The sequence below is a fragment of the Pseudomonas turukhanskensis genome, assembly GCF_027922365.1.
Taxonomy (GTDB): Bacteria; Pseudomonadota; Gammaproteobacteria; order Pseudomonadales; family Pseudomonadaceae; genus Aquipseudomonas; species Aquipseudomonas turukhanskensis.
This window is the reverse complement of record NZ_BSFN01000006.1, coordinates 171,897-229,567: the sequence shown is the minus strand read 5'-3', so window position 1 is coordinate 229,567 and position 57,671 is coordinate 171,897. Positions and strand designations below refer to the sequence as shown.

Here is a 57,671-nt window from a genome sequence, read left to right as displayed (position 1 = left end):
CTGATGGCGGTGGCCGTTTACCTCAAGGACGGCCAACCGGCAGCCGCCGCACCGCAACCTGTGGCAGCCGATACACCCGCCATGGTTGCGGGCAAGGCGATTTACGCCGACCGCTGCTCCGCCTGCCATGTGCCCAACGGCGAGGGGGTGAAAAACCTGTTCCCGAAACTGGCAGCGGCACCGTTGGTAAACAGCACCGACCCGACCTCGCTGATTCGCGTAGTGCTGGCCGGTAGCCGTGCCGGTGGTACCGAAGCAGCGCCGACGGGACCAGCCATGCCGTCGTTCGCCTGGAACCTCAGCGACGACAACATTGCCGACGTGCTCACCTATGTGCGCAATACGTGGGGCAATGCGGCACCGGCGGTTTCGGTGGGAGAAGTGAGCGATTTGCGCGGAGATTTGCACCCGTAAAGTCTGCTCGTGAACCGTAGGGCGAATATCGCCACGGGCGATATCCGCCGGCTGCGTGCACGCCACGCAAACCGTGGCGGATATCCGCAAGCGGATATTCGCCCTACGTCCACCATCACCCCGCTGGATAGTAGTTGAGCCCCTGCCCCACCCCGCGCCACCCTCCTGTCACCCCTCAGGAGAACCCGCATGAGCGACTACAGCACCCTCACTCGCCACGACCAAAACGGCGTGGCCACCATCGAATTCGATCACCCGCCCATCAACCTGATGGACCGCGACGTCATCGTCGACCTGCTTAAACTGGCCAAAAGCCTGGAAGCCGACACCGCCACCCGCGTGGTGCTGTTTCGCAGCGCCAACCCGGCATTCTTCATCGCCCACTTCGACCTCGGCAGCCAACTGCACCAGCCGGCGCCGCCCTTGCCCGAAGGCCAGGCCAGCCTGTTGAGCGCGCTGTTCACCCGCTTGAGCAAACTGCCGCAAGTGACCATCGGCGAACTGCGCGGCTGCGCCCGTGGGGCCGGTAGTGAGTTTTTGCTGGCATTGGATATGCGCTTTGCCTCGCGCGAACACGCCGTGCTTGGCCAGCCGGAAGTGGCGGTGGGCTTGCTGCCCGGCGCGGGCGGCACGGTGCGGTTGGCGCAGATGGTCGGCCGCGGCCGCGCGCTGGAAATCTGCCTGGGTGGTAGCGACTTCGACGCCGAAACGGCCGAGCGCTATGGCTGGATCAACCGCGCATTGCCAGATGCAAAACTGAGCGCCCATTGCGAGGCATTGGCCCGACGCATTGCCAGCTTCCCGGCGGCGGGCATTGCCCATATCAAGGCGGTGGTCGATCAGGTGACAGCGGCGCCGGGCGCAGCACTGGTCGATGAATCGCAGCGCTTTGTCGGCGACATGAACGCCCCCGCCACCCTGGAACGGGTGCAGTGGCTGATGGACAACGGCGGGCAAACGGATGGCGAGATGGAGCGGGCGTTGGGAGCGAATCTGGCGCGCTATCCAGACGCGTTGTAAGGCGGACATTTATCGAGGCTGAAGCCTCTCCTACAAAATCTTGATCCGTGTAGGAGAGGCTTCAGCCTCGATGCGTTTTCCTCACCCTTCAAGACGCTTGAGCAAGCGTGCCTGCAATTGCTCAAGCTCGGCCGGGTCGGCCTTTTGCGTGGCGTGCACGCCCAGCCCTTGGCCGGCATAGCGCGGCACGATGTGCAGATGGATATGGAACACCGTCTGCCCGGCCGGCGCGCCGTTGAACTGGGCGATCTGCACACCAGCCGGTTCCAACTCTTCAACGATCACGCGAGTGAGTTTCTGCACCACGGCCATCACCTTGGCCAGCGCCTCGGTGTCCACTTCCAGAATATTGCGCGCTGCCGAACGTTTTGGAATGACCAGGGTGTGGCCGAGCGACTGCGGGAACACGTCGAGGAAGGCCAACACATCGTCGTCCTCGTAGAGTTTGTAGCAAGGGGCGTCGCCGCGAATGATCTGGGCAAAGATGTTCTGGCTGTCGTAGTCGCCGTGCAGGCTCATCAAGGTTCTCCATAGGAAGGGATGCGGCGCTAACGATATCCGATTTAGCGTCATTTCCGCGAAGGCAGCAGTCCGAGCATGCCGAGAGATTCTGGATCTTCGCCTTCGCAAGGATGACGGTGGTTAATTTGCAGATTTGCGAGCGCCTCGGCATACCGTCGGTTGCGCAACGTCACGCTTTGCTGAAGAATCCCGGCCCTTCGCAAACCTGGCGGTCCTACCCTGGCCCACCAGTCATGGCGGCCCTACCAATAATAAACAGCACCGCGACCCGCGCTTGTTTTACGCAAGCGACGACCTCTGTCGCCCCTCGCTGACCCCAACTCGACATACGCACGCCCCGTTCAGGCCACAAGCCTCGCGCGGGTTATTTGGCTTGGCAGAATTAAAGGAAAAATCCATGTTCAAGTATTTGTCTCTGGCGCTCGCGGCCTTGCTGTTGACCGTTAGCCCTTCGATGGCGACGGCCGAGGATGCCGGCCCTATCGTCATCAAGTTTTCCCACGTATCGGCTGAAAGCACGCCCAAGGGCCAGGGCGCCCTGCTGTTCAAAAAGCTGGTGGAAGAACGCCTGGCCGGCAAGGTAAAGGTTGAGGTGTATGCCAACTCCGCGCTGTTTGGTGACGGCGAAGAACTGGCCGCCCTGGCCGATGGCCGCGTGCAGATGCTGGCGCCATCGCTGTCCAAGTTCGACCAGTACACCAAGCGCTTGCAGGTGTTCGACCTGCCGTTCCTGTTCAGCGATCAGGCGGCCGTCGACCGTTTTCTCAAGCGTGAAAAAAGCCGCGAACTGCTGCGTTCGATGAACAGCAGCAATATCTACGGCCTGGGCTTCTGGACCAATGGCATGAAGCAGTTGTCGGCCAACAAGCCATTGCGCACCCCGGCCGATGCCAAAGGCCTGGCTTTCCGCATTCAAGCCTCCAGCGTGCTGGATGCGCAGTTCGCGGCGCTGGGTGCCACGGCGGTGAAAATGCCCTTTGCCGAGACCTACAAAGCGTTGGAAAGCGGCACCGTGCAGGGCACGGAAAACCCCTGGTCGAACTTTGTGTCGCAGAAATTCGAGAAGGTGCAGCCCTACGTGACCATCACCAACCATGGTGTACTGAGCTATATGGTGGTGACCAACAGTAAGTTCTGGACCAGCATTCCATTCCAGATTCGCACCGAGTTGGAATCGATTCTGGATGAAGTGACCCTGTCGGTTAATCAGACCGCCGAGGCCAACAACCAGCGCGACTATGATCTGCTGGTGGCGGGCGGCAAAGCCAAGATCATTACCCTGACACCCGCTGAACAGGCCGCCTGGCGCGACGCAATGCTGCCAGTGTGGAAGCAGTTCGAAGGCGAGATTGGCGCCGATGTGTTGCATGCGGCGCGGGCGGTGAATCGCAAGTAGATCGCACAAAACTTCGCCCTCACCCCCAGCCCCTCTCCCGCACGCGGTAGAGGGGAGTTAATCGGCGTTTGTCGCAACACCACCAATCAATCCCCTCTCCCCTCGGGAGAGGGTTAGGGTGAGGGGCAGGCCTTAGGCCTCCACCGCACTCCACTGCTTGTTTAAGCGCTTGTCCGACACCGCCATCTTCGTTCCCAACTGCTGTGCAAACAGCGACACCCGGTATTCCTCCAGCATCCAGCGATACAGCACTAGCTGCGGGTCGCGTTTGCCTTCCTGGACGTGTTTGTCGGCGCGGGCCTGGTACTGCGCCCACAGGCCGGCCAGTTCGCCGCTCCACACCCGATCTTTCTGCAACTGCGCGCCCAGCTTGTCGAACCGCTGTTCGATGGCTTTGAGGTAACGCGGCAGTTCTTTGAGCCACTCGGCCGGGGTTTCGCGCACAAAGCCGGGGTACACCAGGTTGCTCAACTGCGCCTTGATGTCGTTAAGCGCCACGGCCTGGGCCAGATCGATCTTGCCTTTGAAACGCTTTTGCAGCGCGTGCCAGAGTTTGAGAATTTCCAGGGTCAGGCGCGCCAGGCGCTCGGCGTGTTCGGTCCAGGCACCGCGTTTTTTCTCGGCCAGCGCCAGCAGGCCAACACCATCGCGGGGCAACGGCGCTTCGCCTTCAAGAATGCAGCTGTCGAGGCTGGCCAGCAAAATGTCTTCCACCAGCGCTTCCACGCGGCCGAGGTCACGGTGCAGCAGACCAAGCTCGGTCAGGCCGGGCAACTTGCCACGCAGAAACTTGGCCGGCTCGTTGAGCTGTTGCAGCAGCAAACGCTGCAGGGCACGACGGTGCTGGAACTCGGCTTCGGCAGCGGTGGCAAAGCGACCTTCCTTGACGGTGCCGCCCTCTTCCACCAACGCCGGGTACACGGTCATCGACAGCCCGGCGATATTTTGCTGGGTGGTTTGCGCCACCGGGGCAAACACCTTGGCCTCCACCGGTTTTTGTTGCTTGTCGGTTTTCACCATGGCCAGCGCCGCCTGGCTGGCTTCGGCAAAGCGCGCGGTCTGCTCGGCCAGGTCGCGCCCTTCGCCGAGCAACTTGCCTTCGGCGTCGACCACTTCCAGGTTCATTTTCAGGTGGTTTTCCACCTGCTGCTCGGCTTGCACCCAGGCTTCTTCGGACACCCGTACGCCGGTCATGCGTTGCAGCTCGCTACCGAGCGCCTGCACCAGCGAACCCTGGCCGAAAGAGATACGCGCCAGGGCGGCTTTGACAAAGTCCGGCACAGGCACAAAGTTCTTGCGCAGCGCCTTGGGCAGCTCGCGAACCAGTGCGATGCATTTGGCCTCCAGCAACCCCGGCACCAGCCATTGCAGACGCTCAGCGGGAATCTGCGGCAGCAACGGCGCCGGCACCCGCAGGGTCACGCCGTCGCGCGGGTGGTTGGGCTCGAAGTGATACGTCAGCGGCAGGCGCAGGTCACCCAATTGCAGCTGGTCGGGGTACTGCGCTTTGGTCACTTCCGTGGCGTCACGGGCAAGGATGTCTTCCTCGCGCATGATCAGCAGCTGCGGGTTTTTCGCACTCTCGGTTTTGTACCAGCTGTCGAAGGTGGCGGTCTGGTAGATATCGGCCGGCAGGCGGGCGTCGTAAAAGGCAAACAGGGTTTCTTCGTCGGCAAGAATGTCGCGGCGCCGGGCCTTGGCTTCCAGTTCGTCGAACAGCTCCAGCAGCTCCTGGTTGGCGGCCAGGCACTTGGCCCGCGACTGGATTTCGCCGCGTACCAGGCCTTCGCGAATAAACAACTCGCGCGCGACCACAGGCTCGATGGGGCCAAAATGCACGGGGCGGCGGCCGACCACGATCATGCCGTAGAGGGTGATCTGCTCAAACGCCACCACCTGCCCACGGCGTTTTTCCCAGTGCGGCTCGAAGTGGTTTTTCTTGATCAGGTGACCGGCCAGCGGCTCAATCCAGTCTGGCTCGATCTTGGCCACCTGGCGGGCAAACAGCTTGGTGGTCTCCATCAGCTCGGCGGCCATCACCCACTGCGGTTTCTTGCGGCCGATGACGCTGGAGGGGTGAATCCAGAAACGCCGCTGACGGGCACCCAGGTAGTCGCCATCTTCGGTCTTCTGGCCGATCTGGCTTAGCAGGCCGCAGAGGATGGCTTTGTGTACGGCGGCGTAGTCTTTGGCGCGTTGGGCGGCCTCGAGGGATTCGACGCTTTTTGCCGTTTGCGCGTTTGGCTTTTCGTTGGAGCGAGCTTGCTCGCGAACGGTTTTATCGCCGCCCGCCTTGGAATCGCTTTCGCCAGCAAGCTGGCTTCTACGAGCGGCGTCTGGCGCGAGTTTGAGTTCGCGGGTTATCAGCACCAACTGGCGGTGGGCATCGCGCCATTCGCGCAGGCGCAGGTAATTGAGGAAGTTTTTCCGGCACCAGTTGCGCAGCGGGTTGGAGCCCAGCTCCTGGCGTTTTTCTTCAAAACCGCGCCACAGGTTGATCAGCGCGGCAAAGTCCGAATCCACATCTTTCCATTGCGCATGGGCCTGGTCGGCTGCTTGCTGGCGGTCCATGGGCCGCTCGCGCGGGTCTTGCACCGAGAGCGCACTGGCGACAATCAGAATCTCGTCCAGGCTGCCAAGCTTGGCCGCCTCCAACACCATACGCCCCAGCCGTGGGTCGATGGGCAGGCGCGCCAGTTGCCGGCCAATCGGCGTCAGCTGGCTTTCGCGGTTAACCGCCGAGAGTTCTTGCAGCAGGTTGAAGCCGTCGCTGATGGCTTTGCCATCCGGTGGCTCGATAAAGGGAAAGGCATCGATCTCGCCGAGGCGCAAATGCAGCATCTGCAGAATCACAGCGGCGAGGTTGGTGCGCAGAATTTCCGGGTCGGTAAAGGCTGGCCGGGCCAGGAAATCTTCCTCGCTGTACAGACGCACGCAGATGCCCGGCTCCACTCGCCCGCAACGACCTTTACGCTGGTTGGCGCTGGCCTGGGACACCGCCTCGATAGGCAAACGCTGCACCTTGGCGCGGTAGCTGTAGCGGCTGATGCGCGCGGTGCCGCTGTCGATCACATACCGAATGCCCGGCACCGTCAGCGAGGTTTCCGCCACGTTGGTGGCCAACACGATCTTGCGCCCGGCCATGGGCGCGAAAATCTTCTGCTGCTCGCTGGGCGTCAGGCGTGCATACAACGGCAGCACTTCGGTAAAGCGCAGGTTGGCTTTGCGCAGCAGCTCGGCGCAGTCGCGAATCTCGCGCTCGCCTGGCAAAAACACCAGCACATCGCCGGGCCGTTTGCCTTCGCTGCGCTCGAACGCTTCGATTTCATCCAGCGCGGCGAGAATGCCCTGGTCGACACTCAGGTCATCCACCAGGCTTTCGCCCTCCTCGTCCACTTCCGAAACCAACGGCCGGTACCAGGTTTCCACCGGGAAGGTGCGCCCGGAGACTTCCACAATCGGCGCGTTATCGAAGTGTTTGGAAAACCGTTCAAGGTCAATGGTGGCCGAGGTAATGATCACCTTCAGGTCGGGCCGGCGCGGCAGCAGGGTTTTCAGGTAGCCGAGCAGAAAGTCGATATTCAGGCTGCGCTCGTGGGCTTCGTCGACGATCAGCGTGTCGTACTTTTCCAGGTAGCGGTCGTGCTGTGTTTCGGCCAGCAGAATGCCGTCGGTCATCAGTTTGATCAGTGAGCTGTCTTTGCTCTGGTCTTCAAAGCGCACCTGATAACCCACCAGCTCGCCCAACGGCGTGCCGATTTCTTCCGCTACGCGCGTTGCCACGCTGCGCGCCGCCAAGCGCCGTGGCTGGGTGTGGCCGATCAGGCCATGCAAGCCGCGGCCAATTTCCAGGCAGATTTTTGGCAACTGGGTGGTTTTGCCCGAGCCGGTTTCACCGGCGATGATCAGCACCTGATGCTTGGCCAGCGCCGCCTTGATTTCATCGCGTTTGGCAGCAATTGGCAGGCTGTCGTCGTAGCGCATCACCGGCACGCTAAGGCGCCGCGCCTCGACCTTGGCGCAGCTCTGCGCAAAGCGCTCCAGCCACTGCGCCAGCTTGGCCTCGTCGGCATGACCCGGCTTTTTCAGCTCATGCAACTGGCGGCGCAGGCGATGGCGGTCAGCGACCAGGGCCTGGTCGAGGTTTTTCAGCAGGGCGTCGAAGGAAGGCGTGGCGTCGGTCATCAGCGGGCTTAGCACAATCAGAAAGGCGGGCGCGGATTGTCGCAGATTTTCGCCACACAAGGCTTCGGCGATACCACGCTGCGCGCTTCACCGTCAGGCGCTCGGCCAAGAGCCGTGCTCAAGGGGGCCCGGCGCCATACACGGGCACTGTCACATCAATCGCAGGCCCCTAAGCAAAACCGGGCAGTACGAGTGCAAACACATCCGGGCTACAGCTGCTTAAGGCAACTCGCCTGCAAGGGACGGTTGCCCGTAGAATCGACCATCGCCCAGAGGATGGGTTTAAACCAGGGAACACAGGGATGCGTTTGCCTCACTTGCTCGCCGGCACCGCCGTGCTGCTCGGTTTCAGTATCAATAGCCACGCCGACGTATTTCTCTGCGCAGCAGAAAACGGGGTGGTATCGGCGCAGCGCCAAGCGTGCCCTGGCAAGCCCGCTGAGCCTGATCGCCGCGCCGCTTACGCTGCGCTGAGCGAGGAACAACTGGGGTGGTACAACGCCCAGATCGACTGCATCGACCGCAGTTTTTTCGACGGCGGTCACACCACCGGCAATGTCGAGCGCACCCGCCTGATCAACCGACGCCTGGCGAGCAAAAACCTGCCGCCCTACAGCGAAGAACAGTTCGATGCCGTCATCGAGCAGCGCAGCGGCGAACGTCCCTTCGATGTCGAAGCCTACAGCGCCTGCGATCAAGAACTGGCGGATAACCCCGAACCCAACACGGGCAGCAGCGTCACCCTGCTTACCCGCCTGCCGCTGCCCACCTTACATACGCCGCAGAACAAAAACGCCACCTGGCTGAATTGGGCCTACACCCGCCAGAGCAACGCGCTGTACCTGCGCACCAGCGATGGCCAGACCGGCTTCTTCAGCAGCGGACGGGGCTTTTTGCATGCGGTAGACCTGGAAACGGGCAACGCCCTGTGGCGCTACGCCGGGGAAAACAGCGTGGTGAACGTGGCGATCGGGCCCGAGCGCATTTACACCCTGACCTCCGAGCAGCAGAGCATCCGCGCCCACGACCGCACCACCGGCAAGATAGCTGCCCAGCACGACCAGGAAACCGTGGCTGCAGACCTGCAAGTAGCGAGCGATGTTCTGGTGTACATCGACGACAACGGTGCCTACCTGGTCGCCCTCGACGGCGAGAGCCTGGCCGAGCGCTGGCGCACGCCGCTAACCAGCTATGACACCGGCTCACTGCGCGTGCTGGATAACACCTTGTTATTGCTCGACGACGAATACGTGCTGCACGCCTATAACGCCGAAAGCGGCAAGCAGCGCTGGCAGCAAGCGCTGGGCGAGAGCGGCGAACTGAACGTGGGCAAGCAGATTCTTTATCTGGACCGCCTGGCCACCACCCTGCAACGACTCGACGTGCTGACCGGAACAATCACCCACAGCTACCACTTTGGCGAGGAAGACAACCCCAGCGTCGATGCCAACACCGGGCGGCTTTACAAAAACCTCGACGGCGGCGCCAGGTTGCAAGCCGTCGATCCACAAAGCGGCAAAACACTGTGGACCTACACCCTGCCCGACGACTTTGCCATGAGCGATATGCACGTCAACGGCGCCACGCTGGTGGCGTTCAATGGCGAGCACACGGCGGTGCTGATCCTCGACAGCAACACCGGCAAAGTAAGCGACACCCTGCATGTACCGGGCCTGACCTTCAGCGAATACCGCACAGAGCCAGGCGTGATGCTGGTGGGCGACAGTGCGTTGCTGGTGTTGCCGTAATGCACCGAGCCTAACGTCACGATGCGCTTGTGTAGGAGCTAGCTTGCTAGCGAACCCAGCAACCCCGGCTCCTGAATTTCGTTTCCACGGTTCGCCAGCAAGCTGGCTCCTACAACTGCGGCTGTTGCTGCGTCACGCAGTGAATTCCCCCGCCCCCTGCTGCCACGGCATCGATATTGAGCTGCACCACCTTGCGCCCGGGATAGAGTTTTTCCAGCAACGCCTTGGCCGTGGCATCGGCTGCCGCATCGCCGAAGTGCGGGGCGATGATGCCGCCGTTGACCGGAAAGTAGTTGATATAGCCCGGCGCAAAGTCGGGGTTGTTGCGGGTGAATTTGTTGCTGCGCAGGGTGCGCGGCGGCGACATCGTGTGAATCTGCAGACGTTTGCCGTCGGCGTCGGTGGCCGTTTTCAGAATCTCCAGGTGAGTACGGGTGACCGCGTAATCGTAGGACGCCGGGTCGTTATCGAGGTTGGCATTTACCGATGCCGGGCATGATTTGCTCAGCACTACGCAGCCTTTGCTGCGCCTCGACCGAATTCGACACCAAAAAAAAGCCACCCGAAGGTGGCGTTTTCATGTGGCCAGAATTTACTTCTTGCCGAGCTTCTTCAGCTCTTCATCACGCAACTCACGACGCAGAATCTTGCCCACGTTGGTGGTCGGCAATACGTCGCGGAATTCCACGGCCTTGGGCACCTTGTAGCCGGTGACGTTGGCGCGCATGTGTTCCATGACTTGTTCTTTGGTCACGCTGGCGCCCGGTTTCACGACCACGAAAATCTTGATCGCTTCGCCTGATTTCTCATCCGGCACACCAATGGCCGCGCACTGCATCACGCCTGGCAGGGTGGCGAGCACGTCTTCCAGTTCGTTGGGGTACACGTTGAAGCCAGACACCAGAATCATGTCTTTCTTGCGATCGACGATACGCAGGTAGCCGTCTTCCTGAATCAGGCCGATGTCGCCGGTCTTCAACCAGCCGTCGCTGTCGAGGATTTCGTCGGTGGCATCCTGGCGCTGCCAGTAGCCTTTCATCACTTGCGGGCCTTTGACGCACAGCTCGCCCACGGCGCCGATTTCCAGCTCCTTGCCTTCGTCGTCGATGACTTTGCACAAGGTCGATGGCAACGGAATACCGATGGTACCCAGCTGGATGGCGTTGAACGGGTTCACTGTGGCCACCGGGCTGGTTTCGGTCATGCCGAAACCTTCGCAGATGGCGCAGCCGGTCACTTCTTTCCAACGCTCGGCCGAGGCCTGTTGCAGCGCCATGCCGCCGGAAACGGTGAGTTTCAGTGAGGAGAAGTCCAGGCGGCGGAAGCCCTCGTTGTGGCACAGGGCAACGAACAAGGTATTCAGGCCGACAAAGCCGGTGAACTTGAACTTGGACAGGTCTTTGACCATGGTCGGCAGGTCGCGCGGGTTGGTAACCAGCACGTTGTGGCCGCCCAGCAGCATCATCGCCATGCAGTGAAAGGTGAAGGCATAGATGTGGTAAAGCGGCAGCGGCGCAATGACGATCTCGCAACCTTCATTGAGGTTGGCGCCCATCAGTTGCTTGACCTGCAGCATGTTGGCGATCAGGTTGCGATGGGTAAGCATCGCGCCCTTGGCCACGCCGGTGGTGCCGCCGGTGTATTGCAGCACGGCGATGTCGCTGCTTTGCGGGCTGGCTTCTTTCACCGCCTGGCCTCGGCCTTTGGCCAGCGCATCGTTGAGTTTGACGGCCTGCGGCAGGTTGTAGGCCGGCACCATCTTCTTCACGTACTTGACCACGCTGTTGACCAGCAGGCGCTTGAGCGGTGGCAGCATGTCGCCGACTTCGGTGACGATTACGTGCTTGACGCCGGTTTTGGGCAGCACGGCTTCGGCCAGGTGCGCCATGTTCGCCAGGCAGATAAGGGCCTTGGCGCCGGAGTCGTTGAATTGGTGTTCCATTTCCCGTGCGGTGTACAGCGGGTTGGTGTTGACCACCACCAGGCCTGCGCGAATCGCGCCGAAGACCACCACCGGGTATTGGAGAACGTTCGGCAGCTGCACGGCAATGCGGTCGCCCGGCTGCAGATCGGTGTGTTGTTGCAGGTAAGCGGCAAAAGCACCCGACAACGCGTACATCTCACCATAGGTAAGCGACGTGCCCATGTTGCTGAAGGCCAGCTTGTTGGCGAAGCGTTCGCAAGACTGTTTCAATACCGTTTGAATATTCGGGTACTGATCGGGGTTGATTTCGGCAGCAACCCCAACAGGGTACTTATCCTTCCAGAAGTTTTCGATCATGGAAGCCCACTCCTAAGCAACAGCTAATCTTCACCGCGCGATGACGGATGTTTTTTGTGATTTTCGTGCTTTTTGACCGTGCTGTCAGGCCAAAAAGCGCGCCGAGATTAGCAGCTTTGAAGTGGGGCGACCAGCACCAAACATGGCCTCACCGGTCAAAAAAATGACCGACAGCCAGGCTGCCGGTCACGTTTTGAACAAAACCTGATTAAAGCCGCTCGGCGGCCTTAACTCAAGGTTTTCAGGCGATGTCGCGCAGTTCGCGCCGCAAAATTTTGCCGACCGGAGTCATGGGCAGCGAATCCTTGAACACGATGTGCTTGGGCACTTTGTAGCCGGTGAAGTTTTCCTTGCAGTAGGCCCTGAGCTCTTCGGCAGTCAAACCGCCCTCGCGCGCCACCACAAACAGCTTCACCGCTTCGCCAGACTTCTCGTCCGGCACGCCGATGGCCGCACAGCTCGCCACTTTCGGGTGAGCCATTACCACGTCTTCGATTTCGTTCGGGTACACGTTGAAGCCGGAGACGATGATCAGGTCTTTCTTGCGGTCGACGATACGGGTAAAGCCGTCCGGGTCGATGACCGCGATATCACCGGTTTTCAGCCAGCCTTCGGCATCCAGTACTTCGGCGGTGGCTTCCGGGCGCTGCCAGTAGCCTTTCATCACTTGCGGGCCCTTGATCAACAGCTCGCCGCGCTCGCCCAATGGCAGCTCGACGCCATTGTCATCGACCACCTTGAACGCGGTGCCCGGTACCGGAATACCCACGGTGCCCAGGCGCGCTTTGTCGCCGTAGGGGTTGGTGCTGGCCACCGGCGAGGTTTCGGTCAGGCCGTAGCCTTCCACCACGGTGCAACCGGTAACCGCCTTCCAGCGCTCGGCAGTGGCTTTGACCAGCGCCGTGCCACCGGAGTTGGTGACCTTGAGGTTGGAGAAGTCGACGTCCTTGAATTCGGGGTGTTCCATCAGCGCCACGAACAGCGTGTTGAGCCCCAGCAGCGCGGAGAAGCGCCACTTTTTCAGCTCTTTAACGAAGGCACCGATGTCGCGCGGGTTGCTGATCAGCACGTTGTGGTTGCCGTTGACCATCATCGACATGCAGTTCGCGGTGAAGGCATAGATGTGGTACAGCGGCAGCGGCGCAATCATCACTTCCTGGCCGGGCTGCATCAGCGGCCGACCATCCGGGCCGTGCTGCGCCAGGCAGGCATCGACCTGCTGCATATTGGCCACCAGGTTGCCGTGGGTGAGCATGGCGCCCTTGGCCACACCGGTGGTGCCGCCGGTGTATTGCAGTACAGCGATATCGTCGAGGCCGACTTTCACCGGTTTCAGCGGCTGGCCACGGCCTTGCTTGAGTACGTCTTTGAAGCCGATCGCTTGCGGCAGGTTGTACTCGGGCACGACTTTCTTGACGTGTTTGACGACGGCGTTGATCAGCCAGCCTTTGAGGGCCGGTTGCAGGTCGCCCATCTTGGCTTCGATGAGGTATTCGATTTCGGTGTCGGGCAGCACTTCCTGCACCAGCTTGCCGAATACGTTCAGGTACACCAGCGCACGCACGCCGGCATCCTTGAACTGGTGACGCATTTCCCGCGCGGTGTACAACGGGTTGGTATTGACCACCACAAGGCCGGCGCGCATAGCGCCGAAGACGGCGATTGGGTAGTGCAGTACGTTGGGCAGCTGCACGGCGATACGGTCGCCGGGCTTCAAGTCGGTGTGCTTTTGCAGGTAGCCGGCGAACGCGGCGGAAAGGCGGTCAAGCTCGGCGTACGTCAGGGTGACGCCCATGTTGGAGAACGCCGGACGGTCGGCGTACTTCTTACAGGAGCGCTCAAACACCTCAATGACTGACTTATAGGCGGCCAGGTCAATCTCGTTATGGACGCCGGCCGGGCGTTTGTCGCTCCAGAAATCAGGTTGCATTATTTTTATCCTCGTTACCTGAGAGTGTCTGGCCCGCGCATTCGGGGCTGACGGGAACTTAGCAGCTCTGGCACACAGCGCAAATACCAAAGGCAGCGTCATTTATTACGTGAATCTTGCTCAACTCGCAGCAGCAGACTAAAAGTCGCCGGGCTGGGACAACGCCCGATGCTGGCTCTACAATGCCGAACCTGCTGTAGGCGGTCTGTTGTCAATTTGTCACCGCAGCAAACAGGATTCGGGAAACCTGGCGCAGTAGTTTCCCTAGAGCAGAACAAGGAACGAGGACTGCCATGCTTTACGATGATTTCTGGCTGACGGCGAGCGACGCTGCGCCGCTTTACGTCAATCGCTGGTACGCCGAGCAAGCGCCCAAAGCGGTGGTGATGGTGTCCCACGGCATGGCCGAACATGGCGGGCGCTATGCCCGTCTGGGCCAAGCACTGGTGGCAGCCGGTTACGAACTCTACGCCCATGACCAGCGCGGCCACGGCAAAACCGCGCAACGCGGCGTGCTGGGCATGTACGCCGAAAACAAAGGCTGGCAGCGGGTGGTCGATGACCTGGCCAACCTCAATCACCATATCCGTCAGCAGCATCCCAACGTGCCGATCTTTCTGCTCGGCCACAGCATGGGCAGCTATATCGGCCAGGCGTATCTGATGCACCACAGCTGCAGCTTGCAGGGTGCGATTCTGTCGGGCTCCAACTACCAGCCGGTGGGCCTGTACAAAGCTGCTGCAAGCATTGCCCGCTTCGAGCGCTGGCGCCAGGGGGCCACCGGCCGTAGCGCGTTACTGGATTTCCTGTCGTTCGGCTCGTTCAACAAAGCCTTTAAACCGACGCGCACAAAATTCGATTGGCTCAGCCGCGACCCGCAGGAAGTGGACAAGTACGTCAACGACCCGCTGTGTGGTTTCCGCTGCACCAACCAACTGTGGATCGACTTGCTCGAAGGCCTGCAGCAGATCACCCCGGTCAACCAGCTCAAGCAGATCGACGCCGACCTGCCGCTGCTGGTGATTGGCGGCAGCCGTGACCCGGTGAGCGACGGCAAGCGTCTTGAAGACCTGACCGCCGCCCTGCGCGAAGCCGGCCACAGGAACACCCTGTTGAAAATTTACCCGGACGCCCGCCACGAGTTGCTCAACGAGACCAACCGCGACGAGGTGACAACCGACCTGCTCGGCTGGCTGGACAACGCCTTGAGCCACAGCCGCCGTAGCCACCCCGAAACCCAGGAGCCCGCATGAGACAACTGACCAACACCCCGTACGAAGCCCTCGAAGTCGGCCAGACCGCCAGCTACAGCAAAACCGTGGAAGAGCGCGACATCCAGCTGTTTGCCGAGGTTTCCGGTGACCACAACCCGGTGCACCTGGACGCCGAATACGCGGCCGGCACCATGTTCAAAGAGCGCATCGCCCACGGCATGTTCAGCGGTGCGCTGATCAGCGCGGCCGTAGCCTGCGAGCTGCCTGGACCAGGCACCATCTACCTGGGCCAGACCATGCGTTTCACCCTGCCGGTAAAACTGGGTGACACCCTGACCGTGCGTTTGGAAATTCTGGAAAAACTGCCGAAGTTTCGCGTGCGGGTGGCCACTCGCGTGTTCAACCAGCGTGATGAGTTGGTAGTGGATGGTGAAGCGGAAATTCTGGCGCCGCGTTCGCAGCAGACTGTGACCCTTACCGAGTTGCCGGCCATCAGCATCGGGTAAGCGACTGCTCCGACATTCTGGGTCCCGGCCTGCGCCGGGACGACGGTGCCCTCCCAAACACCACCGTCATCCCGGCGCAGGCCGGGATCCAGAATTGCGGCAATAAAGCTCGCCTGGGCGGCTCTATCCACCCTACGGTTTCTCGTTCGCCTCCCCTTCCTCACTCACCCGCACACTCGCCGTCATGCCCGCACTCAACTGGATATCCGCCGGCAATGGGTCGAGCTTGATTCGCACGGGAATCCGTTGCGCCAGACGCACCCAGTTAAACGTCGGCTCCACATTGGCCAGTAGCTGCGCATCCGGAATCGCGTTGCGGTCGGTAATGCCGCGACTGACGCTTTCAATATGGCCCGTCAGCGCCTGCCCTTCGCTCATCAACCACACCTTGACCGGTGCGCCGATGCGAATACGCGGCAGCTTGGTTTCTTCGAAATAGGCCTGCACGTAGAACGACTGCTCATCCACCAGTGCCATCACTGGCTGCCCGGCCGTAACGTAGTTGCCCTGGGCCAGGCGCAGGTTGGTGATTTGCCCGGTACGCGGCGCGCGCACTTGGCTGCGAGCCAGGTTGAGTTCGGCCAGCGCCACATCGGCCAGGGCTTCCTTGAGCGAGCCACGGGCGATGTCGGCGGTGATCTGCGCATTTTCCTTGAGTTCGGCACTGATGGCCTGGGGGCCCAGGCTGGCGCGGCGCTGGGCTTCATGGTCGCGCAAACGCAACTGCTGCTGACGGGTGTTGGCAACGGCCTGGGCTTTATCCAGAGCGGCCTGATAGCGCTGACGGTCGAGGCTGAGCAACAGGTCGCCGGCCTTCACTTCCTGGTTGTCGTGCACCTTGAGGTCGACAACCCAGCCGGACAGGTCCGGAGCAATCACCACCACATCGGCGCGAATGCGCGCATCACGGGTCCAGGGCGACAGCATGTAATAGCGCCACAAGTCATAGCCGGCCCAGATGGCCACCGCCACCAGACACAGGGTAATCACCACCCGCAGGGTTGAACGCATACGCCCTTCTCCTTACCAACGACTGGTTACGGCAACCACGGCCGCCAGTACACACACAAACAAGGCGGTGTCGAACAACGCCTCATGCCAGATCCAGCGCGCTACGCCCACGCGCTGCAAGCCCAGGCGCAACAGCCCGGTGCACAGCAACGCCAGCAGCACGTACAGCAAAAACGGGCTGAGCAATACACCACCCAGTGCCCACTCACGCAACGCCATGGTCGGCCTCCTTTATCGGCGCAGCTTCTAACGCCGCAGCTTGCTGCGGGGTGTAGGGGTTCAGTTCCGACTGTTCGCACCACAGCCGCCAACTGAACTGCAGTTGCAGCAGCGCGGCCTGGGCCAGGCGACGGTCGATGCTGCTGCCAGACTCGCGCAAGGCGCTGAGCAGATCGGCCACCGGTTTATCCAGTGCCGACACCGAATGGCCTTGCGGGCCTTCCAGCAGAACAGGTTCGAGGGCGCGCATAAAACGCGCCTCGGCATCGTGCAAGTCCGGGGAATCGGACACTTCCAGGCAACGGCGCAGATGCAGCAGCTCATCGCCCAGGTCCAGGCCACTGATGCCATCGTCCCAGCGGCTGCGCGCGTGCGTCGGCAACACCGGGTAGTGGCGGGCCAGTTGCAACAGGCGATCGGCCATACGGCCACCAAACCAGTTTTCGGCGCCGGCCAATGGCCGCTGCGGCAGGCGGCTCAAGTCCACGAGCATGGCGTGCAACAGGCGCTGGGCGTGCCAGACCGGGTTACGCAGGTCGATCACGCGGAAAATCTGCACGGCAAAGCCCACGCCGAGCACGATCGCCACGGCCTGGTTAAGGAAGGACGCCACGTCAAAGCGCATCAGATTCTGCGGCGCGCAGAGCACGATAAATTGCAAGGCAAAGGAGGTGCAGGTGCCGGCAATGGCCGGTTTGGTCATGCCCAGCGCAGCAAAGAACAGCGGCACGCCCAAGGCCAGGCACAGCAAGGGAAAACCGCTGAGTTGCGGCAACAGCAGTTGCCCGACCACGAAGGCGACGGGCAAGGAATAGATAACGCCGCGCAGAAAGCCAAGGCCGATCTGCGCGGCGTTTTCGCGGTTGGCGAACAGGCTGCAGAGCACGGCGGTCATGGTCAGGCCGCCGGCAGCGGAGGTCCAGCCGGTGGCCAGCCAGAAGGTGGCAATCAGCAAAAACGCCAAGCCACTGCGAAAGCCATACAGCGAGGCCATTTGGATATCGCGGTGCCAGGACATGGCCCGCGGCGCATCCACCGGGGCTACGCCCTGCTCCACCGCATTCAAGGTCTGCTGCGCGGCCAGCACCTGGCGCACGAGCAACGCCAGACGGCCCAGGCAATATTGCTGCACGGTAGGCAAGGCGGAGTCATCGATGGCCGCGAGCAGACGGTCGCGCAAGGCCAACAAGGTGCTTTGCTGGGGGTCATCCAGCGCCTGTTGAACCTCAGCTAACCACGGCTGCACCTGCTGCGCTTCCGCCGGCGACAATTGCCGCCATTGGCGGGCCACACCGCGGGCGAGGCGCAACTGGCTGAGCAGATCACGGCTCAACACCCGCAACGCCACGGCCCGCTGCCGCCCGCGACTGCCTTCAAACCAGGCGTGCTCGCGCTGGGCATCCACCGCCACAATGCGCCCCAGCGCGCCAAGCAAACCTTGACGTTCCTGGCGCTCACCGCTCAATGCTGCCTTGGACGCCTGAATGCCGGCCGCCCATGCATCGCGCGCCTGCTTGGCCAGCAACTGCTCCACCCGCTGCGGCCAGAGCAAGGCGCTGATCACGGTGGCACAGGCAATGCCCAGGGAAATTTCAGTGCAGCGCGACACGGCCTGATCGAACACATTCAGGGGGTTGCTGATAGAGGGCAGCGCAATGATTACCACCGTGTAGCCGGCCAGCACAAAGGCATACGACCAGGCGCTGCGCAGCAAGGTGGAAGCGGCGGTGCAGATGCCCAGCCAGGTGGCCAATACCAGCAAAAACAACCACGGCGTCTGGGCAAAAAACGCCATCACCACCACCGACATCACCGTACCGACCAAGGTGCCACACAGTCGCGCCAGGCCCTTCTGCACCACCATGCCTGACAGCGGCTGAGCGACGATCACCGCCGTCATAAAGGCCCACTGCGGCTGCTCCAGCCCGAAACGCATCGCGCACCACAACGCCAGGCCTGCGCCAATGAGGGTTTTGATCGCAAATTTAACGGCGGGCAGATCAGGCGCAAAGAACGCCTGCAACGGAGTGCGCACGGCAGCAACCTGTCAGGGAACACCCATGCACGATAGCTGTTGTGCGGGAGAAAGGGGATGCAGCGCCAGCAACAAATTATGGGCCCGACATAGGTCGCGCTTATCTGTAGCAGCGGCTTCAGCCGCGATCGGCCGGCCCTGGAAACCAACGTTACCGATCACTCCAGAAATTCAAACGCCTCGCGACTGAAGTCGCTCCCACAAAAATCACAGACAAAAAAAATGGGCAACCGAAGTTGCCCAAAAGCCTTGCGTGCCCGTGAAACCGTAGAAACGTCCTTACTGCGCTTTGTGCTTGCGGATGTCGCTACGGATAAACCAACCAATACCTGCGAAGAACGCGAACATGAGGCCCACTGTTGCCAGACCTGCGAATACTGCAACGTCGAAAAACATAGGAACCTCCTGATGTGTCCCTGAAAACAATGGACACAGGATAGGCACCTGGTTTGGCGCGAGAGTTGATCTGCGTCAACGGCAAATAAGGTGAAGGGTTGGGCGAGGGAAATACTTGGTTGCCGATGGGAGATAGCGGCAACGCGCGGGGCTTTTTCAGGGCTTTTTCGGTTTGTTCTTGGGCTTTTTCTTTTTGGCTTTGCCCAGCGGCATGGCCTGCTCGAAGGCGTCGCGCACTTCTTTCAGGCGTTTTTCCTTGAGGTCGTGAGCGCGTTTGTCGCGCTCGGCGGCGAAGTCGATCAGCTTGCTGTCATTGCTCATGGCTGGGACCGGATAAGACGAAAGGTGAGGTTAAGCCGTGGCGCACAGGGTTTGCGCGTTTTGGCCACCTGATGCTGCCAATAATGCTGCGTCTGCCCGGCCATGACCAGTAGCGAACCGTGTTCCAGCTCCAGCGAGTGCTCAATGCGGGTACTGCCGACCCGGCGCAGATCAAAGCGCCGCGTGCCGCCCAGGTTCAGCGACACTACGGTGGGATTGGCCCCCAACACGGCCTCGGCATCGCTATGCCAGCCCATCGAGTCCTGGCCGTCGCGGTAATGGTTGATCAGCAACCCATTGAAGCGTTCCCCCACCTCCACTTGCACCCACTCGCGAATCTCGGCCAAGAGCGGCGTCCAGGGCAGCGGCTGGTGGGTCATGCCGGAATAGCGGTAGCTGGCGTCGTCGTCGCCATACCAAGCCAGCAAGCGCGGCACGGGAAAATGCTGGCCATGGATAAACACCTGCGGCTGCTCCCACGGCGTGCGGGCCAGGAGTTCGGCAAGCCAATGGTCTGCCGTGCGCGCATCAACCCAGTGCGGGGTGTAGCGCAGGTCGGCATGGGGAAGGGCAATCGGGGCTGTATCGAAAAGGTCCAAACCACTCGCTCTACACTTCTACGTCAACCCACAAACCTTGGCGTGGCAACTGCTCGATCAGCTCCTGATCCTCCTCCGCCACTTCGCCTTCGGCCAACTCCGCCGCGCTATAGCCACGCCGCTGCCGCCGCCGGCGCTGCTCTTCCCAGAGCAATTCCTCGGCCTCTTGCTCGTTGCGCTTGTCCAGGGCGACATCGTTTTCTTGCGGTGCACTTTCCACGGGCGCAACAACCGGCAGCGCAGGCACTGGCTTGATCAGGTCTTGCTGGGTTGGCACCGTGACCAGGTGCGGCGCAATGGGGGGAAGCATCAGCAGCTATCCTTCAAGACGACCTAGGGAACGCGGGTAATTAAAACTACCCTTGATCAGGCTGTCGGCCGGTAAATCGACGACTTTAGCCGCGCATCGCTACACTTTTAGCATATACATAGGGTGTTTGGCCTTTTTTGACGCCCTGGTTGGCATGCAAGGCAATGGGCCAGTAAGCAATTGATGTTCATCGCCTTTGGCCAGGGCCGCCGGGTTCCGTTACCATAGCCGGCTTTTTCAACGCGGGAGACAGGCATGGCGCAGCAGTATGAACCGGGGCAACGCTGGATTAGTGACAGCGAAGCGGAGTTGGGCTTGGGTACGGTGCTGGTACAGGACGGCCGCATGCTCACCATGCTCTACCCGGCCACTGGTGAAACCCGCCAATACGCCACCCGCAACGCACCGCTGACCCGCGTGCGTTTCTCGCCTGGCGATGAAATCACTCACTTCGAAGGCTGGAAGCTGACCGTTCAGGAAGTCGACGATATCGACGGTCTGCTGGTCTATCACGGCCTCAACGCGCAGCACCAGCCCGTCACGCTGCCGGAAACCCAGCTGTCCAACTTTATTCAATTCCGTCTGGCCAGCGACCGCCTGTTCGCCGGCCAGATCGACCCGCTCGCCTGGTTCGCCCTGCGCTACCACACGCTGGAACACACCAGCCGCCAGCTGCAATCCTCGCTCTGGGGTCTGGGCGGCGTGCGTGCACAGCCCATTGCGCACCAGTTGCACATTGCCCGCGAAGTGGCCGACCGCATCGCCCCGCGCGTATTGCTGGCCGATGAAGTGGGCCTGGGTAAAACCATCGAAGCCGGCCTGGTTATCCACCGTCAGTTGCTGTCCGGCCGCGCCAGCCGCGTGCTGATTCTGGTGCCGGAAAACCTCCAGCACCAATGGCTGGTGGAAATGCGCCGGCGCTTCAACCTGGAGGTGGCGCTGTTCGACGCCGAACGCTTTATTGAAAGCGACGCCAGTAACCCGTTCGAAGACTGCCAGCTCGCCCTCGTGGCCCTGGAATGGCTGTGCGAAGACGACAAAGCGCAAGACGCCCTGTTCGCCGCCGGCTGGGACCTGTTGGTGGTCGACGAAGCCCACCACCTGGTCTGGCACCCGGAACAGGCCAGCCCGCAATACCAGTTGGTTGAGCAACTCGCCGAAGTCATCCCGGGCGTGCTGCTGCTGACCGCCACCCCGGAACAGCTCGGCCAGGACAGCCACTTTGCCCGCCTGCGCCTGCTCGACCCGGCACGCTTCCACGACCTGGAAGCCTTCCGCGCCGAAAGCGCCAACTACAAGCCGGTGGCCGAAGCGGTGCAAGAATTGCTCGACCAGGGCCGCCTGTCCCCTGCCGCGCATAAAACCATTCAGGGTTTCCTCGGTGCCGAAGGCGAAGCCTTGCTGGCTGCCGTCACCGATGGCGATATTGAAGCCTCGGCGCGCCTGGTGCGCGAGCTGCTCGACCGCCATGGCACCGGCCGCCTGCTGTTCCGCAACACCCGCGCCGCCGTGCAAGGCTTCCCCGAGCGCGAACTGCACCCCTACCCGCTGCCCTGCCCGGACCTGTACCTGGAATTGCCGGTGGGCGAGCACGCCGACCTGTACCCGGAAGTGAGCTTCCAGGCCCAGCCGGAAGCCAGCGAAGAAGAACGCTGGTGGAAATTCGACCCGCGCGTCGACTGGCTGATCGACACCCTGAAGATGCTCAAGCGCGTCAAAGTGCTGGTGATCTGCGCCCACGCCGAAACCGCCATGGACCTGGAAGACGCCCTGCGTGTGCGCTCCGGCATTCCGGCCACGGTCTTCCACGAAGGCATGAACATTCTCGAGCGCGACCGTGCGGCGGCCTACTTTGCCGACGAAGAATTCGGCGCTCAGGTGCTGATCTGCTCGGAAATCGGCAGTGAAGGCCGCAACTTCCAGTTCTCCCATCACCTGGTGCTGTTCGACCTGCCGGCGCACCCGGACTTGCTGGAACAGCGTATCGGTCGCCTCGACCGTATCGGCCAGAAACACACCATTCAGTTGCACGTGCCGTACCTGGAAAACACCCCGCAGGAGCGTCTGTTCCAGTGGTACCACCAGGCGCTGAACGCCTTCCAGGCCACCTGCCCCACCGGCAACGCCCTGCAACAGCAGTTCGGCCCGCGCCTGCTGCCGATGCTGGAAAGCGCCGACGATGGCGACTGGCAAGTGCTGGTGGACGAAGCCAAAGCCGAGCGCATTCGCCTCGAAGGTGAACTGCACAGCGGCCGCGACCGTCTGCTGGAATTCAATTCCGGCGGCTCGGGCGAAGGTCAGGCATTGGTCGAAGCAATCATCGAGCAAGACGACGAATTCGCCCTGCCTATCTATATGGAAGAGCTGTTCGACGCCTTCGGCATCGAGAGCGAAGACCACTCGGAAAACGCCCTGGTGCTGCGCCCCAGCGAAAAAATGCTCGACGCCAGCTTTCCCCTCGGCGACGACGAAGGCGTAACCATCACCTACGACCGCAACCAGGCGCTGTCGCGTGAAGACATGCAATTCCTCACCTGGGAACACCCGATGGTGCAAGGCGGCATGGACCTGGTGCGCTCCGGCTCAATGGGCAACACCGCCGTCGCGCTGATCAAGAACAAGGCGCTCAAACCCGGCACCGTGCTGCTCGAACTGCTGTACGTCAGCGAAGTGGTGGCCCCACGCGCCCTGCAGCTGGGCCGCTATCTGCCACCGGCCGCCCTGCGCTGCTTGCTGGATGCCAACGGCAACGACCTGGCGGCCAAGGTGTCCTTCGAGAAGCTCAACGACCAGCTGGAAGCCGTGCCGCGTGCCAGCGCCAACAAGTTTGTGCAGGCCCAGCGCGACAGCCTCAACCAGCAGATCAACTCGGCCGAAGGCAAGATCAGCCCACGCCATGTTGAGCGCGTAAACGAAGCCAAACGCCGGTTGGCAGCCGATACCCAGGAAGAGCTGGCACGCTTGACCGCCCTGCAAGCGGTCAACCCAAGCGTGCGTGACAGCGAGCTGGAAACCTTGCGTAGCCAGTGCGAGCAAGGATTGGCGATGCTGGATAAAGCGGCGCTGCGTCTTGAGGCGATTCGGGTTCTGGTGGCAGGCTAACTGCCCTTGTAGGGTGTGCTCCGCGCACCACGCGTTCCCTATTCGAACGCGACGGTGCGCATAGCACACCCTACAAAAGCCCGGCGCTATAAACCCATCTGCTTACTGATGATCTCGTTCATCACTTCCCGCGTGCCGCCGCCAATCGACAGAATCCGGTTGTCGCGGTACAGCCGCTCCACTAGGCTTTCGCGCATATAGCCCATGCCGCCAGCCACCTGCACCGCGTCGTAGACAATGCGGTCGGCAATATCCGTGGCGAAGTTCTTGGCCATGGAAATCTCCTTGATCACCGACTTGCCCGCCGCCATCTTCGCCGCCTGGCGATAAGTGAATTCGCGCGACACCTCCAACTGCGTGGCCATCTCCGCCAGCCGGTGCTTGAGCACCTGGAATTTGCCAATCGGTTTGCCAAACGCCTCGCGCTGGCGCGCCCAACTCAGCGATTCTTCCAGCGCCAGCTCCGCCGTCATATTGGCCATGATCGCCAACGCCAGGCGTTCGGACTGGAAGTTGGCCATGATGCCGGCAAAGCCCATGTTCTCCACGCCAATCAAGTTGTCCACCGGCACCTTGCAGTCATCGAAAAAGAGCTCAGCCGTATCGGATGCCCACCAACCCATCTTTTTCAGCTGCCGGCCCACGGTAAAACCCGGTGTGCCCTTCTCGATCAGCAACAGACTGACACCGCCAAACCCATCCCCCCCCGTGCGCACCGCCACTGTGTAGTAGTCCGCACGCACGCCGCTGGTGATAAAGGTTTTGCTGCCGGTAACGCGATAGAAATCGCCATCGCGCACGGCGCGGGTTTTCAGGCTGGCGACATCGGAGCCGCCGCTGGGCTCGGTGACGGCCAGGGCGCAGATTTTCTCGCCGCTGAGCACCTGCGGCACCACGCGGTCACGCACCTCGGGGCGCGCCCATTTGAGAATCGGCGGCAGGCCGATATCCAGCGAACCGAGCCCCGCCACCAAGCCGCCGGAACCGCAGCGCATCAGCTCCTCACTAGCCGCCACTTTGGCGAATAAATCGCCCTCGTGGCTGCCGCCAAATTGCTCCGGATAGCCGATGCCCAGAATCCCGGCAGCACCGGCTTTGAGGTACAGCTCTCGGGGAAAGCTCTCGGCTTCTTCCCAATCCGCCACGTGGGGCAGGATCTCGCGCTCGACAAAACGGCGGACCGAATCACGCACCAACTGATGCGATTGGTCGAAGTATTCCTGGAAGGCAGGCATGGCAGGCTCCGGCAAGGGTTTGGCCGACCATACCGAGCGCTTGCTTGGTTTTCAACAAACTTTCGGTGGCGAACCCTTTAAACCGTTTTCGCGAAGGCTTTAATCGGCAAGAAAGAAAACACACCGTCGTTCACGCGCAGGCGCCGATCTGGCACGGGTGACGCCGCTCGCCGCAGAAGTCTGGATCCCCGCCTGCGCGGGGATGACAGAGGTTGGGTGAGAGATGGTAGTTGGCGGGCTTAGAACTTCTGAATGACAGTCGCCATCACATTGCGCTCTTCGCCGTAGTAGCAGTAGTTAAGGTTGCCGCACGAGGCGACGTATTTCTCGTCGGTCAGGTTGTTGGCATTCAGGCGCACCGAGGTGCCTTTGAGGCCGACGTTGGCCAGGTCGTAGCTGATAGACGCGTCATACAAGGTGTAAGCCGGCACATATTCGGTGTTCTCCGCATCGGCCCAGCTTTTTCCGACATACCGCACGCCGGCACCCAGGCCCAAGCCGGCCAGGCCGCCTGCATTGAAGCGGTAGTCGGCCCACAGGCTGGCCATATGTTCGGGGGTTTGCGAAGGCGTGTTGCCCTTTACGTCGCTCTCCACCCGATTGATGTCGGTGCTGAAGTAGCTCTTGGCGTACTCAACCTTGGTGTAGGTGTAGCTGCCCAACAAACGCAGGCTGTCGGTGATATGCAGGCGGCCTTCGAGCTCGATGCCCTTGGACTCGACCTCGCCGGCATTGCGGTAGAAGTCTTCGTTGGCGAGCTTGGTGGCGACGTTCTCCTGATTAATCTGGAACACCGAAACGGTGTACAGATCATCGGTATCCACCGGCTGGTATTTGATACCGGCTTCCCACTGCTTGCCTTCGGACGGCTCGATCAGGCTACCCGCTGCGTCGCTGTAAGTGGACGGGTTGAACGACTCGGAGTAGCTGACGTAGGGCGCAATACCGTTGTCGAACTGGTACAGCACGCCGGCACGGCCGGTAAGTTTGCTGTCGTTGAGCGAGTTCTCGGTGCCAGCCGGGCGGTTCACCAAACCGGTGATGCCGCTGTATTCGTCGACGCGGTTTTCTTCCGACACCTCGAACCAGTCCTTGCGCAGGCCCAGCGATATATTCCAATTGTCGACTTCGATCAGGTCCTGCACATACGCGCCGGTCTGTTCTTTACGACGCAGGTAGCTGTTGAAGTCATACGGCGGGTAGTAGGTGATGGTTTCGTTGCCGTACTTGGGGTCGAATGCATCGAGGGTGCTGGCCACGCCATTGGTCCAGTCCACCACGTTCTTGATGCGCTGGTAGTCCACGCCCATGACCAGGGTGTGCTGGGCGGCACCGGTGTCGAATTCGGCCTGGGCCATGTTATCGACGATCCAGGAGTGCAGCTTTTCCTCAGCGCCGGTGTAGTAGCGGGTCAGTTCGTTATCGGTGGCGTAGCCGTAGGCGTACACCTGCTTCTGCGAGAGGTCTGAATCCAGGTAGCGGAAGTTCTGCCGCACGCTCCAGACATCGTTGAAACGGTGCTGCAGTTCGTAGCCAAACATCTGCTGCTCACGACTGGCGGTGTCGTTGCCCGGCTCGCCTTCGAAGAACGAGGTATCAATGCGCTGGCCATCGCGCTTGTGCAAGGTGCCGGAGGCCGGCAGGCCGCCGTGGTAGCCGGCTTGCGGGTCACTTTGCAGGTAGGCGTAGAGGTTCAGCGAGGTGTCTTCGCTGAAGTTCACCAGCAGGCTGGGCATCAGGGTGTAGCGGGTTTCTTCGGTGTAATCGAACTGGGTGTCGGTGTCTTTGGCCAAACCCACCAGGCGGTAGGCGATGTTCTCATTCAGCGGGCCAGTGAAATCGAACCCCAGGCTCTTGTAGTCGTTGCTGCCAGCCGACAGCTCGATTTCGTTGCTGGCGTCGAACTGCGCACGTTTGGTGGTCAAAGCCACCAGACCGCCCGGGTTGCTGCGGCCGTACAGTACCGAAGACGGGCCTTTGAGCACGTCGATGCGCTCGATGAAATACGGGTCCACCTGCAGGCTGCTGTAGGTGCCGGCGTCGCTCATGGACTTCAGGCCGTCGACGATGATGTTGTCCACCGAGCCGTCGTTGAAACCGCGCATCGCCACGTAGTCGTAGCGGTGGGTGGCGCCGTAGGGGTTGGTCAGCACGCCCGGAGCGTAGCGGATGGCTTCGGACACGGTTTGCGAACCCTGGTCGTCCATTTGCTCGCGGGTAACCACCGACACCGATTGCGAGGTGGTGAGCAGCGCCTTGCTGGTTTTAGTCGCCACGCTGCTGTGGGTGGCGTTGTAGCCTTCCATGCTGCCCAGGGCGTTACCCAGGGCAAACGCGTTGATCGAAGCGGCAGGCAACTCTGCCGCGCCGCTGCCGTCGCCGGTCTTCACGGTGTAACCGCCCTGCCCGTCGCGGCCAGCGCTCAGGCCGGTGCCAGACAGCAAGCGGGCAAAGCCCTGCTCCACGCTGAAATCGCCTTGCAGGCCCTGTGTGGTTTTACCTTCGGTCAAACGGCCATCCACCGACAGCAACACGCCGGCTTCACCGGCAAAACGGCTGAGCGCCGACGACAGCGGCCCGGCGGCAATCTGATAGCTGCGCACCGCCTGTTGTGCGGCCACCGGGTCAGCTGCCTGGGCCAGCAACGGTTGTAAAGTCGCCAGCGGCAACGCCAGCAAAGCCAGGCGCACGGCCCCGGCGGTGGTGGACAACAGGAAGGAATTCGAAGCCATGGACAGTTCCGTTCGGTGGGTGGCTGCACGCATTGCGCATGCCCTATGCACCAGAGGCCAAGCGAGAAAGAAAAAGGGGAACCGCAATATGAATTTTTTTTCTCGCCATTGAGGGAATGGCGTAGGGCGAATATCCGCCGTCGGAAGCGGCGCCTACTTCAGCGGCGGATACGCCACGGGCGTATTCGCCCTACGCCGTTGCATTACGCGTCGGTACGCGGCTCCACGACGGTCCACCACGGCGTACGGTGGCGGATGCGCACCGGCAGGCTGCTTTGCAGCGCGGCAAATATCTTCTCGCGGTCGGCCAAGGGGTAGGCGCCGACCAGGCGCAAATCGGCAATCTGCGGGTCGCAGCCGAGGTAACCCGGTGTGTACTCGGCCAACTCGGCAATAAAGTCGTCCAAACGCCTGTTGTCGGCCAGCAGCACGCCGTGGCTCCAGGCTTGGCGACCGGGCTCGGCCGCTTGCACAGCGCCGATGCCGGCGGCGGTAAAGCGCACTTGCTGGCCTGCGCTAATGACCTGCTGCGCGGCGCCCTGCACTGGGCTGATTTGTACCGCGCCGTCGAACACGCTGAGCTGGGTGTAGCCCTCGCCCTGGCGCACGCTAAAACGCGTGCCGAGCGCGCGCATGCGGCCTTGTTGGCTATCGACCACCAGCGGCCGCGCGGGCACCAGGGTGTCGTGGGCGCTTTCCAGCAGCACCTCACCCCGCAGCACCTGCACGCGGCGCAGGCTGGCGCTGTAGTCGATATCGGCGGCACTGTTGGTGTTCAGCCACAGCTGCGTGCCATCGGCCAGACGGGTTTCGCGCACTTCGCCCGTGGCCGTGCGCTGATTGGCGGCCCAGGCTTGCAGGGTGCCGCGCCGTGCGGTGGCCAGCGCCAGCAGGCCGCCGCCACACAGCAGCGCCAGCATGCCGATTGCCCGACGCCGACTGCTCCCGGCGGCGCTCAAGGCCTGCCCGGCGGCACGGCGGCGGTCGCCCGGCACACGCTCGAACTGGCCGCTGATGGCCTCCACCCGTTGCCAGGCCGCCGCGTGTTCGGGGCTCGCCGCCAGCCACAGGCGCCAGGCCTGGCGCTGCGGCTCGCTCACCGCCCCGCCGCTCAAGGTCGCAAACCAATCAGCGGCCTGCTGCAGCACGGCGTAATCGAGGGCAGGCGCTTTCATCCGGCTTGTTCCAGCAGCAGGCAGTGCAACATCGCCTGGGCCATGTATTTCTTCACCATGCGCTCGGACACCAGCAAGCGCTCGGCAATTACCGCGTAAGTCAGGCCATCGAGCTGCGACCACAAGAACGCCTGGCGCACCTTGGGCGGCAGGCGCAGCAGCATGGCGTCGATGGCCAGCAGGGTTTCCATGATCAGCTCGCGCTCTTCCGGCGACGGCGCGTAGTGCTCCGGTTGCAGGGACAGGGCGTCGAGGTAGGCGCGCTCAATGGCTTGGCGGCGCCAGAAGTTGACCATCAGCGAATGGGCAATGGTGGACAGATACGCCCGTGGCTCGCGAATGGCCGGCAGGTCAGAGTCTTTGCTCAGCACGCGCATAAAAGTGTCTTGCGCCAGGTCGGCCGCGTTGTGGGCGCAGCCCAGGCGCTTGCGCAGCCAGGCGTTCAGCCAGCCGTGATGCTCGCTATAAAGCTGCTGCAGGGAGTGCTCGGCGGTAGAAGCGTGCACAGGAAAATCCATTGCCCACGAAAAGTGCGCAAATGGTAATTCCTCTCAAGTGAGAATTACTAGCTCTGCGTAGCGAAAACCCGCAAAACTACAGATTGATCGGCCGCCGCCCTGCCAAGGCATGGGCCAGGGTGCCGCCGTCCACCAACTCCAGCTCGCCCCCAAGCGGCATGCCATGGGCAATGCGCGAGGCAATCAGGCCTTTGTTGCTGAGCAACTGGGCGATGTAGTGCGCCGTGGCTTCGCCTTCCACGGTAGGGTTGGTGGCCAGAATCACCTCGGCAAAATTGCCAGCCTCGATACGTGCCAGCAGCTCCGGCACACCAATGGCTTCCGGCCCCAGGCCGTCGAGCGGCGAAAGGTGGCCCTTGAGCACAAAGTAGCGACCGCGAAAGCCGGTTTGCTCCACGGCGTTCACATCCATCGGCCCTTCCACCACACACAGCAGGCTGTCGTCGCGACGGGGGTCTTGGCAGGTCTGGCACACCGCGTCTTCGCTCAAGGTGCGGCATTGCTGGCAATGGCCGACACCTTCCATCGCCTGCGTCAGCGCCTGGGCCAACCGCAACGCGCCACTGCGGTCGCGCTCCAGCATCTGCAACGCCATACGCTGAGCAGTCTTCTGCCCGACCCCGGGCAAAATGCGCAGGGAGTCGATAAGTTGGCGAATCAGCGGGCTGAAGCTCATGGCGGGGGAATCCAGAAAAACGGGAAAGATCGATCAGATAAACATCGCACCCGTAGGGCGAATATCGCAAAGCGATATCCGCCGATACGCGTTCCAGCAAGTACCGCAGCGGCGGATATCGCCGGTGGCGATATTCGCCCTACACGAACAATCAGAACGGCATTTTGAAGCCGGGTGGGAGCTGCATACCGGCAGTCATGCCGCCCATTTTTTCCTGGCTGCTCTGCTCAACCTTGCGCACTGCGTCGTTCACCGCGGCAGCAATCAGGTCTTCCAGCACTTCCTTGTCTTCCTGCATCAGGCTGTCATCGAGGGTGATGCGCTTGACGTCGTGACGCCCGGTCATCACCACACTCACCAGCCCGGCGCCGGATTGGCCGGTTACTTCGGCATTGGCCAGTTCTTCCTGCATCTTGGCCATTTTTTCCTGCATTTGCTGCGCCTGCTTCATCAGGCCGGCCATGCCACCTTTCATCATGGGAATCACCTCAAGTTAGTTAAAGCGTTACGACGCCACGGGGGCATCAACAGGCTCAATGGTGCCGTCGCGAATAATCGCGGCGAACTGCTGAATCATTTCCTTCACGAGCGGGTCGTCATGGATCGAAGCTTCGGCCGACCGCTGACGGTTGGCACGTTTGCGCGCCGCAGCCTGGGCAGGGGTTTCCTGCTCGGGGGTACGCAGCTCGATTTCCAGTTTGATCGGGCGCTTGTGGTAGGCATCCAGCGCCTCGTTCAGGCGCCTCTGCTGGGTAGCATTAAAGAGTGCGCTTTGGCCGGGGTCCAGGTGCAGGGTCCAGGTGTCGCCCTCCACGGCCACCAGGCTGCAGTTGGCGGCAATGCTGCCGGTGAGGCCGGTAATGCCCAGGCGCGGAAACAGCTCCAACCATTCTGCCGCCAGACCAGTAGCCGGTTTGGCCGCCGGCAAGGGCGCCAGGTCCGGCGCAGCCGGCGCTTCGATGCCCATGGAATCCAGAGCATCAAGGTAGGCGTCGGTTTCGCCTTCGGCCACGTAGTAATCGTCATCGCCCAGGGGCGGCTCGTCGTCATCGTCGTCGCGCACGTCAGCCGGGGTATTGATCACCACCGCGGCTTCGGTTTGCACAGCAACCGGAGCGGGCGCGGGCACCAGCGGCGCGGGGGCGACCTCGGCGGGTACGTTGATCAATTCCGGCACCGGTACGACGGCGGCCGGTTTTTGCTCTTCCCACGGCAAATCAATCGGTGCCGCAGCAACGGGCTCGACGGCGGGCGCAACAGGTTCAGGCTGCGGTGCGGGCTGCGGCGTTACGACTGGCGCTTCAACGACCGGTGCAGGTGCCGCGACCACAGGCGCCGGCGCAACCGGTGCAGGCTCAGGGGCAGAAACGGGAGCGGGTGCAATAGCAGCAACCGGCGCAGCCATAGCGGCGCCGGCCACTGGGTTAGGTCGGGGATCAGCAGTGGCCTGGCTAATCCCGAGTGGCTTTAGCGCCACCCTCGGCGCATCGCCCGTATCCGCCGGGCGGAAGGCCAACATGCGCAGCAGCACCATTTCAAAGCCACCGCGCGGGTCCGGCGCCAGCGGCAGATCGCGGCGGCCGATCAGGCCCATCTGGTAATAGAACTGCACGTCTTCGGCCGGCAGCGCCTGGGCCAGCGCCAGCACGCGGTCGCGGTCGCCCTGGCCGTTATCCACCGCCTCGGGCAGCGCCTGGGCGATAGCCACGCGGTGCAGCACATTGAGAATCTCGGCCAGCACGCCGGCCCAGTCCGGGCCCTGCTCGGCTAGGTGACGCACCGCCTCGATCAGCCCGCGCGCATCGCCTTCAAGCAACGCGTGCAGCACGCCATACACCTGGCCATGGTCGAGCGTGCCGAGCATGGCACGCACATCGGCGGCCAATACCTTGCCCTCACCGAAGGCAATGGCCTGGTCGGTAAGGCTCATGGCATCGCGCATCGACCCATCGGCCGCGCGGCCCAGCAACCACAGGGCGTCGTCTTCGAACGGCACCTGCTCCACGCCCAGTACGTGGGTCAAATGCTCGACCACACGCTCCGGCGGCATGTTCTTCAGCGAGAACTGCAGGCAGCGAGACAGGATGGTGACTGGCAACTTCTGCGGGTCGGTGGTCGCCAGCAGGAACTTGACGTGGGGTGGCGGCTCTTCGAGGGTTTTCAGCAAGGCGTTGAACGAGTGCGAGCTCAGCATGTGCACTTCGTCGATCAGGTAAACCTTGAAGCGCCCGCGGCTCGGTGCGTACTGCACGTTATCCAGCAACTCACGGGTGTCTTCGACCTTGGTGCGGCTGGCGGCGTCGACTTCGATCAGGTCGACAAAGCGGCCTTCATCAATCTCTTTGCACACCGAGCAGGTGCCGCACGGCGTCGAGCTGATGCCGGTTTCACAGTTCAGGCACTTGGCAATAATGCGCGCGATGGTGGTTTTACCTACGCCACGGGTACCGGTGAAGAGGTACGCATGGTGCAGGCGCTGGCTGTCCAGCGCGTTGATCAGAGCCTTGAGCACATGGGTCTGGCCGACCATTTCGCGGAACGAGCGCGGACGCCATTTACGTGCAAGAACCTGATAACTCATCGAAAACCGTCGCAGCTGGGGGGCAAGAAGTGGGGCTAATCCTAGCGGAGCACGGGGCAAATTGCATCCGGCTTGGTGCATCGCCCGCCGGGCCGGGTTTGCGCGTACCCTGAGGTAACCGACAACCGGCGCATGGGCGCGTAAAAACCCGTTTTGCCGCCCTGAACTCGGCCTATTTGGCCAGATCTAACCGACCGGACCGTTACTTCTTATCCACGGACGCTGCCGCCATGCCCGCCAACAAAAAACACCTGCATCACCTCGCCACTCAATTGCTCGGCAAAGACGGTTCACAGCTTGAGCCCGAAGAAGTCAACGTACTGGAACATATGACCGAGCACCGCCCGGTCAGCCGCGACGCCGCCGATGCCGCCGACGATGCGTCCACCTACGGCCAGCGCCTGTCCGACCGGGTGGCCGAAATTGGCGGCTCGTGGACCTTTATCATCGCCTTCTCGACCGTGCTGCTCGGCTGGATGCTGCTCAACACCGACGTGCTGACCCACTTCGGCATGGCCTTCGACCCCTACCCCTACATCTTCCTCAACCTGATGCTTTCCACCGTCGCCGCCATTCAGGCGCCGATCATCATGATGAGCCAGAACCGCCAAGCCGCTAAAGACCGCCTGGCCGCCAGCCTCGACTTCGAAGTGAACCTGCGCGCGGAGCTGGAAATCATGCGCCTGCACGAGAAAATCGATTTGGCGATTACCGAGCGCCTGGACCGGATTCTGACCCAGCTCGAACAACGCACCGCCGGTGCGCCAACTATTGAGCCCTAGCGCAGCGGCTCCACCACCGTGCCGCTGCGATCAATCACGCCCCACTTCCCGCCCTGCATCGCCCAGTGCCCGTCGCCATCGGCGGGCCCGCGCTGGCAGCCGATGCACACCTCGGCGCGCCCATCGCGCAATGGCGTGCCCCAGTCGTACACCGGGGCAATCACCTGGTTGAAGGCTTTGTCGTAATACCCCACCTTGCCGTTCACCCAGGCGCGTGTCAGGCCTTCTTCGAAGTAGTCGGCGCCGTTGTCGAAGGTGAGCACATGCAGGCTCGCGCCCTGGCGGTTGATGTAGTACATGCCGCCATCGATGGCCACGCTGGTGAGGCCGTCGTCGTCGAAATCCAGGCGTTGAAAATGGGCCGGTGCCAGTCGCACCGTGTCGCCGTCACGCCGCGCGCACTGCGGGTGGTTGGCTAAACCTTCTTCGCTGTCGGCCGCTGAATAGAAGCAGGCCAAAGGAAAGTCGTCGGCCTGTGCGCTCGCGCACATCGCCAACACCAACACCAAACGCACGACAGCCGCGGTAATGCTAGACATATACTCGGAACCCAAATAGCCCAATGCCGTTCTTTATCCCTGATGCCAGGGAGCCAGACAATGGCAACGCGGCCACCGTGTGAAACCGGACTCACCAGCAACAGGCGCCCTGCATGAAATCACTCGCCCTCCCCGCTCTTTGCCTTGCCCTGTTGTTCAGCCTCGGCGCCCGTGCCGAGGTCAAGGTGGAGCTGCTGGAGGCCGAAGCCATTGCCAAGGAGGCCTACATCTACGGCTACCCGATGCTGGAGCTGTACAAAACCCTCTATATCCAAGCCATCGACACCGAAAGCAATGCCTACCAGGCGCCGTTCAACCGCGTGGCCCACAATACCGATGTGTACAACGGCAAGACCACTGCCGTGCAGTCGCCAATTCCCGACACCCGCTACTCCTTCGCCTGGCTAGACCTGCGCGCCGAACCCATTGTGCTGACCCTGCCGGCGGTGGACAGCGAACGGTATTTTTCCGTGCAACTCACCGACCTCTTCACCCATAACTTCGCCTACCTGGGCAGGCGCACCACGGGCAGCAAGGGCGGCCGCTTTCTGATTGTGGGCCCGAATTGGGAGGGCCCGACGCCTGAGAAAATCGACCAGGTGGTGCGCAGCGAAAGCAGCCTGGTGTACGCGCTTTATCGCACCCAACTGTTCGACGACCGCGACATGGCCAAGATGCGTCAGGTGCAACAGGGCTATACCCTGCAAACCCTGAGCAGCTACCTGAAACTCCAAGCCCGCCCCACCGCGCCGAGGCTCGACTGGCCAGTGCCCAGCCCGGACGCCAACCCCACACCGGACGTGTTCCGGCTGATGGATTTCCTGCTGCAATTTGTTCCGCCGCACCCCTCGGAAGTGGCCCTGCGCCAGCGCCTGACGCGCATCGGCATCAACAGTGACCAGCCGTTCTACCCCGACCGCCTCACCGCAGGCCAATACAACGCGCTGCAAGCCGGCATCAACGACGCACGGGACGAATTCATCACCTTTAAAAGCGCCGAAGTCGACAGCGGACAGATTCCCACCACCGAGCTGTTCGGCGACCGCGAGCACCTGGCCAACAACTACCTGGCCCGCTATGCCGGCGCGGCGGTTGGCTTGTTCGCCGCCTCGGCCGAGGAAGCGAATTTCATCGGCTATTTCAATGACGAATACCAGCGGCCTCTGAACGGCCTGCGCACCCGCTACGCCCTGCACTTTGCCGCCGACCAACTGCCGCCGGTGGATGCCTTCTGGTCACTGACGCTGTACGACGCCAACACTAAACTGCTGATCGACAATCGCCTGAACCGCTACCTGGTGAACTCGCGAATGCTCAACCGCCTGCAACGCGACCCCGATGGCGGGCTGACCTTGTACCTGCAACGCCTGACGCCCGGCATCGCCATGGAAAGCAACTGGATGCCCGTGCCGCCGGGGCCGTTTTATGGCGTGCTGCGGCTATATGAGCCAGGGCCGGAAGTGGCCAATGGACAATGGAGGCCGCCAGTGATTACCGTGCAGCCCTAAACCCATTCTCCGGCGAAAACCGCAGGGCAAATATCGCCACAGGCGATATCCGCCGCAGCGTTTTACGCACGGCCTACCTTTTCTAACTTAAATCGCTGCGGCGGATATCCGCGAGCGGATATTCGCCCTACGGACTCTTTATGCTCGTCGCCTTCCTCATCTTCGCCCTCACCATGCTCCTGGTTATCTGGCAGCCCAAAGGCCTCGGGGTCGGTTGGTCCGCCAGCATTGGTGCTTTACTGGCCCTGGCCTGCGGCGTGGTGGGCCTGCACGACATTCCCACCGTGTGGGCCATTGTCTGGAACGCCACCGCCACCTTTATTGCCCTAATCATCATCAGCCTGATTCTCGACGAAGCCGGCTTTTTCGAATGGGCAGCGTTGCATGTGGCGCGTTGGGCGCGCGGCAATGGCCGGCGTTTGTTCGCCTTTACCGTGCTGCTGGGAGCCGCCGTGTCCGGCCTGTTCGCCAATGACGGCGCGGCGCTCATTCTGACGCCCATCGTGATCTCGCTACTGCTGGCGTTGCGTTTCTCCCCCGCCGCCACGCTGGCCTTTGTAATGGCCGCGGGCTTTATTGCCGACACGGCGAGCCTGCCGCTGGTGGTGTCGAACCTGGTGAATATCGTCTCGGCCGACTACTTCAAGCTGAGCTTCAACGATTATGCAGCCGTGATGGTGCCGGTGAACGTGGTCAGCGTGGCCGCCACGCTGGCCGTGCTCTATCTGTTTTTCCGCCGCGATATTCCGACGGTATATGCCACCGAAGACCTCAAGCTGCCGGCCGAGGCCATCCGCGACCGCCCGACCTTTATCGTGGGCGTCGGCGTGCTGCTGGTATTGCTGCTGGGCCTGTTCGCCCTGGAGCCGCTCGGCGTGCCGGTGTGCGTGATTGCCGGCGTTTGTGCCGCCGCCTTGTATGCCGTTGCCGCCCACGGCCACGTGATATCCACCCGCCGCGTACTGCGCGATGCCCCGTGGCAGATCGTGGTGTTTTCGCTGGGTATGTACCTGGTGGTGTACGGCCTGAAAAACGCCGGCCTCACCGCCTACCTCACCCAGGCGCTGGACTACTTCGGCGGCTATGGCGTGTGGGCCGCGGCCATGGGCACGGGGCTGACCACCGCACTGTTGTCATCGGTGATGAATAACCTGCCCAGCGTGCTGATCGGCGCCTTGTCGATTCAAGACTCGGCGGCCACCGGCGTGGTGCGCGAAGCGATGATTTACGCCAACGTGATCGGCTGCGACCTGGGCCCGAAAATCACCCCCATCGGCAGCCTGGCCACCTTGCTGTGGCTGCACGTATTGGCGCGCAAGGGCATTCGCATCACCTGGGGTTACTACTTCAAGGTGGGCATCGTGCTGACCTTGCCGGTGCTGCTGATTACCCTCGCCGCGCTGGCACTGCGGCTGAGTTGGTAGCGAAAAACATGGCGGTAAATGGATGACCACGCCCACCACAGAATTGGATAAGCCCGAGCCAGTCAGCCTCAAGCAGGCCTTCTGGTTCTGGCTGAAACTGGGCTTTATCAGCTTCGGCGGCCCGGCCGGGCAAATCGCCTTGATGCATGAAGAACTGGTCGAGCGCCGCCGCTGGTTGTCCGAGCGACGTTTTCTCCACGCCCTGAATTTCTGCATGGTGCTGCCCGGCCCCGAGGCCCAGCAACTGGCCACCTATATCGGCTGGCTGATGCACCGCACCTGGGGCGGCGTGATTGCCGGCGGCCTCTTTGTGCTGCCCTCGTTGCTGATGCTGATCGGCCTGTCGTGGCTGTATGTCAGCCTGGGCGAAACACCCGTGGTGGCGGGTTTGCTCTATGGCATCAAGCCGGCGGTGACGGCCATCGTCGTGCATGCCGCCCACCGCATCGGCTCACGCACCCTGAAAAATCCCTGGCTGCTGGCGATAGCCGCCACGGCCTTTGTGGCGATTTTTGCCCTGCACCTGCCCTTCCCGCTCATTGTGCTCGGCGCCGGCATTGTGGGCTGGCTGGGCGGGCGTTGGCGGCCGCAGTTTTTCAACCTTGGCGGCCACAGCAGCGCCAACAACGAAAGCCATCGCCCCGCATTGATCGACGACCACACGCCCACTCCGGCCCATGCGCGCTTTAGCCGGTCGCGTTTGATCATATTGATGCTGGCGGGTGCGGCACTCTGGTGCCTGCCAATGGCAGCGCTGACCACGCTATACGGCTGGCACGGCACCTTCACGCAGATGGGCTGGTTTTTTACCAAGGCCGCCCTGCTGACCTTTGGCGGCGCGTACGCCGTGCTGCCCTATATCTACCAAGGCGCCGTGAGCCATTACGGCTGGCTGACGCCGGGGCAGATGATCGACGGCCTGGCCCTGGGCGAATCCACCCCCGGCCCGCTGATTATGGTGGTGGCGTTCGTCGGCTTTGTCGGCGGCTTTGCCAAACAGGTCTTCGGCCCGGAGCAGCTGTTTTTAGCCGGTGCCATGGCCGCCTGCCTGGTTACCTGGTTCACCTTTCTGCCATCGTTTCTCTTCATTTTACTTGGCGGGCCGCTGGTGGAATCTACCCACGGCCAACTGCGCTTTACTGCACCGCTTACCGCCATCAGCGCGGCAGTGGTCGGGGTAATCGTCAACCTGGCGCTGTTCTTCGCCTACCACGTGTTCTGGCCGCAAGGCTTCGCCGGCCCACTCGACTGGCCGGCGGCGCTGATTGCGCTCTGGGCGTTCTTCGCCCTGTTTCGCTTAAAGCGCGGAGTGATCGAAGTGCTGCTCAGCTGCGCGTTGCTCGGCTTAGCGCTTGCCCTGTGGTGAGCACGCCGCAAGGTCCACCTTGCCCACATACGGGTTGCCGCGGCCCATGATGCACGCCACTTTCTGGTTGCGGGCCAGCTCCCAGGGTTTGACCGGGTACTGCTTGTTCCACGCCGCGTACATCTGCTTGTCCTGCTTGGACAAGCGCAGGCCGTAGCGCTCGCTCATATAAAAATACGTACGCGCCACCATGCCGCGCACTTGCGGGCGGGGCATGGCTTTTTTCGCCTTGAAATCCACCACCATCGGGCACGCGCCATATTGCGTCGGTTTTTGCGGCAGCCAGCCGTAGCCAAAATTGCTGCGGTCGCCATTTACCTCGCCAATGCTGGGCACCAGGTTATGCAGGTCCGCCTCGGCCAGGCGATAGGTCAGGTCCGAGCGCGAGCAATTGCTGCGCCCGCCCTTCTGCCAGCATTGGCGCTGATGGCCAATCACCCAGGCCGGCACAATGTGCTCCCACTCGATACGCCCGGCGCGCTGGGCATTTTTGCGCGGCACATAGCCACAACTTTTCAAATCCACCTTGTTGCCGGCGAACCGACAGCCGCAATAGAACTCAACCGGATTGGCGGCATACAGCTTCCAACCGGCCTTCTTGGCTTCAGCAAACGTGCGGGGGGCGGCGGCGTGGGCGTGGGCGGTGGTAACAAAGAGGGACAACAGCAGGCACAACAGCGACAAACAACGCGACATCGGGTATGTCCTTGGCATCAGAAAGAAAGCTAAAAACCTGTATACGCATACAGTTATTTGGCAATCTTCCTACAAAGCTGTAGGACTATTCAATGATGGCGAAATAGCTTCGACCTTGGCAGCCTGTGCGGCGGCAAGGCAGCGGCCCGCAATTTCTTGGAGATAAAGGCGTGGAACCAAGCGAACCCAGACTCGACACTCAATTCGAAAACATCCGCCGCAACCTGGACGAGATCGCCAGCGACGTGAGCGAAATCAACCAGGAAACCCGGCGCAACACCCGTATTTTGCTGGGCGCCCTGGTGGTGGTAGCGCTGGTGTTTGCCGGCTTGATGGCCAACGGGTTGGGTTGGCTGTAGCCCCTGTAGGGTGTGTTCCGCGCACCGTTGCGATGGCGCGGCTAACGCTCGGTGCGCTCAGCGCACCCTACAAAAACCAAGTGGCAAAAAACTACGTCGGCGCTTTCGCCGTACGCAAATACGGCAACTTGATATCCAGCACGCCGTACTTCTCACGGGCCTGCTCATCGTTCAGCGCCAGCGCCACAATCACATCCTGCCCCACCGCCCAGTTGGCCGGCGTTGCCAGCGGCACGTTATAGGTCAGCTGCAACGCATCCAGCGCCCGCAGCACCTCGGCAAAATTACGCCCCACCGACATCGGATAGGTCATCGACAGCTTGAGCTTTTTATCCGGCCCGATAATGAACACCGAGCGCACGGTGGCAGTATCGGCCGGCGTACGGCCATCGGGCAGATAGGCTTCGGCCGGCAACATATCGAAGGCCTTCGACACCACCAACCCTTCATCGGCAATGATCGGGAACGAAGCCTGCGCGCCGCACACCTTCTCGATATCGCCCTTCCACTTGGTATGTGACTCGGCGCCGTCCACCGACACACCAATCACCTTGGTATCACGCTTGGCCCACTCGGCCGCCAATTGCGCGACGGCGCCAAACTCGGTGGTGCATACCGGGGTGAAGTCTTTAGGGTGGGAAAACAGGATGGTCCAGTTCGACCCGATGAAATCGTGAAACTGAATCGGGCCCTGGTCGGTGTCGGCGCTAAAGTCCGGGACCAGATCGTTGATGCGCAACGCCATGGCAACTGCTCCTTGAAGAGGTTGGACGGGAAACCCGAACAAGGGTAGTCGGGATTTATCTGCGTGTTGCCCGGCCATCACAACAACGTATTTCCGTACCCCGGGTCGGCCACGGCGGCCACTATCAAAGGCCCGAGGGCCCCAACAAGGACAACAACAATGGTCTTTCAAACCCGCCGTCTGCACCTGATCGCCGCCAGCACCCTGGCCGTGCTCGCCGGCTGCGCGCAGCTCGATAGCGCCGCGCCCGCCGCCATCACCCAAGGCCCGGCAGGCGATGCCTTCTACACCCCTCCCACCCTGGCCGCCGGTCACCACGGCGACCTGATCTGGGCCCGCCCGCTCACCACCCAGGCCGCCTTGCCCAGCGCCGCGCAAAATTGGCTGGTGCTATACCGCTCCACCGACGTAGCCGGCCAACCGGTCGCCGTCTCCGGCACCGTAGCCATTCCCAGCGGCACCCCGCCCGCCGGCGGCTGGCCCGTACTCAGCTGGACCCACGGCACCACCGGCATCGCCGACCTCTGCGCACCCTCGCGCAACCGCCCCGACTACCCGGCCCGCGACTACATCAACCTGATGAGCGCCAGCCTCGACCAATGGCTGCAGCGCGGTTACGCCGTGGTGCAAACCGACTACCAAGGCCTTGGCACGCCCGGAACCCACCCGTACCTGGTGGGCGACTCCGAAGCGCGCGGCGCCATCGACATGGTGCTGGCCGCCCGCCAGCTCACGCCGGGCCTTAGCAAAAACTGGCTGGTAATGGGCCACTCCCAAGGCGGCCAAGCGGCCATCTACACCGCCGCCCGCGCCCCCGACTACGGCCAGGGCCTGAACCTCAAAGGCGCCATCGCCATTGCCCCGGCCTCGCACCTGAGCACCCTGGTGGCCTACAGCCAAGCCCACCCCGATATGAACGCCAACGGCTTTGGCGCCCTGATGACCGTCGGCATCGGCGCCGGCGCCCCGGGGCTGAACACCACCGCCATGCTCACCGCCGAAGGCAAAAAGCGCATTCAACTGGTGGAAGAACGCTGCGTGGTCGGCCTGTCCGCCCCGGATGCCTGGAGCCTGAAAACCAGCGAACTGGTAAACGCCAACGCCGACTACGCCGCCTTCAATGGCGCCCTCGCCACCCTCGCCGACACGGAAAACACCCGGCCGCAAGTGCCGCTGCTAGTGCTGCAAGCGGATAACGACGAAGTGGTGCCAGCGCACCTCACCGCCAAGATGGTTGCCCGGTTTAAAACACTGGGCGTGGATGTGGATGCGCGCAACTACAAGGTCGGCGACAAAGGCACGGCGCGCACCTATCACCAGGCGACGGTGCCGACAGCGATGGGCGATGCAATGGAGTGGGCGCAGGGGCGGTTGCCGGCTGGCAAATAAGGCGAAAACTCAGCGACTGCCAAACGGCAGCACGATGCGCCGAAAAACTGCCAACACACGGTTGGGTCCTTTCGGCGCCGTGACTTTGCGATAAACTTTGAGCACTTCGTCCGCGGCACGCTGCGTGTCTTGCAGACTGCGCTTGGCCTTGGCCATTTCACGGATGACCGCCAGGGCGACTTGTTTTTCGTTTTCGGGGAGGTCGTTCATCCGCTGCCACCTTTGCCTTTTCGGTTCAGCCCAACCGTTACTGCCATCAATTCATCAGGCACGGGTATTCAGCACCAAGCGTAGACACTTGGGCGCATTTGGCTGAAGAAGATGGAAAAAACAGGACTCTAGAAGGAGGCAACCCCCACCAGCCACACCCCGGCACACAATGTTCCCGCTGTGGCTGCTTCCTTCCGGACCTGACCAGGTTAACGGGTAATCGTTGCGGGGGGACCGATGGGGGTCACCATAACGCGTGCCTTCAAGGCTGAAGGCCGCGCCATTGTACCGGCTTGCCGATAACTTACAACCGCCTCGTGCGGTTTAAAAAATCATCCGCTACAAGCACTTGCGTTGCGCCGCTTACTGGCCGCAGCCGGGGTACTTGTGCCCGGCAGTAGCGTTGGGCAGGCCGAGGAAGTCGAGGATGTGGGGCGTGGCTCCGTCGATTTGCAGCAGCGGCGTGGCGCTCATATCGCCGATGCAGTACGCGGTTTTGCCGGGGTTCTGGTAGTTGTTATTGAGGATCAGGATGGTGTCGCGCTCCCCTGCACTCTGCCCGCCGTGGCCGCTGTTCAGGCCGCCGTGGTCGGAGGCCACCACGATCAACCATTCTTCGTTGGCGTAGCCGGGGCGCGCGGCCAGGGTGTCGAGCACTTGCTGGATTTGCGCGTCTTCGCCGCGGATTTTGCTTTGGTAGTTGGCGTTTAACGGCGCGTAGCTGGCGGCGTGAATGTCGACGTTGTGCAGGTAGTAGAAGATGGCGGTTGGCGGGTTTTTCCAGCCGAGCCAGCCCTTGACGGTGTCGGTGGCTTGTTGGGAGTTCTTGGCGCTGTTGGCCACGACAAAGTCGGCACCCACGGGTTTCAGGTTGTGGGTGATGTTGTACCAGTCGCCCACCACGCCCACGGTGGCGGTTGGGTAGCTTTGCTTGAGCAGGTCGAACACGTGGGGTTTGAGCATGGGCAGGGTTTCGCCGTTGCTGGTTACCCCGTGGTTGTTGGCCCAGAAGCCGGTGAAGTTGGTAGCCCAACCGGGGCCGCTCACGGTGTCTTGCGGGCCACCGGCTAGTACGTTGCGGTGAAAGGCACCGCCGTTGGCCAGGGCGCTCAGGGCCGGGGTAACAGCGCAGCCTTCGCAGAACAGGGCGTCGCCGCGCAGGCCGTCGATGCCGATAAACAGCACGTGTTTATTGCCAGGCACGGGGCTTGGAATGCCTTCGCCGGCAACTACAAAGTAGTGGTCGTACGGGTTGCCGCTGTAGTTGGTTTTCAGGCCGCCGACGTCGCTGGCGCGCTTGTCGCTCAAATCGCACGCGCTGGTGGTTTTGTTGTAGTCGAAGCTTTTGCACCAACTGCTGCGGCTGTCATCGGTACAGGCGCTGGCGCAGTCTTTGGGCGTGACGTTTTTCAGGTTTTCGACGTTGGAGCCGGAGATGGCCGCATTGGTGACGCGGGCGAAGGCTTTGAGTGGGTCGGGCTTGAGCGAGTAGTGGTCGTAGGGGTTACCGCTGTAGTCGGTTTTCAGCCCGCCGACATCGCCTGCGCGCTTGTCGCTGAGGTCGCAGGCGCTGGTGGTTTTATTGAAGTCGAACGACACGCACCAGCCGGCGCGGTCGCTGCCTTGGCAGGCCTCGGCGCATTGGGTTGGGGTAACGGCCGTGAGGTTTTCGCGGTTGTAGCCAGAAATGGCGGCGTTAGGGGTGAGGGTGAAATCGGCGAGGCCGCTGGCGTGGGCCAACAGGGGGAAACAGGCAGCTGCCAGCGACAGACTCAGGAAGATCGGTTTCATGGCGGTTCCATAGCGATGAAGGAGCTCGCACGGTAGAAAAGCCAGATGACCGCGGGGCTATCAAATCAATATGGAAATACGGGGGTTGGTATTGAGTTCAGCTATAGCCCGGCTACCGCTTGGTGCGCGGAGCACACCCCACAAGGGCAACCTCCCGGTAGGGTGTGCTCCGCGCACCAAGCAATTTCCAAGCGATTAAACCCGGAAGCTACCGACCAGCTTGGCCAATCCGCTCGACAACTCGGACAGCCGCTGGCTGGCTTCGGTGCTTTTTTCCGAGGTAGCCGCTGCCTCGTTGGAGAGCTCGCGAATGTCGCTGATGTTGCGGGCGATTTCTTCGGTGACGCTGCTTTGCTCTTCGCAGGCGGTGGCGATCTGGGCGGCCATGTCGTTGATGCGGCCAACCGAGTCGCTGGATTCGGACAGAATCTGGTCCACCCCGGCGGCGCGGTCGACGCTGTCACGGGCCTTGATGCTGCCTGAGTCCATCGCCTTCACGGCGTTCTGCACGCCCACTTGCAGGCGTTCGATCATGTTTTGAATGTCTTTGGTGGAGTCCTGGGTGCGGGCGGCCAGGGCGCGCACTTCGTCGGCGACCACGGCAAAACCACGGCCTTGCTCCCCTGCGCGCGCGGCTTCGATGGCGGCGTTAAGGGCCAGCAGGTTGGTTTGCTCGGCAATGCCTTTGATCACTGCCAGCACGGCGCCGATATTGGCGGTTTCCTGCTCCAGGGTTTGAATGGTGCCGGAGGCGCTTTCCACTTCATGGGCCAATTGGCGCATGGCGGTGATGGTGGCGCCGACCACCTGGGCGCCTTCGCGCGATTGGGTTTCGGCGCTGCGGGCGGCGTCCGCGGCATTCTGCGCGTTACGGGCTACCTCGTTTACCGCTGCACTCATTTCCGTGGCGGCGGTGCTTACCTGGTCGACGGCGGCGTGTTCGCTGCTGATCAGCCGGTCGTTGGCGGCGGCCATGCCGGCCAGGCTTTGCGCCGAGGCGGCCACTTCACCGGTGACACGGCCGACTTCTTTGATTAGCGGTTGCAGCTTGTCGAGGAAGCGGTTGAAGGCCAGGCTGAGTTTGCCCAGCTCATCGCGGGACAACACATCCAGGCGCACACGAAGGTCGCCATCGCCGTCGGCAATCTGCTCGATGCGGTGCAGCAGGTTTTCCAGGGGGCGGGTGACCAGAATGGGAAAGCCGACTACCAGAATCAGGCACACCAGCAGGCCCACTCCGACGATGCCGCCCTGTTGCCAGGTGAGCTCTTCACCCTGGGCAATTGCAAATGTGCCTTCGTCGTTGGCGGCTTTGTCTTCGAGTTCGCCAAGTTTGTCGATGGCGTCGCGCATGCTTTCAAACTGCTTTTCGCTGTCGCCAAAACTGAGCACGCTGGCGGCGTCAGGGTCAGTGGCAGTGAGCTGCACCACCTTGAGGCTGGTGGTCTTCCAGATGGCATAACCCTGGTCGAACTGCGCCACTAGGGCTTTGCCTTCTGCGCTGGGGTCCATGGCCAGGTATTTGTGCACGCGGTCGTAGGCTTGCTGCAGGTTTTCGGCGTGGGAGCTTTTCAGGGCGTCAATGTGCGAGGCGGCCCCTTCGTCCAGCATGCTGCGCTCGGCGACAAAGGCCTGGTAAAGGTCGCGGTCGGCGTTGAGCAGCAGGCTGATGGCCGGCAGGTAGCGGTTGGTAAGTTTGCTGCTGGAGTCGGCCACCTGGGTGATACCACGCACCCCGAGCACGCCCATCAGCACCAATAGCACCGCCAGCACGAGAATGGGCAAGGCGATTTTCCAGCGAAACCCCAGGTCGGCAAACACACGCAGCATGATGACTCTCCAAACGGCAGGACAACTAGATGCAGCGTAGCCGCTCTTTGCCGTTTTACCGGGCCACTCGCCACTACAGGCCTGATAGCGCCACGCTTTTGTGCTAGCGTGCCGGCTTTCGCGCACCACCCTCTTCGAATCTGTTTTAAGGAATTGCCAGCATGGCCATGAGCAAAGACCAATTGATCAGCGATATCGCCGAAGCCACCGACGCCTCGAAAGCGACCGTGCGGGCGGTGCTGGAGCAGTTGAGCGAGATCGTCAGCGATGCGCTGGAGAACTACGACGAAATCACCTTGCCGGGCATTGGCAAGTTGAAAGTGGCCGACCGCCCGGCCCGCACCGGCCGCAACCCACAGACCGGCAAGGCCATCGAAATTGCGGCGAAGAAAGTGGTGAAGTACGTACCGGCCAAGGCGTTGACCGACGCGATTAACTAAGCAAAAAGCCGCGTAGGGCGAATATCGCAAAGCGATATCCGCCGTCGGGCACGGTGTATCGGCGGATATCCGCGATGCGGCTGCTCTATCGAAGGAAGACCGCCCTACGCCACCCCAATTCCGAATCCTTCCAACGCTTTCAAAAACTCGGCTTCGTCGAGCACCTTCACACCCAACTCATTGGCCTTGGCCAATTTGGAACCGGCCCCCGGCCCCGCCACCACGCAGGTGGTTTTCGCGGACACCGAGCCCGCCACTTTCGCGCCCAGGCTTTCGAGTTTTTCCTTGGCGATATCGCGGCTCATGATTTCCAGGCTGCCGGTCAGCACCCAGGTCTGGCCCGCCAGCGGCAAGCCTTCTACCACGCGTTTTTCGCTTTGCCAGTGCATGCCGAAGTCGCGCAGTTGCGCTTCGATTTTCAGCGCACGGTCGCGGTTTTCGGCAACGGCGAAAAAGTCGCGCACGGCGTTGGCCGGTTTTTCACTGAGGGTTTGGCGCAGGTCGAGCCAGTCTGCGGCCAGCAGTTTTTCCAGCGACTCATCGAACTTGGCCGCCAGGGTTTTCGCACCTGTTGGCCCTACCGACGCGATATGCAGTTTGTCGATCAAGCCCGCCAGGGTGGTGCTGGCTGCGTACTCGGCGCCCAGCTCGCCCTGCCCCTGGATGTCCAGCACCTGCTCAAGCTGGTCGATCACGGTTTGGTTGTGGCTGTCGCTGAAGAACTCGTGGATTTCGTAGGCCACTTCCAGGCCAACATCCGGCAGGTAGGTGAGCACTTCAGGCAGCGCCTGTTTAATGCGCTGCAAGGAGGCCAGGGAACGCGCCAGCACCTTGGCGGTTTCTTCGCCTACGTCGGGAATGCCGAGGGCAAAGATAAAGCGGGCCAGCTCGGGCTTACGGCTGTTTTCGATGGCGGCCAGCAGGTTTTTGCTCGATAGCTCGGCAAAGCCTTCGAGCTCGACAATCTGTTCGAAGGTTAGCTTGTACAGGTCGGCCGGCGAATGAATCAGGCCTTCGTCCACCAACTGCTCAACGCTCTTGTCGCCCAGGCCTTCGATATCCATGGCGCGGCGCGACACGAAGTGGATGATCGCCTGCTTGAGTTGTGCACCGCAGGCCAGGCGGCCGACACAGCGGTATACCGCGCCTTCGCTGACAGTTTCGCGGCCTTTGCTGCGTTTGATCAGCTGCGTGCGCTCCACGTGGGAGCCGCACACCGGGCAGTTTTGCGGCACCTCAACGGGCTTGGCATCGGCGGGGCGGCGGTCGAGCACCACTTGCACCACTTGCGGAATCACATCGCCCGCGCGGCGAATGATCACGGTGTCGCCGACCATCACGCCCAGGCGTGCCACTTCGTCCATGTTGTGCAGCGTGGCATTGGCGACCATCACGCCAGCCACTTTCACCGGCCGCAAGCGCGCGACCGGGGTGACGGCACCGGTGCGGCCGACTTGGAATTCCACGGCCAGCAGCTCGGTGAGTTCTTCGCTGGCGGGGAATTTATGGGCGATGGCCCAACGCGGTTCGCGGGCGCGAAAACCCAGTTCGCGCTGCCAGGCCAGGTTGTTGACCTTGAACACCACACCGTCGATTTCATAGGGCAGTGCGTCACGGCGCTCGCCGATATCGCGGTAGTAATCCAGGCATTCGTCGGCACCCTTGGCCAGCTTCAGTTCGCGGCTGATGGGCATGCCCCAGGCTTTCAGGGCATTGAGAATGCCGACATGGGTATCGGGCAACTCGCCTTGCACCTGGCCGATGCCGTAGCAGCAGAATTCCAACGGGCGTTTGGCGGTGATGCTGGAGTCGAGCTGACGCAGGCTGCCGGCGGCGGCGTTGCGCGGGTTGGCGAAGGTTTTGCCGCCCTGCTCCAACTGGCTGGCGTTTAAGCGTTCAAACCCCGCGCGGGACATAAAGACTTCGCCCCGTACTTCCAGCACGGCGGGCCAGCCGGTGCCCTGCAGTTTGAGCGGAATATTGCGCACGGTGCGCACGTTAACGCTGATGTCTTCGCCGGTGCTGCCATCGCCACGGGTGGCGCCACGCACCAGTTGGCCGTCGCGGTACAACAGGCTTACGGCCAGGCCGTCAAGTTTGGGTTCGCAGCTGTATTCCACGCTGGCGCCGCCGCCGAACAGGTCGCCGGCCGGTAGCTCATCGGCCAGGCCTTCGCGCACACGGCGGTCGAAGTCGCGCAGGTCGTCTTCGGCAAAGGCGTTGCCCAGGCTCAGCATGGGCACTTCGTGCTTGACCTCACCAAAGGCCGACAACGCCAGGCTGCCCACGCGCTGGGTGGGCGAGTCGGGCGTGACCAGTTCCGGGTGTTCGGCTTCCAGGGCCTTGAGCTCATGGAACAGGCGGTCGTACTCGGCGTCCGGAATGCTCGGCTCGTCCAGCACGTGGTAGCGGTAGTTGTGCTGGTCCAGGTCACTGCGCAGTTGGGCGATGCGGGTGGCGGCGGTTTGGGCGTCGGTCATAACGTGCAACTCTCAAAACGAAAAAGAGCAGCCGAAGCTGCTCAGTAACTCTAGATGTTTGTAGGAGCCAGCTTGCTGGCGAATGGTTCTAAAAGCTTCGCGAGCAACCGGATGGCCGTCCCCTCGCTCCTACGGAATCGGTGTAGCGCGTGTTAGCGCTTGTTGGTCAGCGCCTTGCGCTCGAATTCCACGATGCGCTGACGGTAGTGCTCGATGGTTTGCGCGGTCATTACGCTGCGCTGGTCATCTTTCAATTCACCGCTCAGTTCATGGGCCAGTTTGCGCGCGGCGGCCACCATTACATCGAAGGCCTGTTTCGGGTGACGCGGGCCTGGCAAGCCGAGGAAGAAGCTCACGGCACGGGTGCTGAAGTGGTCGATATCGTCCAGATCGAACGTGCCGGGTTTAACCCCGTTGGCCATCGAAAACAGCACTTCGCCATTGCCGGCCATACTTTCGTGGCGGTGGAAAATATCCATCTCGCCAAAGCGCAGGCCACTTTCCAGAATATTCTGCAGCAGTGCCGGGCCATTGAAGCCTTCGCCCTCTTTGGCCACCACATTGATCACCAATACTTCTTCAACGGGCGGCAAATCGCGGCTGTCTTGCGGTACGGCGGGATTGCGTTTTTTCGGTTCGTCATCAACCGGGTTGAGCAGGGTTGGCACCGGCTCTTCAATACCCAGATTGAGGTCGCCCTGACTCGGTTCAACCACTTTGCCGCGACGACGGTTCAATTCGCGCGGGCTCATGGCCGGCAACTCTTCTTCTTCGATCTTGGGTTCGGCGTGGCGCTCGAGCACACGCGGCGGGCCCAGCAATTCCGGGGCGCCGTCGTCATCGGGAAGGTTGGAGAAACTCCGATCCAGTTTGAACTTCAACTTGCCTTTACCACCGCGCATACGGCGCCAGCCATCGAACAGAATGCCAGCGATAACAATGATGCCGATGACGATCAGCCACTCACGCAGACCGATTTCCATGTAATTCTGTAGCCCCTAAAAAATAATAATGAAGAAAGGGCATCCGCCCTCTGACTCAACACTCAACAAAAAACACCGTCAGCAACTTAAGACTTCGTATATCAACTCCATGTTCTGACTGGCATTTGTCACAAATTAGAAAAAGTGGGCAATAAGCTAGCACGACGAAAGGCAACTTTACACCGCCGATGCGGTTATGCCTCTACCAAAGCCAAGGCCTCTTCGACATCTACTGCGACAAGCCGTGAGCAGCCAGGTTCATGCATTGTTACGCCCATCAACTGATCGGCCATTTCCATGGCGATCTTGTTGTGGGTGATATAGATGAACTGTACGGTTTCGGACATCTCTTTAACCAACCGCGCATAACGCCCGACGTTAGCGTCGTCCAGCGGCGCATCCACTTCGTCGAGCATGCAGAACGGCGCAGGGTTGAGTTTGAAAATGGCAAATACCAGCGCCAGTGCGGTCAACGCTTTTTCACCGCCGGAGAGCAGGTGAATGGTGCTGTTTTTCTTGCCCGGCGGGCGCGCCATGATGGTTACGCCGGTGTCGAGCAAATCGTCACCGGTTAATTCAAGGTAGGCATTGCCGCCACCGAATACTTTCGGAAACAACGCCTGCAAACCGCCGTTGATTTGGTCGAAGGTTTCCTTAAAGCGGTTACGGGTTTCCTTGTCGATTTTGCGGATAACGTTTTCCAGGGTATCCAGCGCCTCGACAAGGTCGGCGTTCTGGGCATCCAGATAACGTTTGCGCTCGCCCTGCTGTTGGTATTCGTCGATGGCGGCGAGGTTGATCGGGCCCAGGCGCTGGATGCGCGCGGCAAGGCGCTCCAGCTCTTCGTCCCAGGCCTTTTCGTTCGCCTCGCTGGGCAAGGTATTGAGTACGCCGTGCAGGTCGTAGTTGTCTTCGAGCAGCTGGTCCTGAATGGCTTTGCGGCGCACGGTAAGCGACTGCCATTCCATGCGCTGTTGTTCGAGTTGGGTGCGCAGCAGTTGCGATTGCTGCTCGGCCGACGTGCGGCGTTTTTCCGCGTCGCGCAGTTGGCGGTCGGCGTCTTCCAGGGCCAGGCGGGCGAACTTGAGTTCGTCTTCCACGCCCATGCGCTTGTCGAGCAGCTCTTCCAGCTTCATGCGCAACTCTTCCAGCGGCGCGGCGCCCTCATCGAGGTTGAGGTTTAGCTGTTCGCGTTTCTCGTGCAGGCGCTCGGCTTGCAGCTGCAGGCGTTCCAGCGCCTGGCGCGTGGAGTCGTGCTGGGCCTTCAGCGAACCCAAGCGCACGGCCAACTGATGGGCGTGGTCTTTGTGCTGCCGAGCTTCCTGGCGCACACGGTCGAGGCGTTCACGCAACGCATCGCGCTGGGCCATCAGCAACTCGCGCTGTTCGGTGTCCAGGGCCATGGCGTCGAGGGCGTCTTGCAGTTGCAGCCGCGCTTCGCCCAGTTGTTCGGACTCGATGGCGCGTTGCTCGCCCAGTTCGGTCAGTTCTTCATCGAGGCGACGGCGACGCAATGTCAGTTGCTCGACCTTCGCCTGGCCGGCGGACAGTTGCGCTTTCAGCTCCCCCTGGCGACGGGCTTCGTCTTGCAGGCGGCGGCGTTGTTGTTCGCGGGCTTCTTCTTGCTGTTGCTGGGTTTCGCGCAGCGTTTGCAGGCGTTCTTCAAGGCTGGCGAGACTGGCTTCACGCTCATCGCGCTCCAGGCCCAGGCGTTCGATTTCCTGGCCACGGGCAAGCACACCGCTCTCAGCTTCGCTGGCGCGGCGCACCCGCAGAAAATGCCGGCCGACCCAGTAGCCGTCACGGCTGATCAGGCTTTCGCCCTCGCCCAATTGCCCGCGCAGGGCCAGGGCCTCGTCGAGGGTTTGCACCGGCTTGACCTTGGCCAGCCAGGGCGCCAGGTCGACGCTGGCATCGACCTTGTCCAGCAAGCTGCCGGCCACCCGCGCACCGCCTTTGGCCGGGCTGAGCAGGCGCAGATCGCCTTGCTCGAAACTGGCCAGATCCAGGCTGGATAACGACTGTGGGTCGTCAAGCAATACGGCTTGCAGGTCGGCGCCCAGCACGGTTTCCACCGCCAGTTCCCAGCCCGCTTCCACCCGCAGGCCTTCGGCCAGGCGCGGGCGTTGATTGAGGTGATTCTCGCGCAACCAGTCGGCGGTGCCTTTGCCGGGGTCCAGCGCCGCTTGTTGCAGTGCTTCAAGCGAAGCCAGCCGGCCGTTCAGGCGTTGCAATTCGCCTTGCGCTTGTTGCTGAGCCTGGCCGGCTTGCAGCAGTTCGCCACGCAGGTGTTCCAGACGCTCGACCAGCGCTTGCTCGGCAATCTGCAGCTCTTCGAGGGTCAGCTCGCTGCTGGCCACCTGTTCGCTGAGTTCGAGAATGGCGGCGTCTTCGGGGTCGGCCGCTAACAGCACAAGCTCGTCGTTCTGGCGGCGCTGGCGCTCGGCCAACCGCTCCAGGCTCTGTTCGAGCTGTTGAATACGCGACTGCTGCACTTCGGCCTGGCGGCGCGGTTCGGCAGAGCGCTGGTTGAAGTCGTCCCACTGACCCTGCCAGTTCTGCATGGCGCTGTCGGACTCTTCCAGGGCCGCGGCGGCTTCTTCGGCGGCGGCGTTGGTGACTTCCTGTTCGGGCTCCAGTGCCGCCAGCTCTTCCCCTAGGGTGGCAAGCAAGGTGCGGTCGTGGCCCAGGTGCGATTCGGTTTCCAGGCGCGCGCGCTCGGCTTCGTTGAGGTCGTCCTGCAATTGGCGCAAGCGTTGCTGGCCATGCTGGATGCTCTGCTCGACGCGGGCGATATCGCCGCCCACGGAGTAGAAGCGGCCCTGCACCAGGTTAAAGCGTTCGGACAATTCGTGGTGGCCGTCGCGAAAGCGTTCGATGCTGGCATCGGCATTGCGCTGCTCGGCCACCAGCGCTTCGAAGCCGATTTCCTGATTGCCGATCACCGCTTCGCGCTGCGCAACCTGCTCGTTCAATGCCTGCCATTTAAGCGCGGACAACTGCGCCTTGAGCTGGCGCTCTTCGGCTTTGTATTCCTGGTATTTCTCGGCCGACTGCGCCTGGCGATGCAGACGGTCGAGCTGGCGCTCGAGCTCTTCACGCAGGTCGGTGAGGCGCGCGAGGTTTTCGTGGGTGCGGCGAATACGGTTTTCGGTCTCGCGGCGGCGCTCCTTGTACTTGGAAATGCCGGCGGCTTCTTCGATGAAATTGCGCAGGTCTTCTGGCTTGGCTTCGATCAGCTTGGAGATCATGCCCTGCTCGATGATCGAATAGCTGCGTGGGCCAAGCCCGGTGCCGAGGAAAATGTCGGTGATGTCACGGCGACGGCATTTGGTGCCGTTGAGAAAATAGGTGTTCTGGCTGTCGCGGGTGACGCGGCGGCGAATGGAGATTTCGGCGTAGCCGGCGTATTCGCCCACCAGGGTGCTGTCGCTGTTGTCGAAGATCAGTTCGATGCTGGCCTGGGTCACCGGCTTGCGGGTGTTGGAGCCGTTGAAGATGACGTCGGTCATCGACTCGCCGCGCAGGTTTTTCGCCGAGCTTTCGCCCATCACCCAGCGCACGGCGTCGATGATGTTGGATTTGCCGCAGCCGTTGGGCCCGACCACCGCCGCCATGTTGCTGGGGAAGTTCACGGTGGTGGGGTCGACGAACGACTTGAATCCCGCCAGCTTGATGCACTTCAGCCGCATAGAACGCCTTCCTTAGCCATGTACGGTTAGCGTTCAGCCATGGCGGCGAGCACCATCTGGCAGTTGTGTTTGCTGTAGGCGGTGAGGGTTTCGCGCACTTGTAGGGGGTCGCGGGCAATTACTGCCTGCAACAGACCGCCGAAGGCATTGAGAAACTGGCTCATCTCGCTTTTGCGTTTTTCCAGGGCCAGGTGGTAGGTGCGGCTCATGGCCGGCAGCAGATTTTCCAGGGTTTCTTGCAAGTACGGGTTGTTGGCGAACGGGAACGCCGCGCGCATCACATCGAAACTGCTCTGCACAAAGCTGTCGATATCGCCTTGTTCAGCGCAGGCCATCAGGCGCTGCTGAATCTCTACGAAGGGCTGCAAATCGGCTTCGGTTTTCCAGCGTTCGGCCACGGCAAAGCCGAGCAGAATGTACAGCTCGACGACCAGCGTATAGAGGCTTTTGACGTTGTGCGGGGTCAGTTCGCTGACGTGGGCACCGCGGCGCGGCAGGATGGTGATGAGATGGCGGCGCTCGAGAATCAGCAACGCCTCACGCACCGAACCCCGGCTGACGTTGAGCGCCAGGGTGACTTTCTGTTCTTGAATCCGCTCACGTTCTTTCAATTCCCCACGAATGATGCGCTCGGCCAGGTGGTGCGCGATCTGTTCTGCGAGGCTGTCAGGAGCTTTGAACGTCATGGCTGTCCTTCAAGAGGGATAGTGGGCAAGCGTAGCGAGCGAAGGGTAGGCAAGGCAAAAAGCTGGTGAAAAAGCGCAGTTGGCTGTAGCCAATGAGCATTTTCACCGACTTTTTAACGCTGCCTAACCGAGCGCAGTAGCTTGCCAAACGGGCGCGAGTGTAACACAGCGTGTTACCCGGCAAAGGTAACGGCGTAGCGGCTTGCCGTCCAAAAGGTTGGGTGGGCAATGGCCTTTGGGCAAGGCGATTGTCCTACAATTTCAACGGTCGACTCCCCTTCAAAAAATAACGGTCGACTCCCCTTCAAAAAATAATGGAGCTCACCATGTTTGCGTACCTGCCTTCCTCCTGGATGATCGCCCTGAAAAAAGCCGGCTACTGGATCTGGCTGATTCCCGTACTGGGCGTGCCCATGAGTTTTCACTGGTCACTCGGCAGCGCCCACGCCGATGCCTGGGCCTATCTGGTAGTCACCATCGTATTTGGCGTGATCCCGATTCTGGATGCCATTGTCGGCCGCGACCCGGCCAACCCTGACGAAGTGGCCGATGTGCCGAAGATGGATAAACAGGGCTACTACCGCCTGCTCAGCCTGGCCACCGTGCCGTTTCTGCTGGGCATGCTGGTGTGGGCCGGCTGGGCCTTTGTGCACTACGAGGCGTGGAGCTGGGTGGGGCGCCTGGGGTGGGTGCTGTCGGTGGGCACCGTGACCGGCGCCATCGGCATTACCGTGGCTCACGAATTTATCCACAAAGACCCGCAGCTTGAACAAAACGCCGGCGGCCTGTTGTTGGCGGCGGTGTGTTATGCCGGCTTCAAGGTGGAGCATGTGCGGGGCCACCATGTGCATGTGTCCACGCCGGAAGACGCCTCGTCATCGCGCTACGGCCAGAGCCTCTACGCGTTTTTGCCACACGCCTATAAGCACAACTTTCTCAATGCCTGGGCGCTGGAAAAAGAGCGTCTGCAACGGCGCGGCTTGCCGGCGCTGCATTGGCGTAATGAGTTGATCTGGTGGTACGCCATCAGCGCCGGCTTTTTGCTCGGCTTTACCCTGGCGTTCGGTTGGATGGGCGCGCTGTTTTTCCTTGGCCAATCGTTTGTGGCGCTGACGCTGCTGGAGATCGTCAACTACGTGGAGCACTACGGCCTGCACCGCCGCAAGCAGGACAACGGCCGCTATGAACGCACCAACCCCAGCCATTCGTGGAACAGCAATTTTCTGCTGACCAATCTATTTCTGTTCCACCTGCAACGGCATTCCGACCACCATGCCTACGCCAAGCGGCGCTATCAGGTGCTGAGGCATTTTGACGACAGTCCGCAGTTGCCCAATGGCTATGCCGGGATGATTGTACTGGCACTGTTTCCGCCGCTATGGCGCAAGGTGATGGACCCGAAGGTGCGGGCTTATTACGCGGGGGAAGAGCATCAGCTCAGTGAATCGCAGTTGGCGTGACAGATTCACATGCTTTGCTCCCCTCGCCCACTTGTGGGAGAGGGGCCGGAGGTGAGGGCCAGCAGCAACAAAAATCTCGGATCAAGAGCCCCTCACCCTAGCCCTCTCCCGTAAACGGGAGAGGGGACTAACCGCGCGCGGTTTAACTTTGGTCGCGATGTTTTCGAAGGCGCCACCGTCGTCCCAGCGCAGGCTGGGACCCAGACTTTTGGAACGTACACCGTCACCTGCAAAATTCTGGATCCCGGCCTGCGCTGGAATGACGTGTCTTCTGGCACTCTACGGGCCTTACTTCCGGCACCCCGCAAACATATCCAGCCCCTTGTCGTACACCTTGGTATTCACCTGCAGCAGCCCCAGCATGGAGCTGAACAGGTTGTCCTGGCTTACTGGCTGTTCCCGCTGGGTGCGCAGGCAGTCAGCGTCCACCTGAAACTCCTGCTGATAGCTGTCGGAAAACCACGCCACCATCCCCACGTGTTTCTGTTGCTCGGGCGCCATCATGTACGGCGTACCGTGCAGGTACAGGTTGTACTCGCCGAGCGACTCGCCATGGTCGGACATATACAGCATTGCGCTGTCGACTTTGCTTTGGTTGGCGCGCAGCACGTCGATCAGGCTGGACAGCACATGGTCGGTATAAAGAATGGTGTTGTCATAGCCATTAACGATGCTGTCGCGCGAGCACTCGTTCAGGGCGTTGCTGGTGCACACCGGGGTGAATTGTTCGAAGGCTTTGGGATAGCGCTTGAAGTATTCGGGGCCGTGGCTGCCCATCTGGTGCAGCACCAGCACGGTGTCGTTTTTCAGGTTGTCGATAAAGCCTTGCAGGCCTTGCAACAGGATCTCGTCGTGGCACTCGCTGTTGGCGCACAGGGCCGGGTCTTTGAGGTTGCTGACGTCTTCGATATTCACCCGGTCGCAGGTGCCTTTGCAGCCTGACTGGTTGTCGCGCCACACCACATCCACACCGGCGCGCTTGATCACATCCAGCAGCCCTTCCTGGGAGTAGGCCTTGCTGGCGCTGTAGTTGGCGCGCCCCAAGTTTGAAAACATGCACGGCACCGACACGGCCGTTTCTGTGCCGCAGGAATGGGCGTTCGGGTAGGCAATCACGCCGGTCTCGGCCTTGAGTTTCGGCGTGGTATCACGCTCGTAGCCGAGGATGCCGAAGTTGTCGGCGCGGGCACTCTCCCCTACTACCAATACGGTCAGCGACTTGTGCCGGCGGCTCTGCCAGGCCCGCGCTTTCACGGCGTCTTCGCCGATGGTGCGAAACGGCTCCTTGCCGGTGGCGATCTGTTCGCGCAACAGGCTCAACGAAGCGCCCACATAGTTGCTTGGCACCACCATCAAGCGCAGTTCATGGTGGTTACGGAACAGCGACGACAAGCCTTGATAGTTAACCAACGCCACACCACCCAGCACCGCCACGCTGGCAATGGCTACCAGCAGCTTGGTCAACAGCTCGCGCGGCCAACGGCGGTAGGTGACCGGCATAAACCACACCAGCAGCGCCGGCAAAATGCCCAAAAACAGCACATACAGCGCCAGTTTGAGCGACAACAGGTCACGCACTTCGGTGGGGTTGGTCTGCGCGGCGTTGCGCAACATGCCCAGATCGATCATCACGCCGTACTCGTTCATAAAGTACGCGACACCCGCGCTCACCAGCAGCAGCACCACAAGCACCGGCTTGAGCACCCAGCGAAAGGCCAGCGCGGTCAGCACCAGATTGAACACCGCCAGCACCATCAGACCAAAGGCAACCCGCATCATCAGCCCCGCGCCGGTGCTGGGCGTAATGCTCACCAGGTGGCCCCAGAGCACCGGGTTACAGGCCAAAAGGAGAAACGCGCTGCCGATCAGTGTCAGCAGTTCCGGGCGTATCGCCTTTACTTTCAATATCGAATTCACGTTGCGGTTCCGCCCACAGGTTGATGGGGGCGGATGCTAGAAACGCAGCGGTCAAAAATTCGTTAAAAAAACCTGAATGTTTAGTTGGCCGCAAATCCCTCACAGCGCCGGAATACAGCGCCTTTCGCGGTTAAACGAAAAGCCGGATTGCTGGGCACGCGGATTGCTTGACTAAAGAGTCAAATATTTTATTGACCCAAAAGTCAGAATTCTCTAAATTCGGCAAACAGACTCAACGGCTGTGCACCCTTCTCCCGCGTGCGGGAGAGGGGCCGGGGGTGAGGGCAAGCCTTAACGCAACCCTCACCCCGCCCAAACGTCGCGTGCCATAAAAAACAAGAAAGTGCCTGGAGGTCGTCCTTGATCCAGTTTTTACTCAACCGTGAGCTGCGTACTGAGCAGCGTCTCGACCCGAACGTCACCGTGCTCAATTACCTGCGTGAGCACGTGGCCAAACCTGGCACCAAGGAAGGCTGCGCTTCCGGTGACTGCGGCGCCTGTACCGTTGTGGTGGGTGAACTGGACAACTCGTCCGGCACCCCGCGCATTCGCTACCGCACCCTCAACTCCTGCCTGACCTTCGTTTCCTCACTGCACGGCAAACAGCTGATCAGCGTTGAAGACTTGAAGCACCAGGGCCAACTGCACAGCGTTCAGCAAGCCATGGTCGATTGCCACGGCTCGCAGTGCGGCTTCTGCACTCCGGGCTTTGTGATGTCGCTCTTTGCGCTGCAAAAGAACAGCGACGGCTTCGACAAGGGCCAGACCATGGAAGCCCTGGCCGGCAACCTCTGCCGTTGCACCGGCTACCGCCCGATTATCGATGCCGCCGAGCAGGCTTGCTGCCAGAAGCAGCCGGACCAGTTCGACGCCGCCGAGGCTGAAACCATTGCCAAGCTGCAGGCCATCGCGCCGCAGGAAACCGCCGAACTCAACAGCGGCGACAAACGCTGCCTGCTGCCGCTGACCATCAGCGACCTGGCCGACCTCTACACCGCCAACCCGCAAGCGCGCTTGCTCGCCGGCGGCACCGACCTGGCGCTGGAAGTCACTCAGTTCCACCGCGAATTGCCGGTAATGATTTACGTCGGCCACGTGGAAGCAATGAAACGCGTCGAAATAACCGACGATGCCATCGAAATCGGCGCCGCCACCCCGCTGTCCGATTGCTACGGCGCGCTGGCCAAGGAATACCCGGACTTCGGCGACCTGCTGCACCGCTTCGCCTCGCTGCAGATCCGCAACCAG

General features: G+C 61.7%; 44 protein-coding genes, 1 other RNA gene and 3 pseudogenes (2 of these 48 cut by a window edge). 16 read left to right on the top strand and 32 right to left on the bottom strand.

Going from position 1 to position 57,671, the window contains the following annotated elements; translation table 11 throughout:
- Both PKE98_RS13050 and PKE98_RS13045 read left to right on the top strand, forming a co-directional pair.
- Positions 1–414: the 3' portion of a c-type cytochrome gene (locus PKE98_RS13050; RefSeq protein WP_271195726.1), read on the top strand. 813 nt of this gene lie to the left of the window's left edge; the window shows 414 of its 1,227 coding nt (coding positions 814–1,227); its start codon lies beyond the left edge, outside the window; its stop codon occupies positions 412–414.
- Positions 415–603: 189 nt separating this feature from the next.
- A complete protein-coding gene (locus PKE98_RS13045; RefSeq protein WP_271195725.1) occupies positions 604–1,434 on the top strand; it encodes an enoyl-CoA hydratase/isomerase family protein in 831 nt (276 codons plus the stop codon).
- Between the two features lie 81 nt (positions 1,435–1,515).
- Here PKE98_RS13045 and PKE98_RS13040 read toward each other — a convergent pair whose 3' ends face one another.
- Complete coding sequence (locus tag PKE98_RS13040; RefSeq protein WP_271195724.1) at positions 1,516–1,953, bottom strand: HIT family protein; 438 nt, start codon at positions 1,951–1,953, stop codon at positions 1,516–1,518.
- A gap of 400 nt (positions 1,954–2,353) precedes the next feature.
- Between PKE98_RS13040 and PKE98_RS13035 the strand changes: the two genes are divergently transcribed.
- Entirely contained in the window at positions 2,354–3,352 is a 999-nt protein-coding gene (locus PKE98_RS13035) for a TRAP transporter substrate-binding protein (protein ID WP_271195723.1), read from the top strand.
- 132 nt (positions 3,353–3,484) lie between these two features.
- Here PKE98_RS13035 and hrpA read toward each other — a convergent pair whose 3' ends face one another.
- Positions 3,485–7,537, bottom strand: a complete 4,053-nt coding sequence (hrpA, locus tag PKE98_RS13030) for an ATP-dependent RNA helicase HrpA (RefSeq protein WP_271195722.1) — start codon at positions 7,535–7,537, stop codon at positions 3,485–3,487.
- A 302-nt stretch (positions 7,538–7,839) separates the two neighbouring features.
- Between hrpA and PKE98_RS13025 the strand changes: the two genes are divergently transcribed.
- A complete protein-coding gene (locus tag PKE98_RS13025; protein WP_271195721.1) occupies positions 7,840–9,285 on the top strand; it encodes an outer membrane protein assembly factor BamB family protein in 1,446 nt (481 codons plus the stop codon).
- 109 nt (positions 9,286–9,394) lie between these two features.
- Here PKE98_RS13025 and PKE98_RS13020 read toward each other — a convergent pair.
- From PKE98_RS13020 to fadD2, 3 genes and pseudogenes are all read right to left on the bottom strand, one after another.
- Positions 9,395–9,778: pseudogene (locus tag PKE98_RS13020) on the bottom strand (agmatine deiminase family protein); the annotation flags it as partial.
- Between the two features lie 99 nt (positions 9,779–9,877).
- Entirely contained in the window at positions 9,878–11,566 is a 1,689-nt protein-coding gene (fadD1, locus tag PKE98_RS13015; protein ID WP_271195720.1) for a long-chain-fatty-acid--CoA ligase FadD1, read from the bottom strand.
- 241 nt (positions 11,567–11,807) lie between these two features.
- Positions 11,808–13,496 carry a long-chain-fatty-acid--CoA ligase FadD2 gene (gene fadD2, locus PKE98_RS13010; protein WP_271195719.1) on the bottom strand — a complete coding sequence of 563 codons (1,689 nt, stop codon included), beginning with the start codon at positions 13,494–13,496 and terminating at the stop codon, positions 11,808–11,810.
- 293 nt (positions 13,497–13,789) lie between these two features.
- Here fadD2 and PKE98_RS13005 point away from each other — a divergent pair, with 293 nt between their 5' ends.
- Both PKE98_RS13005 and PKE98_RS13000 read left to right on the top strand, forming a co-directional pair.
- Positions 13,790–14,749, top strand: a complete 960-nt coding sequence (locus PKE98_RS13005; RefSeq protein ID WP_271195718.1) for an alpha/beta hydrolase — start codon at positions 13,790–13,792, stop codon at positions 14,747–14,749.
- Entirely contained in the window at positions 14,746–15,216 is a 471-nt protein-coding gene (locus PKE98_RS13000) for a MaoC family dehydratase (RefSeq protein WP_271195717.1), read from the top strand. The genes PKE98_RS13005 and PKE98_RS13000 overlap by 4 nt, the downstream gene beginning before the upstream one ends.
- Positions 15,217–15,348: 132 nt before the next feature.
- Here the strand turns inward: PKE98_RS13000 and PKE98_RS12995 are convergent, their stop codons facing one another.
- From PKE98_RS12995 to PKE98_RS12970, 7 genes are all read right to left on the bottom strand, one after another.
- A complete protein-coding gene (locus PKE98_RS12995) occupies positions 15,349–16,227 on the bottom strand; it encodes an efflux RND transporter periplasmic adaptor subunit (protein ID WP_271195715.1) in 879 nt (292 codons plus the stop codon).
- A 12-nt stretch (positions 16,228–16,239) separates the two neighbouring features.
- The gene (locus PKE98_RS12990; protein ID WP_271195713.1) at positions 16,240–16,446 is read right to left on the bottom strand and encodes a DUF1656 domain-containing protein; all 207 of its coding nucleotides are present in this window, start codon (positions 16,444–16,446) and stop codon (positions 16,240–16,242) included.
- A complete protein-coding gene (locus PKE98_RS12985) occupies positions 16,433–18,481 on the bottom strand; it encodes an FUSC family protein (RefSeq protein WP_271195712.1) in 2,049 nt (682 codons plus the stop codon). Before PKE98_RS12985 ends, PKE98_RS12990 begins: the two co-directional genes overlap by 14 nt.
- 279 nt (positions 18,482–18,760) lie before the next feature.
- Complete coding sequence (gene ccoM, locus PKE98_RS26945) at positions 18,761–18,877, bottom strand: cytochrome c oxidase subunit CcoM (RefSeq protein ID WP_305889193.1); 117 nt, start codon at positions 18,875–18,877, stop codon at positions 18,761–18,763.
- A gap of 156 nt (positions 18,878–19,033) precedes the next feature.
- On the bottom strand, positions 19,034–19,198 hold the full coding sequence (locus PKE98_RS12980) for a hypothetical protein (protein ID WP_271195711.1): 165 nt from the start codon (positions 19,196–19,198) through the stop codon (positions 19,034–19,036).
- Complete coding sequence (locus PKE98_RS12975) at positions 19,195–19,797, bottom strand: alpha-ketoglutarate-dependent dioxygenase AlkB family protein (protein WP_271195710.1); 603 nt, start codon at positions 19,795–19,797, stop codon at positions 19,195–19,197. Before PKE98_RS12975 ends, PKE98_RS12980 begins: the two co-directional genes overlap by 4 nt.
- Positions 19,798–19,807: 10 nt before the next feature.
- The gene (locus tag PKE98_RS12970; RefSeq protein ID WP_271195708.1) at positions 19,808–20,107 is read right to left on the bottom strand and encodes an aspartate-semialdehyde dehydrogenase; all 300 of its coding nucleotides are present in this window, start codon (positions 20,105–20,107) and stop codon (positions 19,808–19,810) included.
- A gap of 255 nt (positions 20,108–20,362) precedes the next feature.
- Here PKE98_RS12970 and rapA point away from each other — a divergent pair, with 255 nt between their 5' ends.
- Positions 20,363–23,209 (top strand): RNA polymerase-associated protein RapA, encoded by a 2,847-nt coding sequence (rapA, locus tag PKE98_RS12965; RefSeq protein WP_271195707.1) that lies wholly within the window; start codon positions 20,363–20,365, stop codon positions 23,207–23,209.
- Positions 23,210–23,295: 86 nt separating this feature from the next.
- Here rapA and PKE98_RS12960 read toward each other — a convergent pair whose 3' ends face one another.
- The 7 genes from PKE98_RS12960 to dnaX all read right to left on the bottom strand — a co-directional run bounded on the left by PKE98_RS12960 (position 23,296) and on the right by dnaX (position 32,126).
- On the bottom strand, positions 23,296–24,444 hold the full coding sequence (locus PKE98_RS12960) for an acyl-CoA dehydrogenase family protein (protein WP_271195706.1): 1,149 nt from the start codon (positions 24,442–24,444) through the stop codon (positions 23,296–23,298).
- Positions 24,445–24,683: 239 nt separating this feature from the next.
- A complete protein-coding gene (locus PKE98_RS12955) occupies positions 24,684–27,176 on the bottom strand; it encodes a TonB-dependent siderophore receptor (protein ID WP_271195705.1) in 2,493 nt (830 codons plus the stop codon).
- Between the two features lie 203 nt (positions 27,177–27,379).
- On the bottom strand, positions 27,380–28,351 hold the full coding sequence (locus tag PKE98_RS12950; RefSeq protein WP_271195704.1) for a FecR domain-containing protein: 972 nt from the start codon (positions 28,349–28,351) through the stop codon (positions 27,380–27,382).
- Complete coding sequence (locus tag PKE98_RS12945) at positions 28,348–28,869, bottom strand: sigma-70 family RNA polymerase sigma factor (protein ID WP_373877851.1); 522 nt, start codon at positions 28,867–28,869, stop codon at positions 28,348–28,350. Before PKE98_RS12945 ends, PKE98_RS12950 begins: the two co-directional genes overlap by 4 nt.
- Positions 28,870–28,945: 76 nt before the next feature.
- A complete protein-coding gene (gene recR / locus PKE98_RS12940) occupies positions 28,946–29,545 on the bottom strand; it encodes a recombination mediator RecR (protein WP_271195702.1) in 600 nt (199 codons plus the stop codon).
- A gap of 151 nt (positions 29,546–29,696) precedes the next feature.
- Positions 29,697–30,023: a YbaB/EbfC family nucleoid-associated protein gene (locus tag PKE98_RS12935; RefSeq protein WP_271195701.1), complete on the bottom strand. Its 327-nt coding sequence runs from the start codon at positions 30,021–30,023 to the stop codon at positions 29,697–29,699.
- 27 nt (positions 30,024–30,050) lie between these two features.
- On the bottom strand, positions 30,051–32,126 hold the full coding sequence (gene dnaX, locus PKE98_RS12930) for a DNA polymerase III subunit gamma/tau (RefSeq protein ID WP_271195700.1): 2,076 nt from the start codon (positions 32,124–32,126) through the stop codon (positions 30,051–30,053).
- A 230-nt stretch (positions 32,127–32,356) separates the two neighbouring features.
- Between dnaX and PKE98_RS12925 the strand changes: the two genes are divergently transcribed.
- Entirely contained in the window at positions 32,357–32,908 is a 552-nt protein-coding gene (locus PKE98_RS12925; protein WP_271195699.1) for a DUF1003 domain-containing protein, read from the top strand.
- Here the strand turns inward: PKE98_RS12925 and PKE98_RS12920 are convergent.
- A complete protein-coding gene (locus PKE98_RS12920; protein ID WP_271195698.1) occupies positions 32,905–33,447 on the bottom strand; it encodes a WG repeat-containing protein in 543 nt (180 codons plus the stop codon). The two genes, PKE98_RS12925 and PKE98_RS12920, sit on opposite strands and share 4 nt — an antisense overlap.
- Before the next feature lie 113 nt (positions 33,448–33,560).
- Here PKE98_RS12920 and PKE98_RS12915 point away from each other — a divergent pair, with 113 nt between their 5' ends.
- From PKE98_RS12915 to chrA, 3 genes are all read left to right on the top strand, one after another.
- Positions 33,561–34,955, top strand: coding sequence for a DUF1254 domain-containing protein (locus PKE98_RS12915; protein ID WP_271195697.1), 1,395 nt, complete (start codon positions 33,561–33,563; stop codon positions 34,953–34,955).
- A gap of 140 nt (positions 34,956–35,095) precedes the next feature.
- Complete coding sequence (locus tag PKE98_RS12910; protein ID WP_271195696.1) at positions 35,096–36,379, top strand: arsenic transporter; 1,284 nt, start codon at positions 35,096–35,098, stop codon at positions 36,377–36,379.
- A gap of 22 nt (positions 36,380–36,401) precedes the next feature.
- Positions 36,402–37,745: a chromate efflux transporter gene (gene chrA, locus PKE98_RS12905; RefSeq protein ID WP_271195695.1), complete on the top strand. Its 1,344-nt coding sequence runs from the start codon at positions 36,402–36,404 to the stop codon at positions 37,743–37,745.
- On the opposite strand, the gene PKE98_RS12900 is transcribed toward chrA, so the two are convergent.
- Positions 37,725–38,441 carry an endonuclease gene (locus tag PKE98_RS12900; protein ID WP_271195694.1) on the bottom strand — a complete coding sequence of 239 codons (717 nt, stop codon included), beginning with the start codon at positions 38,439–38,441 and terminating at the stop codon, positions 37,725–37,727. The genes chrA and PKE98_RS12900 overlap by 21 nt on opposite strands.
- Before the next feature lie 170 nt (positions 38,442–38,611).
- On the opposite strand from PKE98_RS12900, the gene PKE98_RS12895 reads away from it, so the two are divergent.
- Positions 38,612–38,800 (top strand): hypothetical protein, encoded by a 189-nt coding sequence (locus tag PKE98_RS12895; protein WP_271195693.1) that lies wholly within the window; start codon positions 38,612–38,614, stop codon positions 38,798–38,800.
- A gap of 91 nt (positions 38,801–38,891) precedes the next feature.
- Here the strand turns inward: PKE98_RS12895 and PKE98_RS12890 are convergent, their stop codons facing one another.
- Complete coding sequence (locus PKE98_RS12890; protein ID WP_271195692.1) at positions 38,892–39,545, bottom strand: peroxiredoxin; 654 nt, start codon at positions 39,543–39,545, stop codon at positions 38,892–38,894.
- Positions 39,546–39,704: 159 nt separating this feature from the next.
- Here PKE98_RS12890 and PKE98_RS12885 point away from each other — a divergent pair, with 159 nt between their 5' ends.
- On the top strand, positions 39,705–40,934 hold the full coding sequence (locus PKE98_RS12885; protein WP_271195691.1) for an alpha/beta hydrolase family protein: 1,230 nt from the start codon (positions 39,705–39,707) through the stop codon (positions 40,932–40,934).
- Between the two features lie 9 nt (positions 40,935–40,943).
- Here the strand turns inward: PKE98_RS12885 and PKE98_RS12880 are convergent, their stop codons facing one another.
- The 5 genes and pseudogenes from PKE98_RS12880 to PKE98_RS27130 form a co-directional block, all read right to left on the bottom strand.
- Positions 40,944–41,144: a hypothetical protein gene (locus PKE98_RS12880; protein WP_271195690.1), complete on the bottom strand. Its 201-nt coding sequence runs from the start codon at positions 41,142–41,144 to the stop codon at positions 40,944–40,946.
- Positions 41,145–41,287: 143 nt separating this feature from the next.
- Positions 41,288–41,384, bottom strand: an RNA gene (gene ffs / locus PKE98_RS12875) — signal recognition particle sRNA small type.
- 123 nt (positions 41,385–41,507) lie between these two features.
- On the bottom strand, positions 41,508–42,935 hold the full coding sequence (locus tag PKE98_RS12870) for a PAN domain-containing protein (RefSeq protein ID WP_271195689.1): 1,428 nt from the start codon (positions 42,933–42,935) through the stop codon (positions 41,508–41,510).
- 195 nt (positions 42,936–43,130) lie between these two features.
- Positions 43,131–43,730, bottom strand: a pseudogene (locus tag PKE98_RS27135) (methyl-accepting chemotaxis protein); the annotation flags it as partial.
- A gap of 258 nt (positions 43,731–43,988) precedes the next feature.
- A pseudogene (locus PKE98_RS27130) lies at positions 43,989–44,684 on the bottom strand (MCP four helix bundle domain-containing protein); the annotation flags it as partial.
- Positions 44,685–44,926: 242 nt separating this feature from the next.
- Here PKE98_RS27130 and PKE98_RS12860 point away from each other — a divergent pair.
- Positions 44,927–45,205 carry an HU family DNA-binding protein gene (locus tag PKE98_RS12860; RefSeq protein WP_108097069.1) on the top strand — a complete coding sequence of 93 codons (279 nt, stop codon included), beginning with the start codon at positions 44,927–44,929 and terminating at the stop codon, positions 45,203–45,205.
- Between the two features lie 104 nt (positions 45,206–45,309).
- Here the strand turns inward: PKE98_RS12860 and ligA are convergent, their stop codons facing one another.
- The 4 genes from ligA to PKE98_RS12840 all read right to left on the bottom strand — a co-directional run bounded on the left by ligA (position 45,310) and on the right by PKE98_RS12840 (position 53,046).
- Positions 45,310–47,685, bottom strand: a complete 2,376-nt coding sequence (ligA, locus tag PKE98_RS12855) for an NAD-dependent DNA ligase LigA (protein WP_271195687.1) — start codon at positions 47,683–47,685, stop codon at positions 45,310–45,312.
- 152 nt (positions 47,686–47,837) lie between these two features.
- On the bottom strand, positions 47,838–48,668 hold the full coding sequence (gene zipA, locus PKE98_RS12850) for a cell division protein ZipA (RefSeq protein ID WP_271195686.1): 831 nt from the start codon (positions 48,666–48,668) through the stop codon (positions 47,838–47,840).
- 194 nt (positions 48,669–48,862) lie between these two features.
- On the bottom strand, positions 48,863–52,360 hold the full coding sequence (gene smc / locus PKE98_RS12845) for a chromosome segregation protein SMC (RefSeq protein WP_271195685.1): 3,498 nt from the start codon (positions 52,358–52,360) through the stop codon (positions 48,863–48,865).
- A gap of 26 nt (positions 52,361–52,386) precedes the next feature.
- Entirely contained in the window at positions 52,387–53,046 is a 660-nt protein-coding gene (locus PKE98_RS12840) for a GntR family transcriptional regulator (protein WP_271195684.1), read from the bottom strand.
- 326 nt (positions 53,047–53,372) lie between these two features.
- Here PKE98_RS12840 and PKE98_RS12835 point away from each other — a divergent pair, with 326 nt between their 5' ends.
- Positions 53,373–54,506 (top strand): alkane 1-monooxygenase, encoded by a 1,134-nt coding sequence (locus PKE98_RS12835; protein WP_271195683.1) that lies wholly within the window; start codon positions 53,373–53,375, stop codon positions 54,504–54,506.
- Positions 54,507–54,794: 288 nt separating this feature from the next.
- On the opposite strand, the gene PKE98_RS12830 is transcribed toward PKE98_RS12835, so the two are convergent.
- Positions 54,795–56,414, bottom strand: coding sequence for a phosphoethanolamine transferase (locus PKE98_RS12830; protein ID WP_271195805.1), 1,620 nt, complete (start codon positions 56,412–56,414; stop codon positions 54,795–54,797).
- 369 nt (positions 56,415–56,783) lie between these two features.
- Here PKE98_RS12830 and xdhA point away from each other — a divergent pair, with 369 nt between their 5' ends.
- Positions 56,784–57,671, top strand: partial view of a xanthine dehydrogenase small subunit gene (xdhA, locus tag PKE98_RS12825; RefSeq protein WP_271195682.1) — the 5' portion only. 564 nt of this gene lie beyond the right edge of the window; 888 of the gene's 1,452 nt are visible here — the first part of the coding sequence; it begins with the start codon at positions 56,784–56,786; its stop codon lies beyond the right edge, outside the window.

Bases quoted from the DNA above. Each gene is read 5' to 3' on its own strand.
- PKE98_RS13045 (WP_271195725.1), top strand. From the start codon at position 604: ATGAGCGACTACAGCACCCTCACTCGCCACGACCAAAACGGCGTGGCC.
- PKE98_RS13040 (WP_271195724.1), bottom strand. From the start codon at position 1,953: ATGAGCCTGCACGGCGACTACGACAGCCAGAACATCTTTGCCCAGATC.
- PKE98_RS13035 (WP_271195723.1), top strand. From the start codon at position 2,354: ATGTTCAAGTATTTGTCTCTGGCGCTCGCGGCCTTGCTGTTGACCGTT.
- hrpA (WP_271195722.1), bottom strand. From the start codon at position 7,537: ATGACCGACGCCACGCCTTCCTTCGACGCCCTGCTGAAAAACCTCGAC.
- PKE98_RS13025 (WP_271195721.1), top strand. From the start codon at position 7,840: ATGCGTTTGCCTCACTTGCTCGCCGGCACCGCCGTGCTGCTCGGTTTC.
- fadD1 (WP_271195720.1), bottom strand. From the start codon at position 11,566: ATGATCGAAAACTTCTGGAAGGATAAGTACCCTGTTGGGGTTGCTGCC.
- fadD2 (WP_271195719.1), bottom strand. From the start codon at position 13,496: ATGCAACCTGATTTCTGGAGCGACAAACGCCCGGCCGGCGTCCATAAC.
- PKE98_RS13005 (WP_271195718.1), top strand. From the start codon at position 13,790: ATGCTTTACGATGATTTCTGGCTGACGGCGAGCGACGCTGCGCCGCTT.
- PKE98_RS13000 (WP_271195717.1), top strand. From the start codon at position 14,746: ATGAGACAACTGACCAACACCCCGTACGAAGCCCTCGAAGTCGGCCAG.
- PKE98_RS12995 (WP_271195715.1), bottom strand. From the start codon at position 16,227: ATGCGTTCAACCCTGCGGGTGGTGATTACCCTGTGTCTGGTGGCGGTG.
- PKE98_RS12990 (WP_271195713.1), bottom strand. From the start codon at position 16,446: ATGGCGTTGCGTGAGTGGGCACTGGGTGGTGTATTGCTCAGCCCGTTT.
- ccoM (WP_305889193.1), bottom strand. From the start codon at position 18,877: ATGTTTTTCGACGTTGCAGTATTCGCAGGTCTGGCAACAGTGGGCCTC.
- PKE98_RS12980 (WP_271195711.1), bottom strand. From the start codon at position 19,198: ATGAGCAATGACAGCAAGCTGATCGACTTCGCCGCCGAGCGCGACAAA.
- PKE98_RS12970 (WP_271195708.1), bottom strand. From the start codon at position 20,107: ATGCTTCCCCCCATTGCGCCGCACCTGGTCACGGTGCCAACCCAGCAA.
- rapA (WP_271195707.1), top strand. From the start codon at position 20,363: ATGGCGCAGCAGTATGAACCGGGGCAACGCTGGATTAGTGACAGCGAA.
- PKE98_RS12960 (WP_271195706.1), bottom strand. From the start codon at position 24,444: ATGCCTGCCTTCCAGGAATACTTCGACCAATCGCATCAGTTGGTGCGT.
- PKE98_RS12955 (WP_271195705.1), bottom strand. From the start codon at position 27,176: ATGGCTTCGAATTCCTTCCTGTTGTCCACCACCGCCGGGGCCGTGCGC.
- PKE98_RS12950 (WP_271195704.1), bottom strand. From the start codon at position 28,351: ATGAAAGCGCCTGCCCTCGATTACGCCGTGCTGCAGCAGGCCGCTGAT.
- PKE98_RS12945 (WP_373877851.1), bottom strand. From the start codon at position 28,869: ATGGATTTTCCTGTGCACGCTTCTACCGCCGAGCACTCCCTGCAGCAG.
- recR (WP_271195702.1), bottom strand. From the start codon at position 29,545: ATGAGCTTCAGCCCGCTGATTCGCCAACTTATCGACTCCCTGCGCATT.
- PKE98_RS12935 (WP_271195701.1), bottom strand. From the start codon at position 30,023: ATGATGAAAGGTGGCATGGCCGGCCTGATGAAGCAGGCGCAGCAAATG.
- dnaX (WP_271195700.1), bottom strand. From the start codon at position 32,126: ATGAGTTATCAGGTTCTTGCACGTAAATGGCGTCCGCGCTCGTTCCGC.
- PKE98_RS12925 (WP_271195699.1), top strand. From the start codon at position 32,357: ATGCCCGCCAACAAAAAACACCTGCATCACCTCGCCACTCAATTGCTC.
- PKE98_RS12920 (WP_271195698.1), bottom strand. From the start codon at position 33,447: ATGTCTAGCATTACCGCGGCTGTCGTGCGTTTGGTGTTGGTGTTGGCG.
- PKE98_RS12915 (WP_271195697.1), top strand. From the start codon at position 33,561: ATGAAATCACTCGCCCTCCCCGCTCTTTGCCTTGCCCTGTTGTTCAGC.
- PKE98_RS12910 (WP_271195696.1), top strand. From the start codon at position 35,096: ATGCTCGTCGCCTTCCTCATCTTCGCCCTCACCATGCTCCTGGTTATC.
- chrA (WP_271195695.1), top strand. From the start codon at position 36,402: ATGACCACGCCCACCACAGAATTGGATAAGCCCGAGCCAGTCAGCCTC.
- PKE98_RS12900 (WP_271195694.1), bottom strand. From the start codon at position 38,441: ATGTCGCGTTGTTTGTCGCTGTTGTGCCTGCTGTTGTCCCTCTTTGTT.
- PKE98_RS12890 (WP_271195692.1), bottom strand. From the start codon at position 39,545: ATGGCGTTGCGCATCAACGATCTGGTCCCGGACTTTAGCGCCGACACC.
- PKE98_RS12885 (WP_271195691.1), top strand. From the start codon at position 39,705: ATGGTCTTTCAAACCCGCCGTCTGCACCTGATCGCCGCCAGCACCCTG.
- PKE98_RS12880 (WP_271195690.1), bottom strand. From the start codon at position 41,144: ATGAACGACCTCCCCGAAAACGAAAAACAAGTCGCCCTGGCGGTCATC.
- PKE98_RS12870 (WP_271195689.1), bottom strand. From the start codon at position 42,935: ATGAAACCGATCTTCCTGAGTCTGTCGCTGGCAGCTGCCTGTTTCCCC.
- PKE98_RS12860 (WP_108097069.1), top strand. From the start codon at position 44,927: ATGGCCATGAGCAAAGACCAATTGATCAGCGATATCGCCGAAGCCACC.
- ligA (WP_271195687.1), bottom strand. From the start codon at position 47,685: ATGACCGACGCCCAAACCGCCGCCACCCGCATCGCCCAACTGCGCAGT.
- zipA (WP_271195686.1), bottom strand. From the start codon at position 48,668: ATGGAAATCGGTCTGCGTGAGTGGCTGATCGTCATCGGCATCATTGTT.
- smc (WP_271195685.1), bottom strand. From the start codon at position 52,360: ATGCGGCTGAAGTGCATCAAGCTGGCGGGATTCAAGTCGTTCGTCGAC.
- PKE98_RS12840 (WP_271195684.1), bottom strand. From the start codon at position 53,046: ATGACGTTCAAAGCTCCTGACAGCCTCGCAGAACAGATCGCGCACCAC.
- PKE98_RS12835 (WP_271195683.1), top strand. From the start codon at position 53,373: ATGTTTGCGTACCTGCCTTCCTCCTGGATGATCGCCCTGAAAAAAGCC.